Annotated in this window: 58 protein-coding genes and 1 tRNA gene (2 of these 59 cut by a window edge); 31 read left to right on the forward strand and 28 right to left on the reverse strand. The window is 65.8% G+C overall.

Annotation, left to right across the window (positions count from 1 at the left end; all coding sequences use genetic code 11):
• The 3 genes in view from fliP to fliF are tightly spaced (each overlapping or abutting the next) and all read right to left on the reverse strand, a layout consistent with a single transcriptional unit that may run on beyond the window.
• Positions 1-536, reverse strand: the 5' portion of a protein-coding gene (gene fliP, locus NOG11_RS01555) for a flagellar type III secretion system pore protein FliP (RefSeq protein WP_256617868.1). 208 nt of this gene lie to the left of the window's left edge; the window shows 536 of its 744 coding nt (coding positions 1-536); it begins with the start codon at positions 534-536; its stop codon lies beyond the left edge, outside the window.
• Positions 533-808, reverse strand: a complete 276-nt coding sequence (locus NOG11_RS01560) for a FliM/FliN family flagellar motor switch protein (RefSeq protein ID WP_256617869.1) — start codon at positions 806-808, stop codon at positions 533-535. The genes fliP and NOG11_RS01560 overlap by 4 nt, the downstream gene beginning before the upstream one ends.
• Complete coding sequence (gene fliF, locus NOG11_RS01565) at positions 805-2,328, reverse strand: flagellar basal-body MS-ring/collar protein FliF (RefSeq protein WP_256617870.1); 1,524 nt, start codon at positions 2,326-2,328, stop codon at positions 805-807. Before fliF ends, NOG11_RS01560 begins: the two co-directional genes overlap by 4 nt.
• Before the next feature lie 102 nt (positions 2,329-2,430).
• On the opposite strand from fliF, the gene NOG11_RS01570 reads away from it, so the two are divergent.
• Genes NOG11_RS01570 through NOG11_RS01580 form a run of 3 tightly spaced genes read left to right on the forward strand, consistent with a single transcriptional unit; the run spans position 2,431 to position 3,734 of the window.
• On the forward strand, positions 2,431-2,904 hold the full coding sequence (locus NOG11_RS01570) for a flagellar basal body-associated FliL family protein (RefSeq protein ID WP_256617871.1): 474 nt from the start codon (positions 2,431-2,433) through the stop codon (positions 2,902-2,904).
• A 13-nt stretch (positions 2,905-2,917) separates the two neighbouring features.
• Entirely contained in the window at positions 2,918-3,439 is a 522-nt protein-coding gene (locus NOG11_RS01575; protein ID WP_256617872.1) for a hypothetical protein, read from the forward strand.
• Complete coding sequence (locus NOG11_RS01580; RefSeq protein ID WP_256617873.1) at positions 3,432-3,734, forward strand: hypothetical protein; 303 nt, start codon at positions 3,432-3,434, stop codon at positions 3,732-3,734. Before NOG11_RS01575 ends, NOG11_RS01580 begins: the two co-directional genes overlap by 8 nt.
• 121 nt (positions 3,735-3,855) lie before the next feature.
• On the opposite strand, the gene ahpD is transcribed toward NOG11_RS01580, so the two are convergent.
• Both ahpD and NOG11_RS01590 read right to left on the reverse strand, forming a co-directional pair.
• On the reverse strand, positions 3,856-4,389 hold the full coding sequence (gene ahpD / locus NOG11_RS01585; RefSeq protein WP_256617874.1) for an alkylhydroperoxidase, AhpD family: 534 nt from the start codon (positions 4,387-4,389) through the stop codon (positions 3,856-3,858).
• Positions 4,390-4,552: 163 nt separating this feature from the next.
• A complete protein-coding gene (locus tag NOG11_RS01590) occupies positions 4,553-5,098 on the reverse strand; it encodes a peroxiredoxin (protein ID WP_305888869.1) in 546 nt (181 codons plus the stop codon).
• 131 nt (positions 5,099-5,229) lie between these two features.
• Between NOG11_RS01590 and NOG11_RS01595 the strand changes: the two genes are divergently transcribed.
• Complete coding sequence (locus tag NOG11_RS01595; RefSeq protein WP_256617876.1) at positions 5,230-6,129, forward strand: hydrogen peroxide-inducible genes activator; 900 nt, start codon at positions 5,230-5,232, stop codon at positions 6,127-6,129.
• Positions 6,126-6,875 carry a WecB/TagA/CpsF family glycosyltransferase gene (locus NOG11_RS01600; RefSeq protein ID WP_256617877.1) on the forward strand — a complete coding sequence of 250 codons (750 nt, stop codon included), beginning with the start codon at positions 6,126-6,128 and terminating at the stop codon, positions 6,873-6,875. The genes NOG11_RS01595 and NOG11_RS01600 overlap by 4 nt, the downstream gene beginning before the upstream one ends.
• A 156-nt stretch (positions 6,876-7,031) precedes the next feature.
• Here the strand turns inward: NOG11_RS01600 and NOG11_RS01605 are convergent, their stop codons facing one another.
• From NOG11_RS01605 to NOG11_RS01615, 3 genes are read right to left on the reverse strand one after another with little or no spacing between them, the layout of a single operon-like run.
• The gene (locus NOG11_RS01605; RefSeq protein WP_256617878.1) at positions 7,032-8,183 is read right to left on the reverse strand and encodes an AI-2E family transporter; all 1,152 of its coding nucleotides are present in this window, start codon (positions 8,181-8,183) and stop codon (positions 7,032-7,034) included.
• On the reverse strand, positions 8,180-9,940 hold the full coding sequence (locus NOG11_RS01610) for an AmpG family muropeptide MFS transporter (RefSeq protein WP_256617879.1): 1,761 nt from the start codon (positions 9,938-9,940) through the stop codon (positions 8,180-8,182). Before NOG11_RS01610 ends, NOG11_RS01605 begins: the two co-directional genes overlap by 4 nt.
• A 57-nt stretch (positions 9,941-9,997) precedes the next feature.
• Entirely contained in the window at positions 9,998-10,432 is a 435-nt protein-coding gene (locus tag NOG11_RS01615; RefSeq protein WP_256617880.1) for a hypothetical protein, read from the reverse strand.
• On the opposite strand from NOG11_RS01615, the gene NOG11_RS01620 reads away from it, so the two are divergent.
• Positions 10,431-11,432, forward strand: coding sequence for an adenosine kinase (locus tag NOG11_RS01620; protein ID WP_256617881.1), 1,002 nt, complete (start codon positions 10,431-10,433; stop codon positions 11,430-11,432). The genes NOG11_RS01615 and NOG11_RS01620 overlap by 2 nt on opposite strands.
• Here the strand turns inward: NOG11_RS01620 and NOG11_RS01625 are convergent.
• Positions 11,429-12,286, reverse strand: coding sequence for a helix-turn-helix domain-containing protein (locus NOG11_RS01625; protein ID WP_256617882.1), 858 nt, complete (start codon positions 12,284-12,286; stop codon positions 11,429-11,431). The genes NOG11_RS01620 and NOG11_RS01625 overlap by 4 nt on opposite strands.
• A 55-nt stretch (positions 12,287-12,341) precedes the next feature.
• Here NOG11_RS01625 and NOG11_RS01630 point away from each other — a divergent pair, with 55 nt between their 5' ends.
• Positions 12,342-13,004, forward strand: a complete 663-nt coding sequence (locus tag NOG11_RS01630) for a hypothetical protein (protein WP_256617883.1) — start codon at positions 12,342-12,344, stop codon at positions 13,002-13,004.
• 33 nt (positions 13,005-13,037) lie between these two features.
• Here the strand turns inward: NOG11_RS01630 and NOG11_RS01635 are convergent, their stop codons facing one another.
• The 9 genes from NOG11_RS01635 to NOG11_RS01675 form a co-directional block, all read right to left on the reverse strand.
• Entirely contained in the window at positions 13,038-13,355 is a 318-nt protein-coding gene (locus NOG11_RS01635; RefSeq protein ID WP_370468213.1) for a phosphoribosyl-ATP diphosphatase, read from the reverse strand.
• Between the two features lie 5 nt (positions 13,356-13,360).
• A complete protein-coding gene (gene hisF / locus NOG11_RS01640) occupies positions 13,361-14,128 on the reverse strand; it encodes an imidazole glycerol phosphate synthase subunit HisF (RefSeq protein ID WP_256617885.1) in 768 nt (255 codons plus the stop codon).
• Positions 14,125-14,853 (reverse strand): 1-(5-phosphoribosyl)-5-[(5-phosphoribosylamino)methylideneamino]imidazole-4-carboxamide isomerase, encoded by a 729-nt coding sequence (hisA, locus tag NOG11_RS01645; protein ID WP_256617886.1) that lies wholly within the window; start codon positions 14,851-14,853, stop codon positions 14,125-14,127. Before hisA ends, hisF begins: the two co-directional genes overlap by 4 nt.
• Positions 14,850-15,470, reverse strand: coding sequence for an imidazole glycerol phosphate synthase subunit HisH (gene hisH, locus NOG11_RS01650; RefSeq protein WP_256617887.1), 621 nt, complete (start codon positions 15,468-15,470; stop codon positions 14,850-14,852). The genes hisA and hisH overlap by 4 nt, the downstream gene beginning before the upstream one ends.
• 93 nt (positions 15,471-15,563) lie before the next feature.
• The gene (locus NOG11_RS01655) at positions 15,564-15,803 is read right to left on the reverse strand and encodes a hypothetical protein (protein WP_256617888.1); all 240 of its coding nucleotides are present in this window, start codon (positions 15,801-15,803) and stop codon (positions 15,564-15,566) included.
• A 96-nt stretch (positions 15,804-15,899) separates the two neighbouring features.
• The gene (gene hisB / locus NOG11_RS01660) at positions 15,900-16,499 is read right to left on the reverse strand and encodes an imidazoleglycerol-phosphate dehydratase HisB (protein ID WP_256617890.1); all 600 of its coding nucleotides are present in this window, start codon (positions 16,497-16,499) and stop codon (positions 15,900-15,902) included.
• Positions 16,500-16,584: 85 nt separating this feature from the next.
• Positions 16,585-18,684 (reverse strand): sensor histidine kinase, encoded by a 2,100-nt coding sequence (locus NOG11_RS01665; RefSeq protein ID WP_256617891.1) that lies wholly within the window; start codon positions 18,682-18,684, stop codon positions 16,585-16,587.
• Positions 18,685-18,914: 230 nt separating this feature from the next.
• A complete protein-coding gene (locus NOG11_RS01670; protein ID WP_256617892.1) occupies positions 18,915-21,254 on the reverse strand; it encodes a serine/threonine-protein kinase in 2,340 nt (779 codons plus the stop codon).
• 50 nt (positions 21,255-21,304) lie between these two features.
• Positions 21,305-22,249, reverse strand: coding sequence for an SDR family NAD(P)-dependent oxidoreductase (locus NOG11_RS01675; RefSeq protein ID WP_256617893.1), 945 nt, complete (start codon positions 22,247-22,249; stop codon positions 21,305-21,307).
• 353 nt (positions 22,250-22,602) lie between these two features.
• Between NOG11_RS01675 and NOG11_RS01680 the strand changes: the two genes are divergently transcribed.
• From NOG11_RS01680 to NOG11_RS01715, 8 genes are all read left to right on the forward strand, one after another.
• Positions 22,603-22,929, forward strand: a complete 327-nt coding sequence (locus tag NOG11_RS01680; RefSeq protein WP_256617894.1) for a hypothetical protein — start codon at positions 22,603-22,605, stop codon at positions 22,927-22,929.
• Positions 22,930-22,967: 38 nt separating this feature from the next.
• Positions 22,968-23,411, forward strand: a complete 444-nt coding sequence (locus NOG11_RS01685; RefSeq protein WP_256617895.1) for a Fur family transcriptional regulator — start codon at positions 22,968-22,970, stop codon at positions 23,409-23,411.
• A gap of 98 nt (positions 23,412-23,509) precedes the next feature.
• Positions 23,510-24,046: an ATP-dependent protease subunit HslV gene (gene hslV, locus NOG11_RS01690; RefSeq protein WP_256617896.1), complete on the forward strand. Its 537-nt coding sequence runs from the start codon at positions 23,510-23,512 to the stop codon at positions 24,044-24,046.
• Between the two features lie 159 nt (positions 24,047-24,205).
• Positions 24,206-24,568 (forward strand): ribosomal maturation YjgA family protein, encoded by a 363-nt coding sequence (locus NOG11_RS01695; RefSeq protein ID WP_256617897.1) that lies wholly within the window; start codon positions 24,206-24,208, stop codon positions 24,566-24,568.
• Complete coding sequence (gene hslU / locus NOG11_RS01700) at positions 24,565-25,872, forward strand: ATP-dependent protease ATPase subunit HslU (protein WP_256617898.1); 1,308 nt, start codon at positions 24,565-24,567, stop codon at positions 25,870-25,872. The genes NOG11_RS01695 and hslU overlap by 4 nt, the downstream gene beginning before the upstream one ends.
• Before the next feature lie 149 nt (positions 25,873-26,021).
• On the forward strand, positions 26,022-27,650 hold the full coding sequence (locus tag NOG11_RS01705; protein ID WP_256617899.1) for a flagellin N-terminal helical domain-containing protein: 1,629 nt from the start codon (positions 26,022-26,024) through the stop codon (positions 27,648-27,650).
• Positions 27,651-28,273: 623 nt separating this feature from the next.
• Entirely contained in the window at positions 28,274-29,257 is a 984-nt protein-coding gene (locus NOG11_RS01710; protein ID WP_256618235.1) for an aspartyl protease family protein, read from the forward strand.
• A gap of 28 nt (positions 29,258-29,285) precedes the next feature.
• Positions 29,286-30,800 (forward strand): hypothetical protein, encoded by a 1,515-nt coding sequence (locus NOG11_RS01715; RefSeq protein WP_256617900.1) that lies wholly within the window; start codon positions 29,286-29,288, stop codon positions 30,798-30,800.
• Position 30,801: 1 nt separating this feature from the next.
• On the opposite strand, the gene trhA is transcribed toward NOG11_RS01715, so the two are convergent.
• Both trhA and NOG11_RS01725 read right to left on the reverse strand, forming a co-directional pair.
• A complete protein-coding gene (gene trhA, locus NOG11_RS01720; protein ID WP_256617901.1) occupies positions 30,802-31,497 on the reverse strand; it encodes a PAQR family membrane homeostasis protein TrhA in 696 nt (231 codons plus the stop codon).
• 381 nt (positions 31,498-31,878) lie between these two features.
• Positions 31,879-31,955 (reverse strand) — tRNA-Met (locus NOG11_RS01725).
• 201 nt (positions 31,956-32,156) lie between these two features.
• Here NOG11_RS01725 and NOG11_RS01730 point away from each other — a divergent pair.
• From NOG11_RS01730 to NOG11_RS01765, 8 genes are all read left to right on the forward strand, one after another.
• A complete protein-coding gene (locus tag NOG11_RS01730; RefSeq protein ID WP_256617902.1) occupies positions 32,157-32,549 on the forward strand; it encodes an EF-hand domain-containing protein in 393 nt (130 codons plus the stop codon).
• Between the two features lie 8 nt (positions 32,550-32,557).
• A complete protein-coding gene (locus NOG11_RS15085) occupies positions 32,558-33,274 on the forward strand; it encodes a response regulator (RefSeq protein WP_256617903.1) in 717 nt (238 codons plus the stop codon).
• Entirely contained in the window at positions 33,271-34,554 is a 1,284-nt protein-coding gene (locus NOG11_RS01740) for a sensor histidine kinase (RefSeq protein WP_256617904.1), read from the forward strand. The genes NOG11_RS15085 and NOG11_RS01740 overlap by 4 nt, the downstream gene beginning before the upstream one ends.
• Positions 34,555-34,675: 121 nt before the next feature.
• Positions 34,676-35,437, forward strand: a complete 762-nt coding sequence (locus NOG11_RS01745; RefSeq protein WP_256617905.1) for a Crp/Fnr family transcriptional regulator — start codon at positions 34,676-34,678, stop codon at positions 35,435-35,437.
• 33 nt (positions 35,438-35,470) lie between these two features.
• Positions 35,471-35,884, forward strand: coding sequence for a hypothetical protein (locus tag NOG11_RS01750; protein WP_256617906.1), 414 nt, complete (start codon positions 35,471-35,473; stop codon positions 35,882-35,884).
• Between the two features lie 102 nt (positions 35,885-35,986).
• Positions 35,987-36,736, forward strand: coding sequence for a response regulator (locus NOG11_RS01755; RefSeq protein WP_256617907.1), 750 nt, complete (start codon positions 35,987-35,989; stop codon positions 36,734-36,736).
• Between the two features lie 82 nt (positions 36,737-36,818).
• Positions 36,819-37,004, forward strand: a complete 186-nt coding sequence (locus NOG11_RS01760) for a hypothetical protein (RefSeq protein ID WP_256617908.1) — start codon at positions 36,819-36,821, stop codon at positions 37,002-37,004.
• Positions 37,005-37,041: 37 nt separating this feature from the next.
• Complete coding sequence (locus NOG11_RS01765; RefSeq protein WP_256617909.1) at positions 37,042-37,983, forward strand: sensor histidine kinase; 942 nt, start codon at positions 37,042-37,044, stop codon at positions 37,981-37,983.
• Between the two features lie 67 nt (positions 37,984-38,050).
• Here NOG11_RS01765 and NOG11_RS01770 read toward each other — a convergent pair whose 3' ends face one another.
• On the reverse strand, positions 38,051-38,182 hold the full coding sequence (locus tag NOG11_RS01770) for an entericidin A/B family lipoprotein (RefSeq protein ID WP_256617910.1): 132 nt from the start codon (positions 38,180-38,182) through the stop codon (positions 38,051-38,053).
• Positions 38,183-38,510: 328 nt separating this feature from the next.
• Between NOG11_RS01770 and NOG11_RS01775 the strand changes: the two genes are divergently transcribed.
• The 3 genes from NOG11_RS01775 to NOG11_RS01785 all read left to right on the forward strand — a co-directional run bounded on the left by NOG11_RS01775 (position 38,511) and on the right by NOG11_RS01785 (position 41,453).
• Complete coding sequence (locus NOG11_RS01775; RefSeq protein ID WP_256617911.1) at positions 38,511-39,041, forward strand: sigma-70 family RNA polymerase sigma factor; 531 nt, start codon at positions 38,511-38,513, stop codon at positions 39,039-39,041.
• An 8-nt stretch (positions 39,042-39,049) separates the two neighbouring features.
• Positions 39,050-39,316, forward strand: coding sequence for an anti-sigma factor (locus NOG11_RS01780; RefSeq protein WP_256617912.1), 267 nt, complete (start codon positions 39,050-39,052; stop codon positions 39,314-39,316).
• A gap of 1,207 nt (positions 39,317-40,523) precedes the next feature.
• Positions 40,524-41,453 (forward strand): M23 family metallopeptidase, encoded by a 930-nt coding sequence (locus NOG11_RS01785; protein ID WP_256617913.1) that lies wholly within the window; start codon positions 40,524-40,526, stop codon positions 41,451-41,453.
• Positions 41,454-41,541: 88 nt separating this feature from the next.
• On the opposite strand, the gene NOG11_RS01790 is transcribed toward NOG11_RS01785, so the two are convergent.
• On the reverse strand, positions 41,542-42,066 hold the full coding sequence (locus NOG11_RS01790; protein ID WP_256617914.1) for a Dps family protein: 525 nt from the start codon (positions 42,064-42,066) through the stop codon (positions 41,542-41,544).
• Between the two features lie 103 nt (positions 42,067-42,169).
• Positions 42,170-42,337, reverse strand: coding sequence for a DUF1328 domain-containing protein (locus NOG11_RS01795; protein ID WP_256617915.1), 168 nt, complete (start codon positions 42,335-42,337; stop codon positions 42,170-42,172).
• Between the two features lie 136 nt (positions 42,338-42,473).
• Here NOG11_RS01795 and uvrB point away from each other — a divergent pair, with 136 nt between their 5' ends.
• A complete protein-coding gene (gene uvrB, locus NOG11_RS01800; RefSeq protein WP_256617916.1) occupies positions 42,474-44,654 on the forward strand; it encodes an excinuclease ABC subunit UvrB in 2,181 nt (726 codons plus the stop codon).
• A gap of 214 nt (positions 44,655-44,868) precedes the next feature.
• Here uvrB and NOG11_RS01805 read toward each other — a convergent pair whose 3' ends face one another.
• Complete coding sequence (locus tag NOG11_RS01805) at positions 44,869-47,544, reverse strand: M16 family metallopeptidase (RefSeq protein ID WP_370468214.1); 2,676 nt, start codon at positions 47,542-47,544, stop codon at positions 44,869-44,871.
• Positions 47,545-47,737: 193 nt separating this feature from the next.
• On the opposite strand from NOG11_RS01805, the gene NOG11_RS01810 reads away from it, so the two are divergent.
• Complete coding sequence (locus tag NOG11_RS01810; protein ID WP_256617918.1) at positions 47,738-48,406, forward strand: GOLPH3/VPS74 family protein; 669 nt, start codon at positions 47,738-47,740, stop codon at positions 48,404-48,406.
• Positions 48,407-48,420: 14 nt separating this feature from the next.
• Here the strand turns inward: NOG11_RS01810 and NOG11_RS01815 are convergent, their stop codons facing one another.
• Positions 48,421-49,176: a 7-carboxy-7-deazaguanine synthase QueE gene (locus NOG11_RS01815; protein ID WP_256617919.1), complete on the reverse strand. Its 756-nt coding sequence runs from the start codon at positions 49,174-49,176 to the stop codon at positions 48,421-48,423.
• An 86-nt stretch (positions 49,177-49,262) separates the two neighbouring features.
• Here NOG11_RS01815 and NOG11_RS01820 point away from each other — a divergent pair, with 86 nt between their 5' ends.
• On the forward strand, positions 49,263-49,598 hold the full coding sequence (locus tag NOG11_RS01820; protein ID WP_256617920.1) for a ribbon-helix-helix domain-containing protein: 336 nt from the start codon (positions 49,263-49,265) through the stop codon (positions 49,596-49,598).
• Complete coding sequence (locus NOG11_RS01825; RefSeq protein WP_256617921.1) at positions 49,591-49,776, forward strand: hypothetical protein; 186 nt, start codon at positions 49,591-49,593, stop codon at positions 49,774-49,776. The genes NOG11_RS01820 and NOG11_RS01825 overlap by 8 nt, the downstream gene beginning before the upstream one ends.
• A 3-nt stretch (positions 49,777-49,779) precedes the next feature.
• Here NOG11_RS01825 and nuoI read toward each other — a convergent pair whose 3' ends face one another.
• Positions 49,780-50,268, reverse strand: coding sequence for an NADH-quinone oxidoreductase subunit NuoI (gene nuoI, locus NOG11_RS01830; RefSeq protein WP_256617922.1), 489 nt, complete (start codon positions 50,266-50,268; stop codon positions 49,780-49,782).
• Positions 50,268-51,332, reverse strand: a complete 1,065-nt coding sequence (gene nuoH / locus NOG11_RS01835) for an NADH-quinone oxidoreductase subunit NuoH (RefSeq protein ID WP_256617923.1) — start codon at positions 51,330-51,332, stop codon at positions 50,268-50,270. The genes nuoI and nuoH overlap by 1 nt, the downstream gene beginning before the upstream one ends.
• A 303-nt stretch (positions 51,333-51,635) precedes the next feature.
• On the opposite strand from nuoH, the gene NOG11_RS01840 reads away from it, so the two are divergent.
• Positions 51,636-52,970: a M24 family metallopeptidase gene (locus tag NOG11_RS01840; protein ID WP_256617924.1), complete on the forward strand. Its 1,335-nt coding sequence runs from the start codon at positions 51,636-51,638 to the stop codon at positions 52,968-52,970.
• On the opposite strand, the gene NOG11_RS01845 is transcribed toward NOG11_RS01840, so the two are convergent.
• Positions 52,943-53,714, reverse strand: partial view of a hypothetical protein gene (locus NOG11_RS01845; RefSeq protein ID WP_256617925.1) — the 3' portion only. 575 nt of this gene lie beyond the right edge of the window; the window shows 772 of its 1,347 coding nt (coding positions 576-1,347); the start codon falls outside the window, past its right edge; the stop codon is at positions 52,943-52,945. The two genes, NOG11_RS01840 and NOG11_RS01845, sit on opposite strands and share 28 nt — an antisense overlap.

A 53,714-nucleotide genomic window follows, 5' to 3' on the forward strand; every position in this document is an offset into this window, starting at 1 on the left:
AGCATGAAGGAGGGCACGAGGAGCGACAGCTCGGCGGGCTTACCATCCGCCAGCGGACGGTCCACGGCGTCGGCCAGGCGCCTCAGCGTATCCTCCGACACGCGGGTTTCCATGAAGGCGGCGAAGGGCTTCGCAGCGGCTGCCATCGCGTCCGTCTCCACCAGCTCGCCGTCGAGGAGCGGCTTGATACCGACGCTCCACGCGTCCTGGAAAACCGGCTCCATGATGAACCAGGTGAGGAAGATGGCGAGGCTCGTCAGCATCATGGCTGGCGGCGCGGTCTGAAGCCCGAGCCCCTGACGGATGAAGGAGAAGATGATGGCGATGAAGGGGAAGCACGTCACCATCATCAGGATGCCCGGCGCGATGCTCAGTAGCGTGACGAGCAGCACGGTGGGAACGACGGCCTGGCGCAGGCCAACCGTGTCTTCGACGAAAGCGTCGATGGCCGGGGCGGCGGGTACGGCTTCCTGGGCGGAAGCTGGTGCGCTGAGAAGCGCGAGGACCATGAGGGAGAGGATAGAGAGCCTGGTCATGTGGCCTCCGCCGTGCCGCTCAGCTCGGTGATGCGCAGGAAGAGCCCCCGGTCGCCCTCCGCCTCGCCCAGCTCGCCGCGGGCGATGACGCTGCCATTAGCGCAGAGCTCGAGAGGCCGCTCGGCGGACTCGGCCAGCTCCAGCACCGAGCCTTTGGTGAGGGCGAGTAGGTCGGCCATGGTCATGCTGGCCGAGCCGAGCCTGACTGACAATTCGACAGGCATGTCGGAGAGAAGGTGTTCGAGGGGAGAGGGGGAGGTCTCGCTGGTCATGCGGCGGTTTCCTTCTGATCGAGCCAGGAGTTGAGGAGGGCGGCGGCATCTTCGGGCCGCTTCGCGCTCTGTTCACGGAGCTTGCCGACGGGGTCCTCGGCGGGGGCGGGGAGGGCCTGCGGCTCGGCTACCGGGGCGGTGAGGTCCGTGCCGGTGGCCGTGTCGGCGGGCAGCATGGACAGGTCGCCGATGATGGCCCCGTCCGCCGCCGGTTTCTTCCGCCCCAGGAGCGGTCTGAGAACGAACAGGAGAAAGAGAAGCGCAGCGACCCCTACCCCGGCTGCGGGCAGGAGGGGGAAAGGGCTCTTCTGCGCAGGCGCAGGCGGTGTGCCCGCCGCCTCCTCGGGAAGGTCGAAGGCCATGGCCTCCAGCGTCACCACATCGCCGCGCTCTGGCCTGATGCCGGCGGCGGTGGCGATCAAGGTGCGAAGACTGGCCAGCTCAGCCTCGCGCAGCTCATTCGTAGGCGCCTCGCCCAGCGCCGCCTCGTTGATCAACACCGCGACCGACAGCCGCTCGATCCCGCCGGGCAGCAGCTCGACTTTACGGTTCGTGGTGCTGACGGCGTAGGTAACGTCCTCGCGCACGCCCTCATCGGTGGTGCGCGGACCATCCTCCTCGCCGGTCTCGCCGGTGGGAAGGTCTGAGGCGATGGTCACCGCTCCGGCGCTTCCCTCCTCGGCGCGCTTGTTCTCCTCGCGAGAGCGGGAGAGGACCGCCGTCCTGTCCGGATCGACCGTGCTGCTGGCGATCTCCTCGCGCTTTCTGACGCTTTCCAGAGCCACGTTGACCCGAGCATTCCCCGCACCGAGCCTAGCCTCCAGCATGGTGAGAAGGGCGCCCTCGATCTCCTTCGCCGCGCTGCCGCCGGAGAGCCCGTTCTCGGCATCCGAGTGCAGAAGACCGCGCACCGTATCAACCACGGCGACGTTTTCAGGAAGCATACCGGGTACGGATAGCGCCATCAGATGCCTGACCGCCCGAAGCTGCTCGGCGGAGAGCATGGAGCTGGTGGTCAGGGTGACGGAGGCCGTCCGCTCTTCGCGCCTGCGGCCGAAGGGGCTGCGCTCCTCCGTACCGATATGAACCCGCGCCGCCGTGACATTGGGCATGGCGAGAAGGGTCCTCGCCAGTTCCCCCTCCTTGGCGCGCCAGTAGGTGACGTTGAACATCTCGGAGGTCGTGGAGAAGCCGTCCAGGCTATCGAGAAGCTCGTAGCCCTCACCCGCCGCACCCGGAAGGTTCTGCTGAGCGAGGCTCAGGCGCAGGCGGTCGCGCTCTTTGGCGGGCACGTAGATGCGCTCGCCCCTCACCTCATAGTCCACCCCCTCGCCGTCCAGCGCCAGGGTGATCTCACCGGCGGTCTTGCTGTCCAGCCCGGCGAAGAGAAGCGCCTCCTGCGGCTTCAGCGCCATGGGCAGCGTCAGCGCCAGCACCCCGGCCACCGCCACGGTGCTGACCGCCGCGGATATCTTGGTCTTGTTGTCGAGCCCCATGGCCCGGTCGATGACGGCTTGCATGCCCTGCCCTCCACAACCTCCGGGTTGTTATGGTGAGCACTTTCTTAACGGACGGTTTACCTCTGGTAGCAATAGTGAGGCTATACCATCTGGGAGTGTATCATGCAGCCGAAGGCCAACTCGAAACCCCTTGGAAGACGACGCCTGACCATCGGCGCCGTTCTCGCCTCCGTCAGCCTGTTGAGTATTGGGGGGGCGGCGCTTTCCGGCTTCCCCGGCATGCCCGAGGCGGCGCAGAAGGCCCATGCGGCTCCCGCCAAGAAAAAGAAGGCCAAGGGGGAGAGCGAGGTCGTGGTCTTCGAGCCCTTCGTCGTGGCCCTGCCCGGTCAGAGCACCGCGCGCAGCCTGCGTTTGCGCTTCGCCGTGGCGATCGACACCAAGGTGCCGGACGACGTCCTGGCCGAGAAGCTGCAGCTGCGCGACGAGTTCCTGGCCGTGGTCTATGAGTTGGACACGGAGAAGCTGAGGACACGCGGCGGCTTCCGCTACCTGCGGGACGAGCTGACCACCACCGCCAAGACCCGGTTCGGCGAGAAGTGCGGGGCGCTTCTCCTGACCGAGTTCATCATCCTCTAGAAGGGGCACGGACATGGATATCAGTCCCTACACAGACTGCGCAGTCCTGATGGCGGCGCTCGGCAGCGGCCTCTACTGTCTGACCTTGCGGCGGGAGATCAGGGCGTTGAGCGCCAACAAGAAGGGCCTCAAAACGTCGATCGACCAGATGACCGAGGCCACCAAATCGGCGAGGGCGGCGCTCGCGGACCTCAAGGAGCAGGTCCGCACGGAGATCGAGGAGCTGGACGGCCGCCTTCTCCAGGTCACCGAGGCACGGCACGAAGTCGAGGACATGCTCGACAGCGCCGACGGCCAGGTCGCCTACCAGACCCGAAGGATGCAGGAGGCACGGCTGGTCACCGAGCAGGCCATCGCCCCACTTCTTCAGCAGGCGGAGGAGCATGTTCAGTCGCTCTCCAGGCTGGCGAGCTCGATGGCCGAGCCTGCACCCCCGCGCGCCCCGCGCCGAACGCCCGCCCGCGCTCGTTCGCTGCACGAGGGCACGCCCGAGCGAATGGACGAGAACCCGTTCCTGAAGGCCGTCCATGGGTGAGCGCGGCGTTCTGTGGACACTGACCCTCCTGTTCCTGATCGGGGCGGCGGGGCGGTTCGAGGGTCCGGCCTCGATGCTGAAGGAGCTGAGATCGGCACCTCCGGCGGTGAGCGAGGAGGTTTCCCCTTCCCCGCGCGATGACGTGTCCGCCGAGCTGGCGGTGCTGCTCGATCGTCTGAACCCGGAGGAGGCTGCAGCCTTTCTTGCGGCGCTGCCGAAGGAGCGGGCGGAGGCTTTGCTGGCGATGCGCACAAAGAGAGGCGACGATGCTGCCGACGCCAACGCCTCTCCCTGACCGTCATCCCGGAAGACCGAAGGTCTATCCGGGACCCATGGACCGAAGCGCTCAGATGGAAGAAAGGATCGGTTCCTGGATCCCGGCTCTTCGGCCGGGATGACGAGGGCTATGGAGGCCTCTAAGACCCCAGCGCGGCCTCTGCGTCCATCGTCACGCTGGCAGCTTGAACCACGGCGGCGATGCGGACGGAGGCCTGGACCTGCTCCGAGGTCATGCCCCCCTTCCTCACCACTGCGTCGTGGGCGTCGACGCACATGAAGCAGCCATTGATCGAGCTGACGGCGAGGCACCAGAGCTCGAAATCGGCCTTGTCGACGCCGGGGTTGCCGATCACCTGCATGCGCAGTTTCGCGGGCAGGGTCTTGTAGACGTCGTTCCCCGCCTCGTGGCCGAAGCGGTAGAAGACATTGTTCATGCCCATGATGGCTGCGGCGGCCTTGGCGGCGGTGACCGCCTCGGGGGAGAGGTGGTTCTCGGCCTCCGCCGCGATGGCCTGGATCACCGCCGGGTTCCGGCCAGCCACGGCACAGGAAAGGAACGTGCCCCAGCGCTTCTGGGTGTCGAGGATCTCCTCGGAGGCGAGGTTGCCGAGGTTCAGTTTGATGTCTTTGGCGTAGGCAGGGAGCTGGCTTCGCAGCGCTTCGAGCGACATGCGGTCCTCCTTGAAAGCTATGGGAAAATGGGGGTGGCCCCGGAGGGGGGGTGGGAAGCGCCGGCTCGGACATCAGGGCAGGGGGGAAGGTATCCGAGCCGACGCTTCGTAAAACGGGTTCGCTAGGGGCAGGGCAGGTGCGAACTCGTTTTAACTTCGACTTCTAGAGCGTGTCACCGCCGAGAGGGCGGTTGCAGGGACAGAGCTCATCCGTCTGAAGTGCATCGAGAACGCGCAGAGTGTCCTGCGGGTTCCGGCCGACGCTGAGATTATTTACATAAACATGCTGAATCGTGCCGTGGGGGTCGACGACGAAGGTCGCGCGCAGGGCGACACCCTCTTCCGAGCGGATGCCGAGACCGTCGATCAGGCTGCCGGTGGTGTCGGCGAACTGCCATGCCGGGTGCTCGGCGAGGTCGGCGTGATCGCGGCGCCAGGCCAGTTTCACGAACTCATTGTCAGACGATCCGCCCAGCACCACGGCGTCACGGTCCTCGAACTCGGCGGCCAGACGGCCGAACTCGGCGATCTCGGTCGGGCACACGAAGGTGAAGTCCTTCGGGTAGAAGTAGATGACCTTCCACTTGCCCTCGAAGCTGTCCTGGGTGAGCTCCTCGAAGGCGCTCTCGCCGTTCTGCTCGTGCTGCATGAATTTCGGCTTCACGCCGGTCACTTTGAAGTCAGGGATACGGTCGCCGACACCTAGCATTGAGTTCTCCAGTAAGGTCTGTGCGTTGCGGCGGAAGAGGTCCTGTCCGCCGATGGGTGGGAGATGGACCACGCGGGCGCTGTTGGCAAATTGATATTGTAGTCTTCCGTCATCGGTTTTATCGATGAAGCATGTCGGCCCTTCCCACCCTGCGTCAGCTTCAGTTCTTCGACGCGCTCTGCCGCACCGGCTCGTTCAGCCGCGCGGCGGAGACCTGCTTCGTCAGCCAGTCCACCCTCTCCTCGGGCATCAAGGAGCTGGAGGCGATCCTGGCCGCGCCGCTGGTGGACCGAAGGGCACAGAGCTTCACCCTCACGGTCGCCGGGGAGGAGGTGCGGGGCCGCTCCGCCGAGCTTCTCGCCGATGCGCGGGACCTCGTGCGCGCCGCCTCCACCACCAAACCGCTCCTTGAGGGGGACTACCGCTTCGGGCTGATCCCCACCATCGGCCCCTTCATCCTGCCGGCCGCCATGCCGCTGGTGGGGGAGAGCTTCCCGGCGCTGAAGCTCTATCTGCGCGAGGACCTGACGGCGGGGCTTCTGGAGCTCTTGCGCGCCGACCAGCTCGACATGGCGGTGCTGGCGCTGCCTGTGGACGAGGAGCGGATGGACAGCCTGACCTTCGCCGAGGACCCCTTCCTTCTCGTCACCAGGGACGACCATCCGCTGGCCGAGAGGGAAGCGGTGAAGACCGAGGAGCTTCTGGGCCGCCAGCTCCTCCTTCTGGAGGACGGCCACTGCCTGCGCGACCACGCGCTCTCGGCATGCTCCCTGCCCAAGCGGCTGAGCAGCAGCTTCGCCGCCACCAGCCTCTTCACCCTGGTGCAGATGGTGAAGTCGGGGCTCGGCATCACGCTCCTGCCGAAGATGGCGATTGACCAGGGTCTGGCCGAGGGGCTCGCCGTGCGCCCTCTCGAGGACCCTGATGGCGGCACGCCGAAGCGCGATATCGGCCTCGCCTGGCGGGGCTCCTCCCGCCGGGCCGAAGAGGCCGAGGCCCTGGCACCTGTCTTGAAGGAGGCGCTCGCATGACAGAGCTTCCCACCCTGCCCGTGCTGGGCATACCCTTCTCCACGCTCTCGGTAAAGGAGATTTGCGCCGAGGTGCGCCGCGCCGCCGATGAGCGCTCGCCTCTTTGGATCTCCACGGCGAACCTCGACTGGGTCGCGATGAGCCGCACCGACGAGGTGTTCATGGGGCACATCCATGCCTCCGAGATCGTCACCTGCGACGGCGCCCCGGTGATGCATCTCGCCAAGATTGCGGGCAAGCCGCTGCCCCACCGGGTCACCGGGGTCGAGCTCTTCCGCAGGCTGAGGGAGGGCTGCGCCGGGACGCTGCGCGTCGGCTTTTTCGGCGGGGAGGGGACGGAGGCGGAGGACGCCTCGAAAGTCCTCAATGAGGAGACCGGCCCGCTGATCGGCGCGGGCGGCTACAACCCCGGTCACGGCTCGGTGGAGGAGCTGAGCGCGGAGGAGCACCTTACCCCGGTGCGAGCCATGGACGCGGATATTCTGGTGTTGGCCCTGGGCGCTGCCAAGGGGCAGGCGTGGATCGCGCGCAACCGGGAGAGCCTCGGCGTGCCGGTCATCAGCCATCTCGGCGCCGTGGTCCGCCATGTCGCGGGTGCCACCGTCGAGGCACCCGAGGTGCTGGCGAAGACCGGCTTCGAATGGGCCTACAGGGCGTGGAACGAGCCGGAGCTGCGCAAGCGCTACGCCGGTAACTTCGTAGCGCTCCCCGGACTGATGATGGCCGCCGCACGGGAGCGGGGGTAGCTACCGTCATCCCGGAAAGCCCCGGACTTGATCCGGGGATTATCCGGGACCCATGGTCGTAGGCATCAACTACAGGCGAACCGCTGGACATGCTTACCCAGGCAGTCCATGGATCCCGGCTCTCCGCTTCGCTGCGGCCGGGATGACGGCGGATGGTTAAGCCTTCAGCGCTTTCCCGCCGGCCTTGGTCTTCCCCGGCTCGCCGCGCTTCAGCGGCTCGACCTCGCCATTGTCCGACAGAAGCACCGCCACGGGCCGCGTCGATTCGAACTGTGCCAGGATAATCATCAGGGCCACGGTCATCGGCACGCAGAGGAAGGCGCCCGCGATCCCCCAGAGGGAGCCCCAGGCGGCGAGGCTGATGAGGATCACCAGCGGCGACAGGTTGAGCGATCGGCCCATCATGCGCGGTTCGATCAGCGTGCCAACGAGCTGCTCCGCCGCCGTCAAGAGCACGCCCGTGAGGATGAAGAGGCCGAGGCCTCCCCCCGGCTGCACCAGCGCCAGGAAGGTCGGCAGAAGGACGGCGATGATCGAGCCGATCACGGGGATGAAGTTCAGCGCGAAGATGAGAAGCGCCCAGAAGCCCGCAAAATCGATCTCCAAAAGCGCCATGATGACGAAGGAGATCGCTGCGACGGTGAGGCTGGTGAGGGTCTTCACCGATATATAGGTGCGCACCAGGACCTGGATGTCCTCGATCACCTCGGAGACCACGTGCTCGGCGCCGTGGGGGCCTGCGATCTTGACGATCTTGTTCAGCACCCGCCCCCGCTCAGCCAGGATGAAGACTGTGTAGAGAAGAACCGTGATCAGGCCGCCCACCACGCCGCGCGCGATGGTCGCGACATCGCCCGCATAGCCGCCGATCATCTCCACGAGGTTGTTCTCGAGATTGGCGAGGCCTGCCTGGATGTCCGCGCCGAAGGGCAGGCTGCCGGTGAAGCTCGTCAGCTCCCGCCATATCTCGATGAGGCGGGCGGAGTAGCTTGGGGCTGCGGCGACCACGGCCTCGATATTGTTGCGGATGATCGCGGCGAGGAGGAACATGATCAGCACGATCACGCCGAAGGAGAGGGCGAAGCTCACCGCCTCGGGCAGCCGCTTGCCCACACCCGGCGCTCGGTCGATGCCGCGCTTCACCGTGACGATCAGAAAGCTGAGAAACGCGGCGATGACGAGGGGGATCAGCACCCCCTGGCCGATCCACAGGATGAAGCCGATCAGGACGAAGATCGCCACGCCGAAGAAGAAGGATGCCAGCGACCGGCGCGGGCGGCGGGCATCGCGGGTAAGGGGGGTGGTCACGCAGGCGCTCCTTGGACGGCGGGAATGGCCTTGGGCGGGTAGCGCTTGGTGAGGAACGCGACCAGCACCACCAGCAGCGCGGCGGGGATGGCGTAGCTTGCGGTCAGCAGGAAGAAGTTCACCCACCCCAGCGTGTCCGCCATGACGCCCGAATAGGAGGCGGCGAACTTGTTGATGGTGGCGTAGATAGAGCTGAAGAGCGCGTACTGGGTCGCGGCGTTGGCCGGGTCCACGAGGCTCGACAGGTAGGCGATGAAGACCGTGGTGACGAAGCCGCCCGCCACATTGTCAGCACAGATCGCCAGCGCCAGCACCTGCGGATCGTTCCCGGTGGCAACGCTCGCGAACCAGGCATAGGCGCCATTGGTGAGAAGGGTGAGGAGCGCGCCGATCATCATGCTGCGGATCAGCCCGAAGCTATGCGCCGCGAGCCCGCCGAGGAACAGGCCTATGAAGGTGGCCAGCACGCCGGGGCCGGACTGAAGCGTGCCCACCGTGGTGCCGTCATAGCCGAGATCGGCGTAGAGCGAGGTCGCCATCACCCCCATGGTGAAGTCGGACAGCCGGTAGAGCATGACCAGGGCGAGGATGGCGAAGAGGGGCGGGCCGAAGCGGTTCAGGACCTGACGGAACGGCTCGCCGAAAAGCTCGAAGAGCCGCCCCCGCGGCTCGGCCTCGGCTTCTTGGTCGCTCAGCTTTCGGACGTTCCCCGACAGGTGAACCACCGTGATGATGAGAGGTGCCAGGACGAAGGCCAGCATCAGAAGAAGGAACAGCGGCCCGACCGCCTTGGCTGTGTCGCCGAGCACGCCGAGGATCGGCAGGACGGCGTAGACGCACCCGGCACCCACCGCGCCGATGACAAGCCGGTCGCGCAGGGCCATCTTCGTGCCCCGCAGGACCCGCTCGCCCAGAACGAGGCAGGCGAGGGCTACCAGCACCAGCGCGTGGACGATCAGTTTGGGGTCGAAACCGCCCCACCGGGTCTCGCCGCCGATGAAGCTCAGAAGCAGCGCCGCCAGGCAGAAGAGGCCGACCGCCACCGCCGAGGCCTGGGCCGGACCGGCCAGCCAGGGCTTGCGGGCGAGGCTCCGCTTCCCGCGCGGCACGTCCGGCTCCTTGACCAGGAGCACCAGCGCGCCGGTCACGGCCATGCTGGCCGCCATGAAGAGGAAGCTGACGTTCCAGTTGGCCTGGTCGCCGATGATGAGGCCGAGCCCGGAGAAGATCAGCGCACCGCGATAGCCCAGCGAGTAGGAGGCAGCCATGTTGGCCTGCTGGTCCGTCGGCGCGCTCTCGATCCGCCAGGCATCGATCGAGATGTCCAAGGTCGCGCCAGAGAATGCCAGAAGGATCGCGCCCAGGGTGATCGGCACCAGGGTCTCGGAAGGGTCGCCGGTGGCTATGACCGACAGCCCCGCCACCGTCCCGGCAATGGCCACGATCATCCAGGACCGCCGGTGGCCGAGTTTCGCGCCGAGGAGCGGCACTTTCAGCTTGTCGATGATCGGTGCCCAGAGAAACTTGAAGGAGTAGAAGAGCCCCACGAGATAGAAGAAACCGATGGTCGAGCGCTCGATGCCTTCGATGCGCAGCCAGTAGGAGGTCTTCTGATAGACGAGATAGAGCGGCAGACCCGAGGCGAAGCCGAGCAGCAGCATCGCCGCCATCGCAGGCTTGGTATAGGGCCGGACGGCTTCGATCAGCCAGCCTTGCGGGCGTTCGGCAGGGGCCTGGGCAGCTTGTGTATCGCTCATGGCCGGGACCTTGGCCCCGGCACCCTTACCAAACAACTCACCTAGGGTTAACGGGAGCTAGCGCCCGGCGGTGCAGACCCTGAAGTCGGGTGCGGCCTTGCCGGCGACGAGCGGCCCCGCGGAAACGGTCTGCACATTGCCCCCCGCCGGGGCGACCACGGCGTAGACGCGGCAGTCTTCGAGGTCGTAGCGGCGGAACTCGTTGGCGCCCTCGCGCCTTGTCAGGGCGGGCGAGCCCAGAGCCGCCTCCAGCGTACCCACCGGCGCGCCGATGAAGGTCTCGGCAGCGGGGCCGAGGGCTGCGGGGGCGGGGGCCTCTTCGTTCGTTCCCGCTTCCCGCCCGATCAGCTCGCCCAGGGGGTCCGCCCGGCCTGCGCCGGTGTCCCTGCCGCCGGTCGGCGTCGTACAGGCGGCCAGCGATGCCGCGAAGAGGATGGACAAGAACGGCAGTCCGCCTCTAACCGGGCTCTTCGTCGAGAGAGGTTTCTTCATGGCCGATATCCAGGTTGCAGCGCTAGGTAATGCGATAGTCGATGTCCTCGCCGACGTCGATGAAGCCTTTCTTGCCGACCATGCAATTCCCAAGGGCGGCATGGTGCTGATCGACACGGATAAGGCGAGGGAGATCACCTCGGCCTTCACCGATACGGTTCGCGTGGCTGGCGGCTCGGCGGCCAACACCTGCGCGTGCCTCGCCAGCCTCGGCGGCACGGCGCGGTTCGTCGGCAAGGTGGCTAAGGACGAGCTCGGCGACATCTACCGCAAGTCCCTCACCGATCTCGGCATCACCTTCACTACCCCCGCCGTCACCGATGCCCTGCCGTCCGGCCGCTGCCTGATCGCGGTGACCTCCGACGCCGAGCGCTCCATGGCGACTTATCTGGGCGCCGCCGGTGAGCTCAGCCCCGAGGACATCCAGGACGGCGACTTCGAGACCGCCCAGATCTGCTACCTCGAAGGCTATAATTTCGAGGCCCCCCATGCACGCGCAGCCTGCGTCGAGGCAGCCTCGCGCGCGAAGAAGTCGGGCCGCTTCGTTGCCATGACGCTCTCCGACGCGGGCATGGTGCAGCGCCAGCTCGAACCCCTCCGCGAGTTCCTGAAAGACACCGTGGACATGGTCTTTGCCAACCAGGACGAAGCGGCGATGCTGACCGAGCTCGACGATCCGATGGAAGCAGCGACTGCGATGCGCGGCTACGGCCTCTGGGGCGCGGTCACCATGAGCGAGAGGGGCAGCCTCGTCTTCGGTCCGCAAGGGGACATCGAGAAGGTGGACGCCATCCCGCCCAAGCAGCTCGTGGACACCACCGGCGCGGGCGATGCCTATGCGGCGGGCTGGCTCTACGGCTTCACCACCTGCAAGCCGCTCCAGGACTGCGGCAGGCTCGGCAGCCTCTGCGCCGCGGAGGTGATCTCCCATATGGGACCGCGCCCGCAAGTGAGCCTCAAGGAGCTAGCCCAGAAAAAGGGGCTGATCGACCGAGGCTAACGGGAGCGTGCGACGAAGGAGGCTAGAAGGTCGTCCTCGGCGCCGAGGAAGTCTCTAGGAGACTGCGAGAAGAAGGCGCGCATCACCCGCGTGAAGTGGGCTTGATCGGCGAAACCCATCTCCGTTGCCAGGGCCGCCAGCACGGGGGGCTCGCCGCGCTGCAGCGCCCCTGCCACGTTGGCCATCTGCACGATGCGCGCATAGGTCTTGGGCGTCAGACCCAGAAGGTCGGCGAACTGACGCTCCATGGTCCGCTGGGTGGTGCCGAGACGATCGGCGACCATGCTGACCGGTAGCCGCCCGCCCTCCTCTTCCCACAGATCGCAGGCGGAACGGAAGGGCTCGGGGGCGGGCTTCGCTTTCTCGATGAGCGCTTTCATGGCCGCCTGCAGCTTCTCCGCGGCCCGCCCCGTGCTGTCCTCGGAGGCGGCGGCGAGCACCTGTCGCCGCGCTTCCTCGGGAAGGCCCGTTGCGGCCGATCCGATGTCGAGGACCCGTCCCACGCTTCTTGCGCCGCGGTGGCCGAACAAACGGTAGGGGGCGTCGGGGTTTAGCTCGAGGAGGATGTGGCGCAGCGGCCCCTCCGTCTCCAACCTAGCCGTTTGGCGACCGATCTGCCCGGAGAAATGCGCCTCGCCGCCCGTCAGGGTCAGCTCGGCTCCCTCCCAACGCGCCGTGATGCGTCCCTCCAGGATCACGCCGATATAGAAGAAGCCGGTCGGCCAGACCTGCTGCCGGAAACCCGCTCCCGCCTGGATGTCGGCGGTCATCAGGCGCCGCGCATAGCCCGCCAGCGCCGGATCGGCGGAGGTGGCGCGGTAGGTGCTTTCAGCGCTGTTGTCGCCTTTCTTCAAGACAGCCTCCCCACAATGTCTTTGTATTGATGAAGCATTAGCAAACGGGGCGAAAATGAAACGGTTTATTGCAGGCGCTGCGGCGCTTCTCTGCGGCGCGGCCAGCGCCAACGCGGCGCAGATCATCGCCGACTTCGAGGACGGGACCACGCAAGGCTTCCTGGTGTCGAACTCCCTCGACCTGTCGAGCTTCACCGGTACGAGCTTCGTCGGCGCGGAGATCGTCAACGCGGCGGGCGGCAATCCGGGGCGCTTCCTCCTGACCAACGATCTCGCCCCGCAGCAAGGTACGATCCTGGTCAAGGCGTCCGATGCCTTCACCGGCGACCTGTCGGGAAAGGGCGCGATCGTCTGGGACGAGATCGACTTCGACGGGTTGAACCGCGTGTTCTCCCAGCGACTCTTCCTGGTCGGTCAGGACGGCACGACCTTCGTCTTTGACACCGATCTGATCCCGCTGAACGTCTGGACGGCGAGGTCGGCATCGCTGACCGACGCATCGGTGTGGACACTTCTGGACGGTAGCGGCTCGTCGAGCTTCGCCGACGTGGTGGGGGATGTGGCCGCGGTGATCTTCCGAACCGAGGTCGGCCAGAACACTAACAGGGAGAGCGGCCTGGACAATGTCGGCTTCCTGGTTTCGGAAGTTCCAGTGCCCGCCGCTGCGCTTCTCTTCCCGCTCGGCGTCGCCGGCGTGCTGCGCCGCCGGGCGAGATGAACTCCCGCAAGAGCTGGCCGCCCAGGGGCGCGGTCAGCTCTTGCGGCTCGCCTTCTCCTCGATACCGGAGACCCCGGCCCGGCGGTCGAGCTCGGCGGCGACGGCGTTGAGGCTGGTGCCGTTGGCCTCCAGAAGGACGGCGAGGTGGTAGAGGACGTCCGCGCTCTCGGCGATCAGCTCGGCGCGGTCGCCCTTGGCGCCGGCGATGGCCGCCTCGACGCCCTCCTCGCCGAGCTTCTTCGCCGCCTTCTCCCGGCCTTGGGAGAGGAGCTTGGCGGTGTAGGACGTCTCCGGATCGTCGCCCCGGCGCGCGTGGATGCGGGCGGTCAGCACGTCGAGCGCCTCGCCGATGCGGCTCACCATGTCTTCCTCACGGGGATACCCCTCTCCATCATCGCCTCCTTCGCCTCGCGCACGGAGTAGGTGCCGAAGTGGAAGATGCTGGCCGCCAGCACGGCGGATGCGCCCCCCTCGGTGACGGCGTCGCTGAGATGATCTAGCGTTCCCGCCCCGCCCGAGGCGATGACCGGGATACCAACTACGTTCGTCACTGCGCGGAGCAGCTCGTTATCATAGCCGTTCTGGACGCCGTCCTGGTCCATGGAGGTGAGGAGGATCTCCCCCGCCCCCCGCTCCTCCGCAAGCTGAGCGAACTCGACGGCGTCGATGCCGGTTGGCTTCCGCCCGCCATGGGTGAAGATCTCCCAGCGGCCCTCCGCCACCATCTTCGCGTCGATAGCGCAGACCACGCATTGCGAGCCAGCAGCGAGGGCCGCCTCGGTGAGCACTTCGGGACGCTTCACGGCGGCGGAGTTGATCGCCACCTTGTCCGCGCCCGCCCGTAAGAGCGCCAACATGTCCTCCGCCGAGCGCACGCCGCCGCCGACCGTCAGGGGACAGAGCGCCTCTTCTGCAGTGCGCGTCACGGTGTCCAAAAGCGTACCCCGGTCCTCATGGCTGGCGGTGATGTCCAGGAAGCAGATCTCGTCCGCCCCCTCGCGGGCATAGCGCGCCGCGGCCTCCACCGGGTCGCCTGCATCGCGAAGCCCGACGAAGCTCACGCCCTTGACCACACGCCCGTCCTTCACATCCAGGCAGGGGATGATCCGTGTCTTGAGGGTCACGAGCGCACCCCCGCGATGGCTTCGGCAGGGGTGAAGCGGCCCTCGTATAGCGCCTTGCCGATGATGCTGCCGCGAATGGCTTTGGTCGCAGCCAAGGCCTGAAGATCGCCTACGGAGGAGATGCCGCCGGAGGCGATCACCGGGATAGAAGTTGCCTCGGCCAAAGCTTTCGTCGCCTCGACATTCGGCCCCTGTAGCGCGCCGTCGCGCTGAATGTCCGTGTAGACGATGGCCGCCGCGCCCAGGCCTTCGAACCGGCCCGCCACCTCCGCCGCGGACAGGGTGCTGGCGTCGTCCCAGCCTTCGGTGGCGACCATGCCGTCCTTGGCGTCGATGCCGATCACGACCTGGTCCGGGAAGGCCTTGATGCAGCGCCTCGCAAAGTCGGGATCCTTGACCGCCGCCGTGCCGAGGATCACCCGCGCGACGCCGAGCTTCAGCCACTCCTCCGCTGTCTGAAGGGTGCGGATGCCGCCGCCGAGCTGCACGCGGGCATCGGTCGCGCCGAGGATACGCTTCACCGCCTCGGCATTGGCGGGCTCGCCCGCGAAGGCGCCGTCTAGGTCCACCACGTGAAGGTTCGTGAACCCCTTACCCGCGAAGCTCTTCGCCTGGGCGGAAGGATCGTCCGCATAGGTCTTGGCCGTGGCCATGTCGCCGCGCAGGAGGCGTACGGCCTTGCCGCCCTTGAGGTCGATGGCGGGCCAGAGTTCGAAGCTGGTCATGGCCGCCACCCCAGGAAGTTCGCCAGGAACGCCATGCCGTAGGGTCCGCTCTTCTCAGGGTGGAACTGGGCACCAGCCACGTTTTCTCTTTGTACGGCAGCGGCGAACTGCTCACCGTAGGCGCACGTGGCGATCACGTCGCTCTCATCCTCCGTATCGAAACAGAAGCTATGTACGAAATAGGCATCATTGTTCTTAGGCACAAGCGGAGAGGGGCGGGAGGAGGCGACGTCGTTCCAGCCCATATGGGGCAGGCGGAGGGAGCCCACTTTAAGCTCTCTCACCATGCCGGGGATAAGTCCCAATCCTTGCGTTTCCTCATGCTCCAGCCCCCGGTCCGCCAGAAGCTGCATGCCGACGCAGATGCCGAGGAAAGGCGTGCCGCGCGCCACTGCCTCACCGATGGCCTCCTTGGCGCCGGGGCGGGCACGCAGGCCCTCCATGCAGCTTCGGAAAGCGCCGACGCCGGGCAGGACGAGCCGGTCGGCTGACCGGATCGCCTCGGGCTCCGCGCTGGCGACGATCCGCAGGCCGCTCACCCCCGCCGCCCGCTCCAGGCCGCGCCGGGCTGAGTGCAAATTCCCCGCGCCGTAGTCGATCAAACACACCGTCTGCATGGCGTGAGGGAATGGCGGGAACAGAGCAGGAGGGCAACAAAAAAGGGCGCGCCGCATCCGGCACGCCCTTCTCTTGGCCGATGGCCGAAAAGCTTACGAGCAGTCCTCGACGGCTTCCTTAAAGGCGTCCGAAGCGTTGGCGAGCTCGTCCGGGCTGGTGATGCCGGCGATCTCAGCCATCAGGTCCTCGTCGGCAGCGACTTTCTCGGCCAAGCAGGCGCAGTCGGCTTCGCCGCCATACTTGGACTGGAACTGCTCACAGGCAGCCTGCAGCTCGTCGGCGGATTGAACGGTGTTGAGCGCGAGCAGCGCTGCGATGATCGATGCGAACATGAATAGCTCTTCCCTAAGATGTTTGGGCCGCTCACGGCGGCGCGACGGAACTTAACGGCCATTAACCGAGTTGCAAGCGCAACTTTATCGCATTTCTCAGGAGCCGAGCGAGCCTTTCGTCGAGGGGATGGCCCCCGCCGCCCTCGGGTCCACCGCCACCGCCATCTTCAGGGCACGGGCCAGGGCCTTGAAGCAGCTCTCGGCGATGTGGTGGTTGTTGGTGCCGTAGAGGTTCTCGACGTGAAGGCAGACCCCCGCATTGCCGGCGAAGGCGTGGAAGAACTCCTTGAAGAGCTCAGTGTCGAAATCGCCGATCTTGTCGCGGGTGAACTCGGCCTTCCAGACGAGATAGGGCCGTTTGGAGATGTCGAGGCTCGCCCGTGTCAGGGTCTCGTCCATAGGGATATAGGCGTGGCCGAAGCGGGTGATGCCCTTCATGTCGCCCAGGGCATCCGCCACGGCGAGGCCGATGACGATGCCGACGTCCTCCACCGTGTGGTGCTGGTCGATGTGAAGATCGCCCTCGGCAGACACCTCGAGGTCGATGGAGGAGTGCTTGGCGAAGCCCTCCAGCATGTGGTCGAAGAACCCGACGCCTGTGGAGATCTTCGCCTCGCCGGTGCCGTCGAGGTTCAGCCGGACGGTGATGTCCGTCTCCTTGGTCTTGCGGTGACGCTCGGCGGTGCGGGTGGTCATCTGTTCTCTTCCCGGTCTGCGACAGCCGCTCTAAGCGGGAAGCCGACAAGCGGCAACAGCGCCGCCGCGGCGAAGGATCGTCGCATCAGCTAGCGATGGAGGCGACCCGCCACGTGGTTCCGGCCTCGTTCTGGATGACGGTTGCCGTCGCCCGCAACTGGTCCGCGAGATCCTGGATCAACTGCTGTCCTTTTCCTGTTCGGCCCGTCTCCTCTTCACTGTTCGGCTCGACCGGCTTGCCGATGCCGTCGTCTCGAACCGTGAGGGCGAGCTGCGAGTTCTCCGCCGCCAAGGTGACCTTCACGGTTCCTTCGCCCTCCGGGAAGGCGTGTTTGAAGGCGTTGATGACCATCTCGCACACGAGCAGGCCGATCGGGGAAGCCAGACGGGACCGGATCGTCAGCGGCTCGCACTGGAGCTCGGTCGTCACGTTGTCCGGGGCCAGGGCGGTGGAGAGCATGGTGAGCAGCTCTTCGAGGAACGGCGCGGCTTCGAGCTCGCAGCGCTCGTTCGTCTGGTGAAGGTGATCGTAGACCAAGCCCAAAGTGGACAGGCGGTATCTCAGCCTCTTCGGTGCCTCCGCACGAACGAGGCTGGCTGCCATCTGTAGCGCGTTCTTCGTTCGGTGGTGCTCCTCTGCGATGAGGACCGCGCGGAAATTCGCGATACGGCGTGAGCTGCGCCATCCATAGGCGGCGAGTCCGGCGATGAGGAGGAGGCCCGCTCCGCCTGCCATGGCCGCCCACGTATAGACACGCTGCCGTTCGAGCTTCGCGCTGTTGAGTTCGTTCTCAGCCTTCTGCAGTGCCTGCTCGCTTCGCAGGAGGTCGATGGCCTGTTCCTGGTTCTTCATCTCGAAGAGCGTCTGGGCGTCGACGGAGACCTTGAGCTTTTCCGCGTCGAGCCAGTCCGCATGCATGTCGAGGGCGTAGCGGGCGTAACGCAGGCCCTCCTCCGACTGGCCGGTCGCCCCCAACAGATGGGCCATGCTTCGGGCGTAGGCCACGGCATAGTACCGATCCGTCCCGTCGAAGACCGAGCGAAGGTCGGTTTCGGGAGTGATCCCAGTAAGCTCCGCTGCCCGTTCGAGCGCCGCCTCGGCTCGGCCCTCATTGCCTCGTTCGACCTCCTTGGTTGCCGCCCAGACGAGAAGCTCCGCCGTTGCGAAGGGGTCGTTCTCCTCTGCGGTGAGTTGTCCGGCCTCGAAAGCCAAATCGAGCGCGGTCTCCTCCTTTCCGGTGGCAAAAAGGGACCTCGAATAGTCTTTGTACATCACCGGCACCACCTGCTTCGCACCAGCCTGGTCGAGGACCTTGGTAGCCGTATCGAACTCGACCAATGCTTCTTGGTGACGCTCGAGCTTGGTAAGAACGCCGCCGATCGCTATACGGACGATCCCGTAGTTGACGGACTTGGACCGTTCTGCATCCTCCAGCGCCTGCCGAACCGTGAGCATCCTCTGAAGGCCCGCCTCGTAGTCGCCGAGATCCAGAAGGACGTTGGCGATGTCGTAGTTAACCAGGCTCGCGAGCAAGGGCTCGCCGTTCTCCAAATAGAGCTCACGCAGCTCCTCGGCGGCGCCGATCGAGGCGACCGTATTGCCCCTCGCCCGCTCGACGAAGCGCGTGCGCGCGATGATGACCTGACGCACATGCGGCCGATCGCTGATCGGGAGCTCGCTGAGCTTGGCGATGATGGCATCCACCTCGTCCACCCGCCCCAGTCGCGACAACATCTCGGAATAGATTCGGAGGGCGTAGGCCTCGCTGATCGCATCTTCTGCGAGGGCCGCTCGCCGCAGGAGATCTTCGGCTCTTCGAAGGTTGTCCTCGTTGGGGGCGACACTGTGCTCGCCCAACCGGATGACCTCTCCCTTCAGGACCGCGGCACCCGTCAGCTTCGACAGGTCGAGGTCTTGGAAACCGTTGCTGGCGATGACCTTCAGCCCGCTCATCGCTGCATCCAGCAACAGCGGCTGGTCTTCGGGCCTCGCTGTCTCCAAGGCTTCGAGGCAGGCTTGTTTCGGCGTTTTGATCAGGTTGCCCTCGGCATCACGAAGGGCTTCGCCGGGATAGCATGGCAGCTCCCTCAGCACGGCAAGCTCGGTCGCTGCAGCATATGCAGAGTAGGGGAGAAGAAGCACGCCAGTGCCGATGATCAGTCCCAAGGCTCGCCAAAGGAACATCCACGCAGAACCCCTTCTCAGGTGTTTCGCGATCGAGCGCTGCTGGTAAGCCATATGGCGTCTGTTCTCCCAAGCGAAGGTAGACCGTTCGCGCCGCTAGCGGATGGCACAGCATCGGTGAGGCTTTAGCCTTCGTACCGCAAACGGGGGACAAATAAACCCGATGCCCGCGCGGATCGGCAAAGCGCTGTCGGAAGACGATCGCGGTTACTGCTATGCCTGACAGGCGTTCAAGAGCAACCGGCGGCGGCGTCCTCCATCGCCTCCTTCGCCGCCATGTCCGAAGGTTGGATGGCGTCCGCCTCTTCGAGCCTCGCTACCCAAGCCAAGGCGTCCTCGGCCCGCTCGCAGCGCTCTTCGTCCCGGCCCCATGCCTTGAAGACCTCGACCTCCTCGGTCCGCTGCACGAGCATGGCGCGGTAGAGCCTTGGGTCGTCCGGCCGCTCTTCGAGCTGGGCGAGGAAGTAGGCCGCGCCCTCGGCCTGGGCGGCGGCGGCCTCCTCGAACCGTCCGAGGGCGGCCAGGGGCAGGGCCGTCTCGCGCATGGCCAGGAAGTCCTGATAGGCCGCGTCCTGGCTGTCCGGGTCGATGGCCAGCCTGTGCCCCGAGTACCGACGTGACGCCGCGTAGTCCTCCAGCGCCTCCCCATGGCGGCCGTCCTTGTAGCGGACATAGGCCCGCTGCCAGTGGGCCAGGGAGCGCGAGCGAAGGTTGAAGCCGGAAAGGGGCGCCTCGACATCGTCCGCCCTGTCGAGGTCGTCGAGGCTGCGGGTCAGGACCTCGTCCGCCTCGCCCCACCTAGCCTCGTTGGCGAGGGCCCTGGCGATGCGGCGCCGGAAGTTCGCCGCGGTGGTGTAGGCCCGCCCGCGCGTGGCAGCGTCGCCGAGCTCCTCGGCCTCCTCGATACCCTGCTTCATCAGCTCGATGGCGTCGTCGTTCTTCCCGCCCATGGAGAGGGCTGTGGCAAGATCGCTCATCAGCGACAGGCGCTGGGGATGGACGTAGTGCTCCTCGGGGAAGTAAGCCGCGGCGGTCTCCATGAGGCCGATAGCCAGGCGGGCGGTCTCGGCGGCGGTCTCGGGGTCCTGGTTGTCGAGCAGCTCCTCGTAGATCTTCGGGCGGAGGAGCCAGGCCCTCGTGGCGGCCACCGCTGGGTCGTCCGGATAGGCGAGGGCGAGGCGTTCCAGACGCTCTCCTGCCGCCCGCCGCAGGGGGAGGCCTGCCTCGGCGGTGGCGTCAGGGAAGACGTTGGTGTCCGACACCATCTGAGCAAGCTTCACCTGCCCCCGAGCGACATCCAAGCTGAGCATGTCGTCCGCGCGGGGATCGGCTTCTAGCTGCTCGAGATACTCCTGCCCGATGCCTGCGGTCAGGCGCCTCGCCTCGTCGGTTCCCTCGATGCCGTAGATCGCCTCGTCGAGATCGAACAGGACCCTGGCGGCCAGCCCCCGCAGGGCGTCGAACCTCGCCACCGCCTCCGTTTCGGCCTCCTGGGCGCGGACGGCGAGGATGCTGGCCGTGAGCGTCCCTCCGACCAGGGCGACCACCGCCAGAAGGCTCGCCGCCGTGCCGAAGGGGTGACGCCCGCCAAAGCGCGCCGCCGCCGTGAGAAACCCGCTGCGCGTGCTGACAGGGAAGCCCTGCCGGTAGCGGCGCAGATCCTCGGCCATGGCTTCGACGCTCTGATAGCGCGCGGCCGGGTCAGGCGCGGAAGCCTTAGCGGCCACCGCGTCGAGATCCCCCCGGCGAGGGACGTCGATGTCCGCGGCGAGGTAGGAGAGAAGGCGCCCCAGGCTGTAGATATCCGCCGCCGTCCCGCCGGGCTCTCCCTCCATCCGCTCAGGGGCCGTGAACCCCTCGGTGCGCGCCCGGCTGAGACGCGCATCATCGGTGCCCAAAGACTGGGAGATGCCGAAGTCGATCAGCTTGACCACCCCGTCGGGCCTGAAAAGCACGTTGCCAGGGCTGATGTCGCGGTGCGCCACCCCCAGGCTGTGCGCGTAGGCCACGGCCCGCAGAATGTCCGTGAAGGCATCAAGGCGCGCCTCGGTATTCATCTTCGACCGTGCCTCGTGTAGGGGGCTGCCCTCCACGAGTTCCATGACGATGTAGGGGCGGCCGTCCTCCGTCTCGCCGCCGTCGAAGACCTGGGCAATGTGGGGGTGGTTCAACCCGGCCAGGGTTCTGAGCTCGTCCTTCAGCCGCGCCGACAGGCGGCCGCCTGTATCGCGGCGGCGGGCGAGCTTGATCGCCACCGTCTGCTCGAAGGCGCCGTCGTCGCGCTCGGCGCGGTAGACCGCGCCCATCCCCCCGCGGCCGACGACCTCGCCCAAGACCCAGGGGCCGATCCTGGGAGGCGGGGGCGCCTCCTGGCTCTCGGCGAAACGGTCGAGCGCCCCGCCGGTGGCGAGATCCGCACTCTCGACCGACAGGAGGTGAAGCGCCCTCTTGCGAAGGGCGGGGTCGTCCTCTGTCCGGCTCCTAACGAACGCAGCGCGTTCCTCGGACGGCACGGCGTAGGCCTCGTCCAGCAGCGCCAGGAGGCGCTGCTCTTCTTCCTTGCTGGTCATGTGTTTCGTCCCCCTGTCTGATGAAAACGCCCTAGGCCGATCCGCCCTGGCTAGAGCGCGTTCGGAAAGATCGGGCTCGGCCCCCCGAGCGGCGCCTGCGGCTCCTCGTCGGGCTCCTCCGTCACGAAGCCCTTCTCGCGAAGGAGGCGCTTGCTCTCCTCCCAGAGGTCCCTCGCCATCTTCTCGTGGCCCTCGGGCAGGGTGGGCGTGGCGGGGCTCTCCTTGTCCCAGTAGAGACCGTTGTTCCAGGCGCCGTCGTCGGAGAGGGCGGCCGCGAGCGTTGTCTTCGCGCCCTTCTCGGCGCTGATCTGCATGGGTTTGGTCAGCAGGAACGCCGCCTGCCAGAGGCCGGGGAAGTGGTCGGACCGGCCGAAGTCGGAGTTGACGAATCCGGGGTGCACCGCGTGCGCCCTGACGCCCATCCGCCCGTAGCGCCTGGCCATCTCGCGGGCGTGGAGGAGGTTCATCAGCTTGCTCTCGGCATAGGCGTTGCGGGCGCGGCTTCTCTTCTCGGGGAAGAGGTTCTGGGGGTCGAGCTGGCGGGCGAACTGGTGCGCGGTGGAGGAGAGGTTGACCACCCGCGCCTCGCCCCTCGCGCGGGCGGTCTCGAGGATCTTCGGCATCAGCGCTTCGGTGAGGGCGAAGGTGCCTAGATGGTTGGTGCCGACGACCAGCTCGAAGCCGTCCTTGGTCTGCCCCTTGGCGGTCGAGGCGAGCCCGGCATTGTTGACCAGCACGTCGATGCGCTCGGCCTTGGAGAGCTGATCCGCCGCCGCCCTTACCGAGCCGAGGTCGGCGAGGTCGAGGGGCTGCACGGCGAGCCGTTCGCTGCCGGTGGCCTCCTTGATCCTGGCCGCCGCCGCCTCGCCCTTGGCGACATCGCGCACGGCCAGCACCACCCGCCCGCCCGTCTCGGCGAGCGCCTTGGCCGTCTCGAAGCCGATCCCGGTGTTCGAACCGGTCACGACATAGGTCTTCGCTTTGTGCTCCTGCATGGGGGAAGAGTAGTCGGCTTCGCCGCCGGGGCCAAACGGCAGAAACAGGCGCGGAGGATCACGGGTAGTGGGTCGGTTTGAACATCTCGGTAGAGAACTGGCGACACCCCTACCTCTCCCTCTGGGAGAGGTCGAAGGCTGCGTGAGCAGGCTTCGGGTGAGGCCGTTCTTGAGGTCAAGCTCGGTCTACCACTCGCCCTCACTCGACATCGAAGATGTCGATCTCTCCCGGAGGGAGAGATGAGCAAGTGCGCACCCTAACCAAGAAGACTGCCGCTTTCGTTTCGAACTGACCCGCTGCCGCATCACGGAAGCGCTAGGAACTGGCCGCGCTTTGCGTTACTCTTTGCAACATGGCGACGAGGTGGACACACGCATGGGCTGCAGAAGGGGCGCTGGCATCGCTGCGCTTCGTCTTCGCCCTGTGGCTCCTCGCCTTCTCGATCGGCGCCGGCTCCCATGAGCACGAGACCGGCGAGCATGGCGGCCATGCCAGCGTCTGCGTCCTCTGCAGCATTGCCGGCAGTGATGACGGCGACGATCTCCATCCTGCTGGCCCAGGGCTTCGCCTCGCCGCTCCTTCGGCGGAGGTCGCGCCCCTCGTCGCTCCAATCGCGGCGGTGGTGCAGGGCCAAAGCCGGGCGCGCCATCCTGTCAGAGGGCCGCCGCTTCTTTCCTGAACCCTCTCCCTTTTCGGCCAGACATCAGGAAACCCATCATGAGCCATACCGCTGCGGTCGCCCAAGACCGCCCCGTCTCCATGCGCCCGCGCATGACCCGCAACGACCGCGCCGTCCTCGGCTGCCTCGAAGACCTCGCCAGGCCCATGAAGGCCTATGAGCTGCTCGAGTGCCTGCGCGAGCACGGCATCAACGCGCCGATGACCGTCTACCGGGCGCTGGCGCGCCTCACCGACCGGGGTCTCGTGCGCAAGATCGAGTCGCTCAACGCCTACTACGCCCTGCCCGGAGAGGCCCGCGGGGAGTGCGCGGCGTTTCTCATCTGCCGCCACTGCGAGGCGCTGAGCTTCCGCAAGGTGGACGCGGCGGCGGTCTCGGGCCTGGTCGGCGATCTCGACATCAGCGACGCCTATATCGAGCTGACGACGGACTGCCTGTCCGAGGAGAGTGTGCTGCTGTCGGGGGGCTGCCGGAAGCAGTAGCGCCGCTCGCGCTGCATCTGGACCCGGCGGGGCCAAACCCGCTAGCGCTTCCGCTTTCCGCCCCTAAGTGAGGGGCGGGCCAAGCGGAGGCATAGTCCATGACCACGATCATCAGCGTGAGGCGCGGCGGCGAGGTGGCCGTGGGCGGGGACGGGCAGGTCTCCATGGACAAGACCATCTCCAAGGGTGATGCGCGCAAGGTGAGAAGGGCTGCGAACGGCAAGGTGATCACGGGCTTCGCCGGCGGCACGGCGGACGCCTTCGCGCTGCTCGAACGGCTGGAGACCCGCCTCGAGCAGTACCCCTCCCAGCTCACCCGCGCCTGCGTGGAGCTGGCCAAGGACTGGCGCACCGACCGGGCCATGCGCCGCCTCGAAGCGCTGCTGATCGTCGCCAATGAGGAGACCACGCTGATGCTCTCCGGCCTCGGCGATGTCATTGAGCCCGAGCGCGAGGAGGGCGGCAGCGTCATCGCCATCGGCTCCGGCGGCACCTACGCCCAGGCGGCGGGGCTCGCGCTCCTTCGCAACACGGACCTCTCGGCGGAAGAGATCGTGCGCGAGAGCCTCTCCATCGCCGCCCGCATCGACGTCTACACCAACGAGACCGTCACCGTGGAGACGATGAAGCGATGACACCCATCAACACCGTCATTCCGGAAAGCTGCAAGCTTATCCGGGACCCATGGACCGGGCGTTGGAACCGATCCGTCAGTAGCCATCGTAGCTCTATCCGGGCCATGGGTCCCGGATATGGGCTCCGCCCATTCCGGGATGACGAGGGGAGAAGATAAAATGAAACGCGCCTTCTACCTTCTCACCGCCGCCCTCCTGGCCGTGGTCCTCGCAGGCATCGCCGTCTTCGGTGAGGGGATCGTCCGTACCCATGGCGGCGATGTCCTGGTCGTCGTTTGGATGTACCTGGTGCTGCGGGCCCTCTTCCTCCTGCCCAAGAGCACAACCGCGCTGATGGCCCTCGTCATCGCCTTCGCGGTCGAGGTCGGTCAGCTCTTCGACCTTGCAGGCCTCCTGGGCCTTGCCGAGACGAGGGGAGGGCGCCTGGCGCTCGGCAGCACCTTCGACATCCTCGATCTTCTGGCCTACTCCGTAGGCGCCCTTCTCGCCGTCCTCCTCGACCGCACGAAAGACCAAGCATGACCGACCTCACCCCCCGCGAGATCGTCTCCGAGCTCGACCGCTTCATCATCGGCCAGAAGGATGCCAAGCGCGCCGTTGCCGTGGCGCTCAGGAACCGCTGGCGCCGCCGCCAGCTCGACAGTCAGCTTGCGGACGAGGTGATGCCCAAGAACATCCTGATGATCGGCCCCACCGGCGTCGGCAAGACCGAGATCAGCCGCCGCCTGGCCAAGCTCGTCGGCGCGCCCTTCGTCAAGGTCGAGGCGACCAAGTTCACGGAAGTCGGCTATGTGGGCCGGGACGTGGACAGCATCGTCCGGGATCTCGTCGAGGTCGCCCTGCAGCTCGTCCGTGAGCGTCGCCGCGAAGAGGTCCGCGCCCGCGCGCAGGACGCTGCCGAGGAGCGGGTCATCGCGGCCCTCGTGGGCGATACGGCGTCTGAGGCCACCCGCGAGAGCTTCCGCCGTAAGCTGAGAGACAACCTCCTCGACGACACTGAGATCGAGCTGGAGATGACCGATCAGGGGCGGGGCATGTCGAGCTTCGACATCCCCGGTATGCCCGGATCGTCCGTGGGCATGATCAACCTCTCGGACATGATGAAGGGCGCGTTTGGCGGCCAGACGAAGAAGCGCAAGATCCTGGTCAAGGACGCCTACAAACCCCTCATCGACGAGGAGAGCGACAAGCTCCTGGACGACGAGAAGATCACCTCCGAGGCCCTGCACGCGGTGGAGAATGACGGCATCGTCTTCCTCGACGAGATCGACAAGGTGGCCAAATCATCCGAGCGCGGATCGGGCGATGTCAGCCGCGAGGGGGTGCAGCGCGACCTCCTGCCGCTCATCGAGGGCTCGGTGGTCGCCACCAAGCACGGCTCGGTCAAGACCGACCATATCCTCTTCATCGCGTCCGGCGCCTTCCACATCGCCAAGCCCTCGGACCTTCTGCCCGAGCTTCAGGGCAGGCTGCCCATCCGGGTGGAGCTCAGATCCCTGACGAGAGACGATTTCCGCGCCATCCTGACCGACACCGAGGCGAGCCTCCTTCGTCAGTACGAGGCGCTGATCGGCGCGGAAGGGGTAACGCTGACGTTCACGGAGGACGGCATCGACGCCCTCGCCGATATGGCCGCCCGCGTCAACGAGAGCGTCGAGAACATCGGCGCCCGCCGCCTCTCCACCATCCTGGAGCGCGTCCTCGAAGAGATCAGCTTCACCGCCGCCGACAAATCAGGCGAGGCGGTCACCGTGGACAGGGCCTATGTGGAGAGCGCCCTGGAGGGCCTGGTGGGGCAGCAGGATCTTTCGAAGTTTATTCTCTGAACCTCTTCCAAAAGCAGCCCATCGCTGACCGGGCTTCAAACGCCGTTTACCTACATAGAGCTCCGCTGACAGAAATCCTTTAACCCTCAATAGGTAAGGCTCTCCACTTGCGTGGCGGAAAGGGCAGGGCGAGCTATGGGGCTTCTACGATGACGTTGCTGACGGACCGTTCCGCCATGACCGCTTTGCGCACCCTCAAAGCCGTGGAACGCAGTGCTGATCAGACGCGTGCGCGCATCTCTACCGGCCTCAAGGTGGCGGAGGCCAAAGACAACGCCGCGTTCTTCCTGGTGGCCAGCAAGACGCGCTCCGACGTGGTCATGCATGACGGCATTGCCGACAACCTGACACTTGCCAGGGGGGCGATCCAGGCCGGCACGACCGGTATTCGCAGCCTTCACGGTGTCCTCGACGACCTAACCTCCCTCGCAGTGGCCTCTGAGCAGGGCATCGCCATCGGCGAGCTGCAAGCGACCTTCGAGGGGCTCCTCGACCAAGCGCGCGAAGTGGTGGCGGCGAGCAGCTTCAACGGCACCAATCTTCTCGAGACCGGCTCTTCTCGGGATATCACCATCGGCTACGACAACAGCGCGGGCAGCTTTCACTTCGATATGCTCGAACTTCGTTCCCAGGGGCTCGACCGGCGCGGCACCGACGTGACCGGTATGACGCCCGGCGGCACGGGGGGAACCGGCGGGACAGGAGGCACCGGGGGGACGGGCGGCACAGGCGGCACGGGCGGCACAGGCGGCAGCAGCTCGACCCTTGGATCGGGCACCTATGTCTTTGACAGCTCCGCCCCCACCGCTACGGCATCAGGCTCCGACGGGGGCACCACCCTTAATTGGACCGCTTCGACGAGCTTTCCCGGCATGACGGCGATTCCGGAGAGCGGCGGCAATATCCGCTGGACCAATGCGGCGGACATCTACGCCAATGCGCCCCGGATGGACTTTACCATCAACACGGCCGGGGTCACGCCAGGCACCACCTACTATATCTGGATTGAGGCGGCGGCCAATAATGGCCAGGACAACTCTGTCAATGTCGGCATCGACGGCACGTTGATCACCACCAACAAGGGCGTCTCCTATCCTAGCGGCGTCGGCCCTACCTGGAGCGGCCTCGACGCAGGCTCCGGGACCAGACTGTCCTTCACTGTCACCTCGCCGGGGACTCAAACCATCAATATCTGGGGCCGCGAAGCGGAGACCGCCGTCGGCAACGTGGTCATCAGCGACGACCCAGCCTTCGTCCCCAGCGGCAGCGGGCCAGCGGTGACGGGCTCGGACGGCGACGGCGCGACCACAGCCACCACCGGCGGGACGGGCGGAACAGGGGGTACCGGCGGGACCGGGGGCACGGGAGGCACCACAGGCACGCCCTACATCCCTCCGACCCTGGCCCAGCTCGCCAGCCCCATTACCGGCGAGGACGCCCGCAACGCGGCCAGCTTCCTCGAGCTGATCGCCGTCCTCGACCCCGCCATCACCCAGTACGACATCGGCGGCGCCATCGCCGTGATCAACGCCGCCCGCCACAAGCTCGTCACCGCCGAGAGCACCCTCGGCGCGTGGGACGGCATCATCGAGCGGCGCCAGAGCTACCTGACCGACGTCTCCGGCTATCTAGAGACCGGCATTGCCGCCCTGGTCGAGGCGGACCTCGCCGAGGAGTCCTCCCGCCTCCAGGCCGTCCAGGTGCAGGAAGACCTCGCAAGGCAGAGCCTCAGCCTCATCAACGGCCGCAAGGGCTCGCTTCTGTCCCTCTTCCGTTAAGCCCCTAGTCGCACATTCGAGACAACGAAGCTTGCTAGTTGTAGGCAGGCCGTACGGGTCTGGCCGATAGGACTTATCCCCCTCCGCCCCCACCCCCCTATAACCTCCCCCAGCTTCTCCCCGCGTTCAGGGACGGTCCGGACGTTGACAGATTGGCGGGGAGGCGGCGTGCGTAAGGGAGGGGCTGGGTCACGTCCGGTCTCGGGTTCTGGGGCGGCAAGGTGCCCCGCCCGTTCGCTCTCCCGCGCCGAGGGCTTGAAGCGCTGACCGCTTTGCGGCGGACCTCCGGTGCGTCCGGCGTCATGGGGACATCCCGTGGCCGGGAGGACGCTTAGGCCGGGTCACCCCGCCCCGCGGCCGGCCCCTCGTATAGAGCGCTGGCAGCGGCGGGGTGCGGCGGCACCTCACAACACCAGTCATAGGCCTCCGCGGCTCGCCGCTGCAGCTTCCCTGACCACCTCTCTCATCCCCCGCGGACCTCCGCTCGGCGGGGCGAGGGTGCTTTGTCCTGCCCATCCCGGTTGTCATCGCGGGGGCGCTGGCTCCTCGCTCACTTCCGCGTTACATCTCGGGCCAAACGATGATCGCCGCGGCCATGCGGCGGCGGGGAGGGGTTCGGCTTGGTGCGCGGGCTGGTCTTGTTGGCGGTGCTCTGGCTCGGCCTTGCGGGCTGCGCCAGCACCTATGAGCGCGTGCCTCCCTCCTCTCTGGCCGTGACCCTGCCGGACCTCGGCGGCGAAGGGATCACCGTGCCGGTCAGCATCAACGGGGAGGGGCCGTACCCCTTTCTCGTCGACACCGGCGCCAGCAAGAGCGCGCTCTACCCGCGGGGCGTGGCGGCGGCGAAGCAGGAGTGGGTGACCCGCGACGCGGTGCTGGTTTCGATCGGCAGCCGGGCGGTGGTGGATGCGGCGGAGGTGGGCAGCCTGTCGCTGGGCCGCTTCTCCCATGAGAGCTGGGAGGTGGTGCACCTGCCCCCGTCGAGCAGCCGCCGGGAGCTCTTCGGCATCATCGGCAACGACATCCTGGCCGAGTACTTCGTCGTCTGGCGGGCGGACCGGCGGGAGCTGAGCCTCTGGCCCAAGAACAAGGTGAGGCGGGTGGACCCCGAGGGCTGGCGCAGCCTGCGGCTGGTTTCCAAGGAGACCGAAGTGCCGGTCCCCGACCTTCTCTACTCGCGGGCGAGGCTCAACTTCAAACTGATCTACGTCATGGTGGACACCGGCGCGGACCGGACCTTCCTCAACTGGGAGGCGGTGCAGCAGAACCCCGTCCTGCGAGCGATCAGGGCACGCCAGCGCCGCCAGTGGGTGGTGGAGGGAGCGGTCGGCAGCTTCGAGCCCACGGCGCTCGTCAACTTTCGCGGGCTGAGGGTGGGGGAGACGGAGATGTGCTTCACCGAGACCCTGGTCAGCGATCTGGACCCCATCGACCTGATCGGCGAGCGGAAGGTGGGGCTGATGATCCTCGGTGCGGACCAGCTCAAGCGACGCAGCTTCGCCCTGGACGTGGACAGGCGGGCCATGTGGCTCTCGCCGGAGGGGGCGCCGAGGGGCTGCGGGGGAGGGCGTCAATCGCCACTGGCGCAAACCTTACTCACGCGTTAATCTACCCGTTCAGGATGGAGGCGGGGCCATGACGAGCCAGTTCGTTGCCTATATGGATGAGCGTCACGGGCTGGGCGCCTGGGTCGCCGAGCAGATCGCGGCGGATGTGTTCCGCAACCCGGCCCAGCGCAGCGCTTCTGGCGCCAGTGCGGCGAACGGGGCGGGCGGGGCGAGCCAGGATCTCGCCGCGAGCCGCATCTCGGCCGGCGATCTCGGCATGAGCCTCTTCGCCAGCGGCGCCAGGCGCTCCTTCGGCAATGAGGGTGCGGCGGCCGCGAGCGACCCGAGGCCCAGCCGCGCCTCCTACCAGACGTGGACCAGCCCGCGCGCCTCGGCTTCGGAGACGGCGGCGGCGGTGATCTCCGGCGATGCGGAAGTGGGGGTCATGCCCCTCTTCGACGACCATGGCGGCTTCAACACCGACACGCTGGCCGCGCTGATGGACTTTCCCCAGCGTGTGCTGCGCGAGTATGTGGCCGAGAGTAACTACGTCCTCGCCGTCCCCTCGGCGCTGGTTCACGAGGTGGATCAGGCAGGCTTCACCGACAGCTTCGATGCATCCGGCACCAAGGCCTTCCAGTGGAACGCGGACAAGCAGCGCAAGTATCGCGGCCGGGTGGGCACGGTCTACGCCTCGAAGGACGCGCTGCAGCACTGCCGCGCCGCGATCCAGGGGCTTCAGGCGAGGGGCATCGAGGTCGAGGTGCTGCCCGACCGCGCCGATACCTACCGCGAGGGCCTGCGCCTCGCCAACGCGCTGCTCGACCCCGAGCGGCAGATCGAGACGAGCTACGGCCCGAACGGCCAGCAGCGGGTCTCCCGCAGCCGCGGGTCCAACCATACCAAGCCGCTGATCGGCGTGCTTCTCTCCCACGACAAGGCGGTGAGCAGCCAGTACAGCTTCGACAGCGACTACCTGATCCTCGAGGCCGAGATGGCCGGGGCGGACCGGATCAAGACCTCCTTCATCGCCACTGCCGCCGCGCCGCAGAACCTCGCCGCCGGCATGTCCACAGGGGTCAGCGACCGCGAGGCGGTGAGGGTGTTCTTCCAGCCCACCAAACGGACAAAGACCGAGCCGACGAGCCGCGCCCTGGCCGGGGCGCCGGGGCTCGCCTCCGCCGCTTCGGGAACGCCCGGCGATGCCGGACCCTATCCTTACGCGCGGGTGCTCTATGCGCTGCCGACGGTGGGCAAGGGTGTCCGGGATCACTCGCCGGTGCTGAGCAAGCTGGCTGAGTCCGGTCTTAGCTACCGTACCGCGACGCTGGACGGACGCGAAGGCGTGCCCGCCGTGATCGCTGTGGACGTGCCCCAGGGCATGGAGCGGCGGCTGGACCCCGTCTCGAAGGCCGTCCGGCGTATGCCGGGTGCGAGGCGCCTCGCCGCTTTCCCCTCGGTGGAGGCGATGGTGGCGAAAGAGGTGAGGCCTCAGCCGACCACCAACCCCAGACTGCGCGCCATTGCGCAGGGCGCAGCTGTGATCCTGGGGGCGGTGGGTCTCTTCGTGGCGCTGTCCCTGACCGGCGTGATCGGCGGGTAAGCTAGGCCGTGGCCATCCGGTCGCCGAGGACGAAGGCGTAGATGGCGACGAAGTGGCAGATGCTGCCCGCCAGGACGAAGACGTGGAAGATGGCGTGGGTGTATTTGCGCGACTTCCAGGCGAAGAAGCCGGCGCCCACGGTGAAGCAGATGCCGCCCGCCACGAGCCAGGCGAAGCCGCCCGCTGAGAGGTTCTTGAACAGAGGGTAGGCGACGAGGATGGCGATCCAACCCATGCCGACATAGCCGGCGAGGCTCAGCCAGTCATATTTGCGGATACTGCCCTCGGCGAAGTGCAGCACGAACTTCAGGATGATGCCGACCACGGCCAGGGTCCAGACGGTGATGAGGATCGTCAGCCCCGTTCCCGTCGGCAGGGTGATCAGCGCGAAGGGCGTGTAGGAGCCCGCGATCTTCAGATAGATGGCCGCGTGGTCCACCACTTCGAGGAAGGGCTGAAAGACCGACTTGAAGGCGGCGTGGTAGACGGTGGAGGCAAGATAGAGAAGAACCGCCGAGCCGCCATAGATGGAGACGGCGGTCACTTCCAAAGCGCCCCCTGTATTGGTGGCCTTGAGGACAAGGAAGACCAAGGCGACGACGGCGAGGATGATCCCCAGACCGTGGGTGATCACATGCCAGACTTCTTCGGCGGCGGTGTGGGCTCTCTCTGCGGCGTTGGCGAAACTCGTAACCATTCACTAACCCTAGCAAGTTCCCGGCCAAGCGGGGATTAAACCTGTCGTGAGGAGAAACACGCTGGGTTTCAGAACGTGCGGGAGCAGCGGTTTCACGGATCGTTGTTTGTTTTCAGACGCTTTTACGCAGTGGAGGCGAAGCGCAGACCGTGAGATTCTCTCCTGAAGCCTGTCAAATGTCCGCCGGTGGGAGATGTGTCCCACGGTCGGGGCCGTGGGAAGCGTTAGAAGGAGGGCGGAGCGCTGCCACTACAGACCCTTCGAAGCGCGACGGTGGAACGGGAAGGCACCTAAGCAGGTGCCCGGACCTTATGGTCCGCGCCATCGCAGCGCCCTTGGCGCATGAGATCGAGGATCTACCATTCCGGCCTCCGGCCGGAATGGTAGCGGAGGAGGGACTTGAACCCCCGACACGCGGATTATGATTCCGCTGCTCTAACCAACTGAGCTACTCCGCCAGAGCTGCCGCATATGGCGGGGCGGCGCTGGGCAGTCAATATGTTTGAGACGCGCGCGGCTGCCCTGCGGGATGGCGGTTTGCTACATTTTGCGACAAAGCCGCGCTCGTTTTGGGATCGGGCTGCGACAGGGGCGGGCGAGTGTGTGGTCATGGCGGACGGCAGAGCCTTTCGCCCCAACAGAAGAGAAAGGACCAACCCATGACCAAACTCGCGATGATCCTCGGCACTGCTGCGGCCGCCAGCCTGTTCTTCGCTGCCGACGCCTCAGCCCAGAAGGAGCGCCCCGAAGGCCCGATCGCCAAGGAGGACATGCTGGAGAAGGTGCGCGAGCGCTTCGAAGGCATGGATGCGAACGCCGACGGCTTTATCGGCTCCGATGAGGTCGGCGAGGGCCGCCGCGCGCGCTTCGCCCAGCGCATGATTGAGGCCCAGGACAAGAACGAGGACGGCTTCGTCAGCCTTGAGGAGATGCTGGCTGCGGCGGAGGCCCGCTTCGACCGGGCGGATGCCGATGGCGACGGCATCCTGACCGAAGAAGAGCGCGAGGCGATGCGCGGCGACAAGCCTCGCCGCCGCGGGCGCCGCGGCTAAAACGACCTGTGACGGGCTCGCCTCGCATCCTCCTCGTCGATGACGAGCCCTCGATCAGGGAGCCTCTGGCTGCGTTCTTGAAGGTGGAGGGGTTCGTCCCTACCCCTGCGCCGGACGCAGCCGAGGCTCGCCGTCTTCTCACCGGTGAGCGCTTCGACCTCGCCCTGGTCGACGTGATGATGCCGGGGGAGGACGGGCTCAGCCTCGCCAAGCATCTGGTGGCCGAGCACGACCTTCCGGTGATCCTTCTGACTGCCAAGACCGACGATATCGACCGCATTGTCGGCCTCGAGCTCGGCGCGGACGACTATGTCGGCAAGCCCTTCAATCCCCGTGAGCTGACCGCCAGGATCAAGGCGGTGCTGCGCCGGGCGGGGCGGGCGAGCGGCGCCGAGGAGGAAGCTGGTGCCGAGCTGCGCTTCGACGACCTGGTCCTCAGCCCCGAAGAGATGACCCTCACCGGGCGCGGGGGCAAGGCGATCGAGCTGACCGGCGGCGAGTTCAGGCTGCTTCTGGTGCTGGCCGAGCGGGCGGGCCGGGTGGTCAGCCGCGACGACCTCCTGGAGCTGACCCAGAACCGCACCGCGCAGATCTTCGACCGCTCCGTCGACAACCAGATCAGCCGCCTCCGCCGCAAGGTGGAGCGCGACCCTGGCAAACCGAGCCTCATCAAGACCGTCCGCGGCGGCGGCTACAGCATGGCCGCGAAGGTGGAGCGCCGGTGAGCCTGCCGCGTCTCGGTCTCGGCGGAAGGCTGGTGCTGATCCTCGCGGCGGTGGTGATCGCAGGGCAGCTCGTCAACGGCTTCCTTCTGGTCCGCGCCGAGCAGCGCGACGTGATCCGGCGCGCCGAAGCGGTGCTGGCCGACCGCCTGGTCCAGGCGGCGCTGGTCCACGAGGAGGACCGTCCTGGCGCGCGGCGCTTTCTCGGACGAAGAGGCGCGCGGATCAGGCAAGGCCCCCCTGAGATCGGCGAGCCGAACCCTTCCGCGACCGAGCAGCTCCGCGCGGCGCTGACCGAAGCGGGGGTTGCGGCGTCGAACAGCACGGTCAGAACGGTCGAGCGGGAGCGGGGCTTCGCCCTGATCGGTGCGGTCGAGCTCGGCGAGGGGCGGTGGCTGACGACGCTCACCCCCATGCCGAGGCCCAGGAAGCTGCCCTGGCGGTTGATCGCCCTTCAGGCGGGGGTGCTGACCCTCGTTCTTCTGATACCGGCGGTCTGGCTCGCGCGCAGCGTGACGGCGCCGATGCGGACCCTGACGGCGGTGGCGGACGGGTTCCTCAGCGGCCGTCCGAGCCCGCCCCTGCCCACCCGCGGCCCCCCCGATGTGAGGGCGCTTGCGTCGGCGCTCGACACGCTGGAGAGCCGCGTGCTGGGTGCCTTAGAGCGGCAGTCGGTCATGCTGGGGGCGGTGGGCCATGACCTCCGCACCCCGCTCGCCTCCTTGCGTATCCTGGTGGAGAGCGTCTCGGATGAAGCGCTCCGCCGCGAGCTGATCGGGGGCGTCGAGCGCATCGACCGCACCCTTGCCGACATCCTCACCTTCGCCTCGTCAGGAGCGAGGCCGGATCTGGAGGAGATCCGCTGCGAGGCGCTGATGCGCCGGGCGGCGGAGGCCTATGCTGCGCAAGACGTGGTGGTGGAGAAGTGCCCCGGCGCGATCCTCGGTGCACCGGACGCGCTGCTCCGCGCGCTGCGCAACCTGATCGACAACGCCCTTCGCCACGGCGGCGGCAAGGCGCGGCTGAGCACCGAGGCCGGAGGCGACGAGATCCTTCTGATCGTGGAGGACCGGGGCCGCGGCCTTCCCGAGACGGAAGCGGCGAGGCTTCTCAGGCCCTTCGAGCGCGGTGACCGCTCGCGGTCCTCCGCAACCCCTGGGAGTGGGCTTGGTTTGAGCATCGCCGCCGCCATCGCAGAGGCCCACGGGGGCTGCCTGGAGCTGAAGCCGGCCGCGGGGGGCGGGACAAGGGCGTTGATTAGGTTGAAGAAACCTCAGATGTGACGCCGAAGGACCTTGCCACGGCTTCGGGAAGCCCTCCAAGAAGGCGCTGCACATCCTTTGAGAGCATTATCGTGCCGCCGTGTTGGAATGAACCGAGTAGTCGCAGGGGTTAACCATCCGCATGAGCCTGAAGTCCGAGCCGCTGTTCCGCCGCCTGTCCCACTATAGCAGCCTCGATGCCGAGCTGAACCAGCACCTGGAAGGTGTCTTCACCAGTCCCAGGCGGTTCGAGCCGGGCGAGACCGTGGTCGAGCGCGGCGACGAGGCCGCGGAGGCCTTCGTCGTGACGGAAGGCTGGGCATCGCGGTCCATCGACCTGCATGACGGGCGCAAGCAGGTGGTGAACTTCATGCTGCCCGGCGACATGTTCGACCTCCAGGTCTTCGTCGGCCAGAAGGCTGACCACACCGTCACCGCCCTTACCGAGCTGGAGGTGGCGGCGATCTCGCCGCAGCAGTTCATGGGTCTTTTTCGGGCCGACAACGCGCTCGGCTCCTCGATCTGGTGGTCGACGGTGCAGGAGGAGTCGATCCTGCGCGAGCAGATCGTCCGCAACGGGCGCCGCAGCGCCCGCGAGCGGGTGGCGCATCTGCTCCTGGAGCTCCATGCGAGGCTCGCCATTATCGGCGACGCCGAGCCCGACAGCTTTCAGATGCCGATCGGGCAGATGCATGTCGCCGACGCGCTGGGGCTCTCCTACGTTCATGTCAGCCGTGTGTTCAGCTTCCTCGAGAAGTCCAACCTCATCTCCCGCGCGCGCTCCGAAGTGGTGTTCCGCAACCGCGAGGCGCTGGAGGAACTAGCTGATTTCAGTACCCTCTATCTTCACCTCGATGCCGAAAACGTGCGCTTGCCGAGCTTCGCCAACGGCGTCTCCGCCTAGCCAACGGGGGCGGTAACAGGCTAGAGAAGTTCCATGCTGTCGTATCCGGACCCATCCAGCGGACAATTGCAGGCGAGGCTGAGCCGCTTCGCCCTGTGTATCGCTTCGTCCACCGCCGACGCCTACTCCGCCGTGGAGGAGGTCGGGCCGAAGAGCGATCTTGGTAACGCCCTGCTGGTCAAGGACGCGTTCCGAAGGGTGGTGTCCAGGCTCGACGGCGAGGACAACGTCCAGACGACAGGCGCGCCGCCTCACTCCCTCGTCGCGCGGTACTCGTGCCTTCCCTACCACCAGCGCGTGGCCTTCGCCCTCGTGGTGATCGAGGAGTTCTCCTTAGAGGAGGCCGCCATGATCATGGGGCTGGGCGAGGAAGATATTCGTCAGTTGTTGCTGGCCGTCCGGGATTTTCTTTTTACATCCCACTGGTCGACGAAATGTGACGCGTGAGGGTTTGTTCGCGGTGATGGTGTGTCAGGCGTTGGAACTTCTTGTCGCAGGGGCCGTTGGTGGCGGTAGGCTAATGAGGCGAAACCGCGCGTGCTGAACATCATGACCAGACCGCCCCTAGGCGTCGTTCGGCAGTTTTCGCGCGCCGTCTTCGCCGACCGCCTCATCGGTGACGAGCTGATGCGCATGACCATGGCGCGCGTCTCGATCGACCCGGCCAGCTCTTCCTCTTCCGTTGTCGACGTGATGTCGGCCTTCCTCCATTCCTGGCGGATGGCATTGAAGGAACGGCCTGCCCGCCCCGTGTTGTTCTCGGATGCGGCCCTGATCGACGCGCTGCCCGAGCCTCCCGATGATGGCCGCCTGCTTCTTCTCATGTGCGACGTGATGGGGCTGATGCCGCACCAGGCCGCTCAGGTGATCGGTATTGAAGAGGACCCCCGAGCCGTTCTGCGCAGGGCGCGCCACGATCTTCGGATCGAAAAGCGCGCCAGGGCGGTGGTGGTCGAGGACGAGCCCCTCATCGCTGCCGACATCCGCGGTATTCTCGAACGACTGGGCGTCGAAGTGGCCGGTGAGGCCTCCTCCGCGGCTGAGGCCGTGCGCGTTGCCACCGACAGCCGACCCGACATCATCCTCGCCGACTACAATCTCGATGGGCGGGATACGGGCATCGACGCGGTCCTTGAGATCAATGAGACCCATGACTGCCCCGTGGTCTTCATCACCGGTTTTCCCGACCGAGTGCTGCAGGGCGACGAGATCGAGCCTGATTTTGTCATCTCGAAACCCTATACGCCGGATAACGTGAGGGCTGCAGTGGTACACTGCCTTGACGCTCGCAGGGCCTAGTTCCACAACCATTCCACTGGAATCAACGCAGTAGATATCCTTCCGGAGGGCGCCCGGCCGAATGGCTTCGAACGAGAAACGTTTGTCCAAGCTCCAGATCCTCGTGACGGATTCGGAGCTTCAGAACATCGATGACTGGCGCTTCGACAACCGTGCGGAGAACCGGTCCTCGGCTGTTCGCGAGCTGATTGCGCTCGGGCTGACGCTTTCGCAAGAAGAGCCTGAAGAGGCCGAGAAGCGCTTGAAGGACCTGCGCAGCGGTTCTTAAACGTCAAGCCTGCGCGGCGGCTGCCTAGAGAGCGAGCATGGACGAGTTCGGTATCGTCAGTTTCAGTGTTCCCTTGCGGTGGAGCGCCGAGATCAAAGAGCCGAAATTTCTGCAGCTGCTTCATCGCCAGGCCCCCACCACGTTGAGGGCGGTCTGGTCCGCAATACCGAAGACCGATCGGGAGCACCTCTCCAAGCTGCTGCGCCGCGTCTTCACCGGAGCCACGGTGGTCAACGCACTCGTTCCCATACGCGGTTCGAACGGAACGACGGACCTCCTCGTCAGGGGCCGGGTCAGCGGGGAGGGGCAGCACCGTCTGATCGAGGGGGTTCTGGCCGACATCTCCAGCGAGACGTCCTCCATGCGCTCGCATGAGGTGGCATCAAGGGACCGCGCGACCCTCGCCGTGCAGGAGCTCAACCACCGGGTCCGCAACATCATGTCGGTGGTGACCGCGCTGATCACGCTCTCGGGCCGCTATGCCGAGGACGTCGAGGACTTCTCCAGGGCTACCCTTGGCCGGATCCAGGCGCTGAACGTCGCCTACTCGAACACCGGCATCGACCCTATCAACCCGCACCTTCTTCGCCAGACCGTGGATCTGCGGACCCTGGCCGAGGGGGTGCTGGCGCCCTTCGCCTACTCTAGGGCTTCGTTGTCTCTCTCCTCCGCGCCCCTCTACCTGTCGCCCGGCCAGGCCTCGGCCGTGGGGCTGATCCTCTACGAGCTCGGCAGCAACGCCGCGGAGCACGGCGCGCTTCGCAGCCAAGGGGGTAGGGTCTGTGTCGACTGGCAGAACCAAGGCCCGCGCTTTGAGATCACCTGGCGCGAGCGGGGCGGGCCGCAGGAAGAAGCGTTCGTCGACGGCTTCGGCATCTCGATCATCAAGCTCTTCTGCCGCAACTACCTCAACGGCGAGGCCACCTGGGACCACAAGGACGGCGCCCTGACCGTAAGCCTGCGGGGCTTCGAGAACTAGGGCCGAGCATACCTCACAAAAAAGGGCGGCCGGAGCCGCCCTTTTTTCGTTTCAGTAGAAGTTCGGCTCAGTTGCCGACTTCCTCGTCGATCTCTTCGCCGACGCTCTCGATGTCCCGGCCCGCGCCCTGGATCGTCTCGCAGGCACAGAGGCCGGCGGAGAAGAGGAGCAGGGCGAACAGGCTGGCCAGTTTCTTCATAGGATCGTTCCCTTGTTTGAACCTGTGACCAACCCGCTCAACCCTGCGCCCGTTCCGCAGCGCCGAGCCGCATGGTGACGAAAGCCCTTTCCATCTGCCGATCTTAGTATGAGTGACATGAGTGGGTCATCCCTGTCACTCCGATCGGTGCGATGTGGTATAGTACTGAGAAGGTGTTCATAAGTGATGTCACCCATCATTATCAGGAAGATGAAGTGGAACGCTATCGGTTGGTAATAGTTCTAGCGTCGGTTCACCACGCGATACTCTTTGACGAAAAAACCTGGTTCGATTAATTCTTTCTTCAGACCAAAGGTCGGAGCAGAGAATGACAAACCAAGCCAACACCATTTCCACCGAAGACCTCAACGCCTGCCTACCGGCGCTGTACCGTTTCGCTTACACGCTGACGCGGAACGACGATCGGGCTTCGGACCTGGTGCAAGACTGCGTCGAGCGTTGCCTCCGCAAGCAGCACCTCTTCGATGGCCAGAACCTGCGCTCGTGGATGTTCACCGTCTGCCGCCGCGTGTTCCTGAACCAGATCCGCCGGGACAAAGTCCGCGGCGTCGCCGTGGACATGGAGGATGCCCCCCAGTCCAAACTCTCGATCAGTGCCTTTCAGGAGGAGAAAATGCACTACCAGGACGTCGTCGAAAGCTTCCGCGAGCTGCCCCATAACGACAAGGTGGTGCTCTCTCTCGTCGCCATCGAGGGCCTCAAATACGAAGAGGCCGCCGAGCTTCTCGAGGTTCCGGTCGGCACGGTGCGCTCGCGCCTCAGCCGCGCCCGCTCGCGCCTCCGTGATCTTCTGGAAAACTCGGGCGAGGAGGGAACCGTTGTTGCAGCCTCCGTGTAAATGGAGGTATGGACAATAAAGTTCACCTGATTACCGAGCAGGACATCCACGCCTATATCGACGGCGAGCTTTCCGGAGAACGGAAGGCCGCCGTCGAAGTGTTTCTGGCGGAACGTGACCTCCCGCTCGAGAGGGCAGCCCGCTACCTGCGCAACAATTTCGACCTCAAGGCCGTGCGCGACGAGGTCTACAGGGACGAGAAGCTGAAGTCGGAGATCGACCGGCTTCTGGCACGGCGCAAACCGAGGCGGCACCTGATCGGGGCGAGCGCGTAGCCGACCGGGTTCGGTTTGCGGTAGGAATCGATTGGTTTGCAAGACTTTCCGTCTGCGGTTTCGTTGCGTGAGTGGCCTGCGGTTGGTCATGGGTGATCGCTCAGCAGGCACGGCTTCCTTCTTTCGTCATTCCGGGACAGACGAAGCCTGAGCCTGGAACTCAGACTCGCTCCGGGTTGCCTTGCTGAGCGGCGCGCTTTTTTTCTACGGCTTCGATTCTGGATTCCGGGCTACGCTACGCGTCCCCGGAATGACGGCCCGTAGGGTGGACGCCGGCAGGCGGCCATCTTTGCTGGGCGGTACGGCTCCTTCCGCCGTCATCCCGGACAGCGAAGCTGATCCGGGACCCATGGCCTACGGGTAGTCTTCTGAGCGGCACGTTGAGTTCTTGAGAGCTGACCGGTCCATGGGTCCCGGATAGCCTTCGGCTTCCGGGATGACGTCAGAAGGCACGCAACACAACCATCCGCTTAGCGCGGACAGTTCATCGGAACGGGGGCCCGGCGCGCGGCGCTGCCGCAGCTTGGGTGTGAAACAAAGAAGGTGCTGCTGCATGAGGGAGGCCCATCTCCCTACGCCGCGCGCCAGCTTGGCGGGGCTCTGAACAGGGGCCAATCCTTAGCTCGCCCTGCTCGGGTCCAGTTACGGGTAGACGGTAAGCGGACGAGCATCTGCTGCGCCGCCCCCAGAACCACCCGCCCCGAAGCCTCACCAAGGCAGCAGACCGAAGTGGATGGCGCCCCCCGCCCCGAACGCCTGCTGCGATGGGGGGAACATAGGGGATGAGGAGAGGGCGGGGAGCGCTAGGGTGCAGCGAACAGTAGGGCGGCTTGCGAAGCGTGCCGCCTGCGACCGCAGTTCCTACGAACGGCGGCACGCTTCGCGAGCCGCCCTACGGGCATCCGCCTCTCCATCCGCTTTCCCACGGCGTAGCGAAGCGGAAGACCGAGGGACCCATCTCCTGCCCGCGGCGCCTATCCTGCTGTTCGGAGATGGGTCCCGTGGATCGCTGCGCGACCATGGGAAGGCGTGGAGGGGAGATGTGGGCTTTGGAGGAGAGGTGGGGCCGTAGGGTAGACCACCTTATCGGACTGACTAGGCAACGAATCGGCGAACCGCCCGAATGCCGCGATGAAAGGATGTTGCGGCGCGGGTACCAAGACTGGGAGCCTGCCTGGCGAAAGCTGAGCAGAACAGGGGGCGAGGCATGCTGACATGGGCATCCATCATTCAGATCGTTGTAGTCGCTTTGATCCTGGGCGGGCTCTTTCTGCTGCGATCCCGTTCGAGGGGGGAGGCCTGGATCAGGGTTGCGGCGGGTTGGACGGTTGTCCTCGGCCTCTTCGTGGCGGGGGTCTGGTACTATCCGCCGGGCTTTGCGCGCTGGGGGATTGCCGTTGCGATGGTTTTCGTCAGCATAGTGCACCTGAGAAAGCGAAGATCCGCAACCTCATCGGCCCGAGCCGTCTCGTTCGCCGTCCCCACCCTCTGCTCCTTTGCAGTGGGATCCGTGCTCCTCTGGCAGGGCGTGCGCGGGCACAGCCAGCCGGGTGGGCCGGTGATCGACCTGGCTTCCCCCATGGCGTTGTCCTCCAATATCTGCGTGCTGTCGGGCGGATCGTCCTTTGCGCTGAACCAGCACTTTCTCACCTCGGCCGTGCCGGGCGGAGCGTTCGAGAAGCACTCGGTCGATCTCGTCAAACACGACCGGTTCGGCAACCGTACGAGGGCCTTCAGCCCCGTTCCGCAACCTGAGAATGTGAAGACGTATCTGGCCTATGGCGAGCCTGTCACCGCGCCTTGCAATGGCTATGTGACCGCGATGGCGAACGACCGGCCGGACCACCCCGCCGGTGCGCGCTTTCGGGACCGATCGGGCAGCAACTACGTCATGTTGAGGTGCGAGGGGGCGGATGTCGTCCTTGCCCATCTGGCCCAGGGCTCGGTGAGCGTTCGGAAGGGAGAGGAGATTGCCGCCGGTGCCCCGATCGGCCGCATAGGCCACTCGGGCAACACCGAAGAGCCGCATCTGCACATCAATGCTCAAACCATCGTGCCGGAAGGTGAAGAGGCCGATCCGGAGCCCGTCATCATGACCTTCCAGGGGCGCTACCTGGCCAGGGGCGACTGCCTGTAGGTCGGCGCCGAACGCGAATCCGCCGCTAAACGAAAGGAAGGCACCCGTTCGGATGCCTTCCTTCTTCGTTCTCGGTCGTAAGCCCAGCTTACGGGGTGGGGGTGCGCTCGTCGCCCATGGCCAGGGCGGAGAGCATCCATGAGAACTCCTCATGGGTGCCGATGCGATCTGTGACGAAGTCGGCGGTGAAGCTGTCGCCGATCTCCTCGGCCTTCTCCACGATCTTGCGCATGGAACCGGCGAGGTGCTGGTTGTCGAGGGCCAGCTCGCGGACCATCGTGCCGGCATCGGGGATGCCGGTGACGTCCTTGATGGTGCTGGTCTCGTAGTAGCTCTTCAGACCGATCGGGGCGGGGAAGCCGAGAGCGCGGATACGCTCGGCGATCTCGTCGATGGCCGCGGCGAGGTTCTGGTACTGCTCGTCGGTCATGTTGTGGACCGAGTAGAACAGCGGACCGGTGACGTTCCAGTGATAGGCGTGGGTCTTGTGGTAGAGCACATAGGTGCTGGCCAGCGCCTCGCCGAGCATGGAGCAGAGCTCCTTTCGGCCGTCGCGGTCGAGACCGCTCTCGACGACGTGCTCCGGCTGGTCGATATGGTGGGCTTCGGTCATGGTGTTCTCCTGTTTCATCCGTGTGAGTCACAGGTAGCGCCCGCACCGGGGGTCGTCAGTGCGGTGGAACCTCCGCTCAAGCGTTCCTGAAGGCTGTAACGGCCTATTTGGCTCGGCTCACCAGACGCATGACTAAGGAGACGGCGAAGAGCGCCAGGAAAACCCAGAACAGTACCACCGCGATGGAGGAGGCGGCTCCCGCCACCCCGCCAAAACCGAGGGCAGCAGCGATCAGTGCGATCAGTAGAAATGTCAGCGCCCATCCAAGCATGGCGATCTCCTTCGAATTGCAGGGAAAACGCTCCCCGTTCATGGTCAAGGGAACACGGGGGGCAGGCTTTGCGTTGCCGCTACAACAGTTGGAAAGGCTACTGTCGCGAAGCCGTGATCGTAACTAGATAGGCACCATGTCCGAAGAGCTCATCCCTGACGGAACCGGTTTCTCCGAAGCCATCGCCACCTATCACGGGCGGCTGCAGCCCTTGGAGTGGACGCCGCACCGCCCCCAGCGGCCGTCCAAGTCCGAGGGCGGCAAGCGCTTCCAGGTGGTCTCCGACTACGAGCCCGCCGGCGACCAGCCCGCCGCCATCGAGGAGCTGGTGGACGGCATCAAGGTGCATGAGCGCGACCAAGTGCTTTTGGGCGTGACGGGCTCGGGCAAGACCTTCACCATGGCCAAGATCATCGAGGCGACCCAGCGGCCCGCTCTGATCCTGGCGCACAACAAGACACTGGCGGCCCAGCTCTACGGCGAGTTCAAGGCGTTCTTCCCGAACAACTCGGTGGAGTACTTCGTCAGCTACTACGACTACTACCAGCCCGAAGCCTATGTGCCCCGGACCGATACCTATATCGAGAAGGAAAGCACCATCAACGAGCAGATCGACCGTATGCGGCACTCCGCGACGAGGGCGCTCTTGGAGCGGGACGATGTCATCATCGTGGCCTCGGTGTCGTGTCTCTACGGTATCGGCTCGGTCGAGACCTATACGGCGATGGTGTTCGATTTGAACGTAGGCGAACAGATCGAGCGCAAGCAGCTTCTGGCCGACCTCGTGGCGCTTCAGTATAAGAGGAACGATGCGGCCTTCACCCGCGGCACCTTCCGTGCGCGGGGGGACACGATCGAGATCTTCCCGGCGCACTACGAGGATGTGGCCTGGCGGGTGACCCTGTTCGGCGATGAGATCGAGGAGATCACCGAGTTCGACCCGCTGACGGGGAAGAAGACGCAGACCCTGCCCAAGGTTCGTCTCTACGCGAACAGCCACTATGTGACGCCGCGGCCGACGCTTTCCCGCGCCATGAAATCGATCAAGGCGGAGCTGGAGCGTACGCTGCCGGTGCTGACGGCGGAGGGTAAGCTGATCGAGGCGCAGCGGCTGGAGCAGCGGGTGCAGTTCGACCTGGAGATGATGCAGGCCACGGGGTCATGCCAGGGGATCGAGAACTATTCGCGGTACCTGACGGGCCGCAAACCCGGCGAGCCGCCGCCCACTCTGTTCGAGTACCTGCCGGAGAACGCCATTCTGTTCGCGGATGAAAGCCATGTGACGATCCCGCAGATCGGGGCCATGTTCAAGGGCGACTATGCGCGCAAGCGGACCCTGGCGGAGTATGGCTTCCGCCTGCCGAGCTGCATGGACAACCGGCCCCTGAAGTTCGAGGAGTGGGACGCGATGCGTCCGCAGACGGTGCATGTCTCGGCGACGCCGGGCTCCTGGGAGCTCGACCGGACCGATGGTGTGTTCACGGAGCAGGTGATCCGCCCGACGGGGCTCGTCGATCCGCCGGTGGAGATCAGACCGGTGGCGAAGGACAATTTCAGTCAGGTGGATGACGTCATCGACGAGGTGAAGAAGGTGGCGTCCGAGGGCGGGCGCTCCCTCGTTACTACACTGACGAAGAAGATGGCCGAGGACCTCACCGAGTACATGCACGAGCAGGGCGTGAAGGTCCGCTACATGCACTCCGATGTGGACACGGTGGAGCGGATCGAGATCATCCGTGATTTGCGTCTCGGCGTCTTCGATGTGCTGATCGGCATCAACCTCCTGCGCGAGGGGCTCGATATCCCCGAATGTAAGTTCGTGGCGATCCTCGATGCGGACAAGGAGGGTTTCCTCCGCTCCGAGACCTCCCTGGTGCAGACCATCGGCCGGGCGGCGCGGAACGTCGAGGGGCGGGTCATCCTCTACGCCGACAAGCGGACGGGCTCGATGGAGCGGGCGCTCGCCGAGACCGAGCGGCGGCGGACCAAGCAGCTAGCCCACAACGAAGAGCACGGCATCACGCCGAAGACCGTCTCGGCACGGATCGCCGAGATCGTAGATAGTGACGACGAGGCGGTGAAGGCTGCGGCGGGCACGACCTTCAGCTCGCAGAAGCTCACCGGCGGCGCGAAGTCCGGCATGGGCGGCATGGCCGAGGAGCGTGCAGCCTATGCTCCGGGTGCGAACATGCAGGCCCATATCAAGGGCCTCGAGAAGCAGATGCGCGAGGCGGCGGCGGACCTCGATTTTGAGAAAGCGGCGGAGCTACGGGATGAGATCAAGAAGCTGCAGGAGCTGGATCTGGCGACGGCTTGAAGGTCCAGATCATCATCATCGAGACGGTTCCCCACGGCTTGTCCGTGGGGTCCATCTTCTGGGGTTTGTCTTTTTCGCAGCGTGAGGAGTTGGGTCCCACGGATCGCTACGCGACCATGGGAAGGCGTTTAGCTTAGACGAGATGGACACAGAACTCCTGACCACTCCCCCTCACCCCCGGCCCCTCTCCCCGGCGGGGAGAGGGGAGAAGTGTCTACAGATCGCTTGCGTCGATCACCTCGACATCGCCGATGCCTGCGGCTTCGACTTCGTCCCTGATCTTCTCGGCATCGCCGACGATGAGCCAGATGAGCTGTTCGGGCTTCAGCACCTCCTTGGCTGCCGCGGTGATGTCGGCGGTGGAGAGGTTGCGGTAGCTCGCCGGCAGGGTCTCGGGGTAGTTGTACTCCCGCCCGTAGCGGCCCGACGACAGCAGGCTGCCGAGCACCGAACCGGAGGTCTCGTACTGTCCGGGTAGGGAGCGGACATTGTCGAGCACCACCCGCTCGAGCTCCTCACGGGTGGCGGGTGTCTCACCGAGGAAGGCGGACAGCTCCCTCTGGATCTCCGCGATCGACGCGCCGGTCTGGTCGGTCTGCACCGGGGCGATAATGATGAAGGGCCGCTGACCTTCCGCACCCACCAGGGTGGAGAAGCTGCCGTAAGACCAGCCCTTGTCCTCGCGCAGGTTCGAGTTGATGCGGCTGTTGAAACCGCCGCCGATGATCTCGTTCATGGCCGAGATCTCGATATTGTTGTCGGCGCCTGTCGGCGGGGCGATGTGACCCGCGAGGATCGCCGATTGCGGCGAGCCCGGACGGTTGACGATAACGACTTTCGGTTCGGCATAGCCGACCTCGGCCACGTTCTTGGTCGGCTTCTCGCCGGAGGCCCGCCACTTGCCGAAGGTCCGCTCCAGAACGGGCTGGATCTCCTCCATGGTGGTGTCGCCGACCACATAGAGCGTGCCGTTGTCGGGGCGCATCCAGGTGGAGCGGAAGTTCTCGAGGTCCGCCTTGGTGATGGAGGAGACGGCCTCCTCCGTACCCGAACCGGTGAGCGGTACGCCGTAGGCGTGGTCCTCGCCATACATCATCTGCGGCAGCATGCGGATGGCGATGGCGGTGGGGTTCACCTTCTCCTGGCTGATGCCGGTGAGGATCTGCGTGCGCTGGCGCTCAATCTCCTCCTCGGGGAAGGTGGGGCGCTGGACCACATCGGCAAGAAGGTCGAGGGAGGGGCGGAGGTTCTCCTTCAGCGCCGACATCTGCACCGTGGTGGTGTCGAGGCTGGAGCCTGCGCTGAGGGTGGTGCCCAGGCGCTCAAGCTCCGCCGCGAGCTCCAGCGCGTCGTACTTGCCCGCGCCCTCGTCCAGCATGGAGGTGGTGAAGTTGGCCAAACCCAGCTTGCCGCCAGCATCCGCCGCATACCCCGCATCGAACTGCAGGGCGATGTTCACTACGGGGATGGTCGAGCGCTCGGCCAGGACCACCTGCATGTCGTTCGACAGCTCCGCCGTCTGAACGTCGGGGAAATCGAGCTCGGTCTCGCCGGACACGGGCGGAAGGCCGCTGCTGCGGTCGACTCCCCGGCTCGAGGCGGCGTACTCCTCGTTCGGCAGCACGGTAAGCTGGTAGTAGTTGTCGCCGAGCCACTCTTGCGCGGCTGCCTGGACGGCTTTCGGCGTAGCCTCGTCAAGCTCCTCAAGCTCGCGCTGGAAGAAGCCGGGGTCGCCGGCGACGAGCTCGCCCTGGGCCAGGGTCACGGCCTTGCCGCCGAAGCCGCCGACCTCTTCGAGGCCGCGGATGATGCCCGCGCGGGTCTTGGTGGCGACCAGCTCGACTTCGTCGCGGCGGGGCGCTTTGGAGAGGAAGCTCGCGATCTGACGGTCGAGGGCTTGTTCTACCTCCTCGACGCTCTCGCCATCCTTGACCGAGGCCGTGATGCCGAAGATGGACGCCATCTGAAGCTCGAGGTTGAAGACGCCGACATCGGTCGCGATCTGCTTGTCATAGACAAGATCCTTGTAAAGACGGCTGTTCTTGCCGTCGCCTAGGATTGAGGCGGCGATGGCGAGGTCCGTGGACTGCGGATCCGCGTCGCCCGGCGCTACCCAGACGCGGTAGATGCGTGCCTGGGGCACGTTGTCCACCATGGTCTCGCGGCTGATCGCCTCGCGCTTCGGCACCCAGCTCTCCCATTTGGAGAGCGGCGGGCCTGCCTCGATATCGCCGAAATACTTGTCGACCAGGGGTCTGGCTTCTTCAGTATTGATATCGCCTGCAAGCACCAGAACGGCGTTGTTCGGGCCGTAATACTCCTCGAACCAGGCCTTCACGTCCTCGAGGGAGGCGGCGTTGAGGTCCTCCATCGAGCCGATGACCGTGTGGCCGTAGGGGTGCTCGTCCGGGAACAGACCTTCGATGATGTTGTTGAAGACCCGTCCGTAGGGAGCGTTCTCGCCCTGGCGCTTCTCGTTCTGGACGACGCCTCTCTGCTCGTCGAGTTTCTCCTGGGTGACCGCGCCGAGGAAGTGGCCCATGCGGTCCGATTCCATCCACAAGATGCGGTCGAGCGCCGGTGTGGGCACGGTCTGGAAGTAGTTGGTGCGGTCGAAATTCGTCGTGCCGTTGAGGCCCGTTGCGCCGATCTCCTGCAGCGGCAGGAACCACTCGCCGTCATAGTTCTCCGAGCCGTTGAACATCAGGTGCTCGAAGAGGTGGGCGAAGCCGGACTTGCCCTCGGGCTCGTCCTTGGAGCCGACCTTGTACCAGACGCTGACCGCCACCACGGGGGCCTTGCGGTCCTCATGGACGATGACGGTGAGGCCGTTATCGGTCTCGAACTTCTCGAAGGGGATGGCGATGTCCTGGGCGAGGGCCGAGGCCATCAGGGCGACGCCGCTGGAGGCGAGGGATAGTAGGCGTTTCAAGAGCTTCTCCTAGGCCGCCTTGTTGCGGCTTTTCGAAAAACGATAAGGGCTCTTAGGGTAAAGACGACCGGGAAACAACGCGGTGCGGTGTCCTCCGCTGCTCTTTCGGCAGGCCCCCAGCGTTCCTATCTCTATGGTAAGGAGAGGTTCGATGCGTGATCTCAGCTTGAGTGAGGAACTGTTGGTTCTGCTGACCGGAGAGAACGGGCGGTCTCTTTCATCCTCGGTCGATCTGGCGCTGGCTGGCTGTGTGCTGGCAGAGCTGCTGCTGGACGGTCACCTCCGGGTAGAGGGGGAGGGGCGCCGCTCGCGGGTCCACGAGGTGAAGCCGCTGGTCACGGATCATCCGTTCTACGTTTCGGCATGGGCGGCCATGGCCAAGAAGGGTTTCGGCAAGAAGCCCTCGACGCTCGTCACGGCGGTAGGAAGCGGCAAGCGGACGAAGCTGCTGCGTGAAGCACTGGCTTCGGAAGGCATGCTTCAGCGAGAGGCTAGGCGGTTTCTCTTCTTCCGCTGGAACCACTATACGCTGAACGATGCGGCGGTGCGCACGGGGATCATAGACGAGCTGAAGAACGCGCTGTCCTCGGACGGACCTGTCGACGACGGAGCGGCCGTGCTGATCGCGCTTCTTTCGGTGACGGGCACCGCGAAGAGGGTACTAGGCAGGGAGTTTGCCAGGGAACACCGTGCCAGGATCAAGGACATGGCCGACGAGGCCGGTCACGCCGCCGAGGCTGTGAAGCAGGCCATTGCCGCGGTGCAGGCCAGCGCTGCGGTCATCGCCAGCACCGCCGCAGTGGGGGCTGCTTCGGGTTGATCTCGCAAGACGGCCTACGTGCTGCGCGTGTCGCCGAAGAGGCGGATATGCTGGCGGTCGGTGAGGTTGAAGCCTGCGTCGAGGACCGCCGGGGTGATGGTCGTGAGATGACGGTCGAGTTCGGCGGGAGAGCGTCCCTCCGGCATGATCCAGATGCGGTTGGTCTCGATCCCACCGGTAAGCCTACGGACTGTCTCGACATCACCGGGGGTCTTCGCGACGAACTTGAACACGGCGCGCGGGTTGCCTCGGTGGTTGGCCAGGGCGGGGGCGGCGACGTCCTCCTCGTGACCTGCATGGGGCAGCTTGGGTGAGACGACGAAGAGGTCGACGAGTTGCTCCAAGGTCTGGGACGGTTTGAGCGTGCCGTTGGTTTCGACCTCCAGGCGGTAGTCCGGCTGGCCGCTCTTTGTCTGTTGGCAGAACGCCTCCAGCGCCTTAGGCTGCATCAGCGGCTCGCCGCCGGTGATGACTACCCCCGGCGCGGCAAGGGCGAGGACGCTGGCCGCTGCCTCTTCGACCGGTAGCCGTAGCATCTCCTGCGCCGGGGCAAACTTCTCTCCGTCCACATGCTCGTAGTCGGTGCCCTGCCAGTTCCAGGTATAGGGCGTGTCGCACCAGCGGCAGTGGAGGTTGCAGCCCGACAGGCGGATGAAAGCCCGGACCTGCCCCGCCACCGGCCCTTCGCCCTGGAAGGAGCGGAAGATCTCAGGCCCGCCGTCCTTGCCGACGGCGAGGCGGAGCTGGTGGGAGGGCGGGGCGGTGGGCATGCTGAGTCCTATCGTAGCTACGGTGGGGAAGGGCAAGCACCGGCCCTGATTTGCCAAGCTGTGCGCAAACACATATATGTATGTGTATGAGTATAACCGCGACCCGCCCCAAACGCATCAACCTCCTCGTCAGCGAGGAAGAGAAGCAGGCCATCGACGCCAAGGCCAAGGCGGCTGGAATATCTTCTAGTGAGCTGATCCGCCGCGCGGTGGAGTTTTACGAGCCGGATGTCGATTGGGAAGAGCTGTCCTATCTCGCTGACGAGCTCGGAAACATGGCCGACCGCATGGAAGCGAAGTTGGATGCGCTCGCCGAACGAACAAAGGCGAGGAGGGCTGAGCTGGAAGAGCTGCGGAAAGCCGCTCCTACGCTCACCGCAACCTCTTGGCCGTTCCCGCTACCGGAAAAAGCCGATGTTTGAGAGCCTCATGAGCAATCTGAGGCGTGTTCTGCTTCTGCAGGACAAGCTCGACGGTATCTCCAAAGATATCAACGAGATCCAAGGCGATCTGAAAGATCACGAAAAGCGGCTGATGCGCATCGAACTGCTGATCGAGATGGGGTTCAAAGCGCAATCCCGAGGGCTGCCCCCAGAATAACCCTTACCGGTAGGGCGCATCCAGCTCGATGTTGCGCGCGATCTCGCGCTCCCAGCGGTCGCCGTTGGCGAGCAGCTTCTCCTTGTTGTAGAAGAGCTCCTCACGGGTCTCGGTGGCGAACTCCAGGTTCGGGCCTTCGACGATGGCGTCCACCGGGCAGCTTTCCTGGCAGTAGCCGCAATAGATGCACTTGGTCATATCGATGTCGTAGCGCGTGGTGCGGCGGGAGCCGTCGCCTCGGGGTTCGGCCTCGATGGTGATCGCCTGGGCCGGGCAGACCGCCTCGCAGAGCTTGCAGGCGATGCAGCGCTCTTCCCCGTTGGGGTAGCGGCGGAGGGCGTGCTCACCGCGGAAGCGGGGCGAGATGGCGCCGCGCTCATAGGGGTAGTTCACGGTGAATTTCGGCCGGAAATAATATTTCAGGCCGAGCCAGAAGGCGGAGGCGAAGTCGGTGAGGAGGGCGCCTTTGAGGGCCTGGGCGATGCGGGCCATTAGGTTCTCCAGGAGTGGAAGAGGTTGTCGAGGCCGGGCACGAAGAGCAGCGCCCCGGCCACCAGCACGAGATAGGCGATGGAGGTCGGCAGGAACAGCTTCCAGCCGATGCGCATGAGCTGGTCGTAGCGGTAGCGCGGCACGATGGCCTTCACCATCGCGAACATGAAGAAGACGAAGACCACCTTGATCGCGAACCAGAAGGGGCCGAGCCATGCGGCGTTGAGGCCGAGGAGGTCGCCGAAGGGGCTGAGCCAGCCGCCCATGAACAGGATCACCGTCATCGAGCACATGAGGACGATATTCATGTACTCGCCGATCATGAAGAGGAGGTACGGCGTCGAGCTGTACTCCACCTGGTAGCCGGCGACGAGCTCGGATTCGGCCTCCGGCAAGTCGAAGGGCGGGCGGTTGGTCTCGGCCAGGGCCGAGATGAAGAACATCACGAAAAGCGGGAAGAGTGGGATGAAGTGCCAGTTGAGGATCCCAAGCCCGCGGTCCTGGCTGAGGACGATGTGGCTGAGGTTCATCGAGCCGACGAGGAGCAGCACCGAGATGATGATGAACCCAAGGCTGACCTCGTAGCTCACCATCTGCGCGGCGGACCGCAGCGCGCCGAGGAAGGGGTATTTCGAGTTCGACGCCCAGCCCCCCATGATGATGCCGTAAACGCCCAAGGAGCTCACCGCGAAGAGGTAGAGGATGCCGACATTGATGTCGGACACGACCAGCCCCGCGCCCACCGGGATCACCGCCCAAGAGATCACCGCCAGAACGAAGCTGATCATCGGCGCGATCAGGAAGACGGTCTTGTCCGCACCATCGGGAATCACCGCCTCCTTGAAGGCGAACTTGAAGAAGTCGGCGAAGGACTGAAACAGGCCGAACGCGCCCACCACATTGGGGCCTTTCCTCATCTGCACCGCCGCCCAGACCTTGCGGTCGAAGAGCAGCAGGAAGGCGAGGCTGACGAGGATCGCCAGGAGCAGGATAAGGGCCTGAACGAAGGTGGTCGCGGTCCCGAGGAAGGGGTTCGTCCAGTCGCGGGTCGTGAAGAAATCCATGGCGCGGCGGATAGCCTAGGGCTCGCCGGGAGGAAAGGGGTTTCGGCGCGGCTCTTTATCTTGGCGCTACCGGCCCGCTACCCGCGGGCCTACTTGAGCGCTGGTTCGACTTCGCTGCGCTACGCTCGCGTTCTTGGCGGGTGAGGTTTGTACCTTGTAGGGTGGACGGCGGCAGTCGGCCACCTTTCGTGTTGACCTGCGCTGGCCAGGTGGCCGCTGCTCGCGTCCACCCTACGGGGGTGATCGTCTAGAGGGCTGCGCTGGTGAGTTCCGCCCCGCCTTCAACCCGGCTACCACCCATCCATGCTCACTCTCCTCTCCGCTCTGCTCCTCACCCTTCTCCAGCCCGCCACCACGGGGGAGCGTGCCGAGGTTATGCCGGTCCTCCCCGAGCGCGAGCGAGCGGCGCTGCGCAATGCGCTTCTGGAGGACCGGCTGGAGAACCTGCTGCCGGGTCTGATGGAGGCGCGCGGCATCGACCTCTGGGTGCTGGTGGCGCGGGAGTACAATGAGGACCCGGTGGTCGAGACCATGCTGCCCGCCACCTGGCTCTCGGCGCGGCGGCGGACCATCCTGGTCTTCGCCCGTGAGGGGGACGAGGTGCGACGCTACGCCGTGGCGCGCTACCCGGTGGGGACGATGTTCCCCTCCGCCTGGAACCCCGAGGAGGAGCCCGACCAGTGGGCCGCCCTCGCCGCGCTGATCGAGGGGCACGACCCGCAAGCGATCGGCATCAACGTCTCCGAGAAGCATGGCCTCGCCGACGGCCTCAGCCACCAGCAGCACCAGGAGCTGATGGCTGCCCTGCCGAAGAAGCTGCGCGGGCGGGTCAGGAGCGCCGATCAGCTCGCCCTCGACTGGCTGGAGACGAGGACGCAGCGGGAGATGGAGGTCTACCCCCGCATCGTCCGCATCGCCCACGACATCATCGACGAGGCGTTCTCGGAAGCCGTCATCACCCCCGGCGAGACCACCACGGATGATGTACGCTGGTGGATGCGGGACAAGGTGACGGAGCTCGGCATGGAGGTCTGGTTCCATCCCTCGGTCACCATTCAGCGGGCGGAGCGCGAGGCGGTGCAGGACGCGGCCAAGCTGAAGCCCGACGAGGTGATCCGCCCCGGCGACCTCCTATGGGTGGATTTTGGCATCACCTATCTGGGGCTCAACACGGATACCCAGCAGCACACCTATGTCCTGCGGCCCGGCGAGACCGAGGCGCCGGAAGGGCTGCGCGAGGGGCTGGCTGCGCTGAACCGGACCACGGATCATCTGACCGAGGCGTTCGAGGTGGGACGCAAGAGCAACGACATTCTGAAGGCGGCCCGGCGTGCCGCCACGGGGGAGGGCCTGCGCCCCAGCTACTACAGCCACGGCATAGGCTATCACGGGCACGGCGGGGGCAGCCCCATCGGCTGGTGGGACGATCAGGGCACCGACCACCCCATGGGCTACCGGCCTCTGCGGCCCATGACCGCGTGGTCGATCGAGCTGAACAACGCCTTCGCCGTCGCCGAATGGGGCGGGCAGGACGTCAGCTTTCGTGCGGAGGAAGAGGCGTTCTTCGATGGCGAAACGGTCCGGTTCATGGACGGTCGCCAGACCCGGTTTCACCTGATCCCTTCGGCCACGGAGTAGAGGTCGGCGATGGCGTCCGCCGCGTCCGGCTGAGGCTGGGTGATGAAGCCGCGCAGGGCTGCGATGCCTTCCTCCCGCGCGCCTGCTGTTTCGAGAGCACCGAAGAAGGCTTCGGTGGTGAAGGGCTTCGTGCGGCCGTACGCCTCCCCCGCTTCCGTCCAGAAGGCTTCGAGGCGCATGGGGGTGAGGAGGTCGGTGATCTCGGCGATCACCGCGCCGCAATCATAGGCGATCTGGTAGGTCCCGCCGCCGCCGTCGATGGTGACGCCATCGCTTTCCGAAAGGGTCTCCGCGCAGTTCGCCGCCGACTTGTCCTGGGACTGACGAAAACCGCCATGGCCTGGAGACAGCTCTTCGGTGATGCGGTTGGCGAGGTAGCTGGCAGCGCCCTCATGCATCCAAGCCTCGGGCGCGTTGCTGACAGGCGTGCCCGCATCGTTCTGGTAGAGGTGTGCCGCTTCATGGGCGTAGAACCAGGTGAGGTAGTCGCGGATGGCCGGGTTCGGCCTCAAAAGAGACCTGCCGCTGAGGGACGCGCCGAGCACCCGTCCGGCGACGGAGCCCTGGCTCGAAAAGCCGTCCTTCTCGGCGCCCCTGAAGGCGAGGAAGAGAAGGGCGCCATCGGCAAGCCTCCGCCCCCACCCCTCAGTATGCGCATCGAACACCTTCGCCAGCGCCGTATCTAGATCGTCCGTCAGCCAAGGCGGCAGACCCGGATCGGTGACCAGGGTCAGGTTGCCGCTC

Source organism: Parvularcula maris (assembly GCF_024505085.1).
Taxonomy (GTDB): domain Bacteria; phylum Pseudomonadota; class Alphaproteobacteria; order Caulobacterales; family Parvularculaceae; genus Parvularcula; species Parvularcula maris.

Excerpts from the sequence above, each read along its gene's own strand:
- NOG11_RS01560 (WP_256617869.1), bottom strand. The coding sequence starts at position 808 with ATGACCAGCGAGACCTCCCCCTCTCCCCTCGAACACCTTCTCTCCGAC.
- fliF (WP_256617870.1), bottom strand. The coding sequence starts at position 2,328 with ATGCAAGCCGTCATCGACCGGGCCATGGGGCTCGACAACAAGACCAAG.
- NOG11_RS01570 (WP_256617871.1), top strand. The coding sequence starts at position 2,431 with ATGCAGCCGAAGGCCAACTCGAAACCCCTTGGAAGACGACGCCTGACC.
- NOG11_RS01575 (WP_256617872.1), top strand. The coding sequence starts at position 2,918 with ATGGATATCAGTCCCTACACAGACTGCGCAGTCCTGATGGCGGCGCTC.
- NOG11_RS01580 (WP_256617873.1), top strand. The coding sequence starts at position 3,432 with ATGGGTGAGCGCGGCGTTCTGTGGACACTGACCCTCCTGTTCCTGATC.
- ahpD (WP_256617874.1), bottom strand. The coding sequence starts at position 4,389 with ATGTCGCTCGAAGCGCTGCGAAGCCAGCTCCCTGCCTACGCCAAAGAC.
- NOG11_RS01590 (WP_305888869.1), bottom strand. The coding sequence starts at position 5,098 with ATGCTAGGTGTCGGCGACCGTATCCCTGACTTCAAAGTGACCGGCGTG.
- NOG11_RS01595 (WP_256617876.1), top strand. The coding sequence starts at position 5,230 with ATGTCGGCCCTTCCCACCCTGCGTCAGCTTCAGTTCTTCGACGCGCTC.
- NOG11_RS01600 (WP_256617877.1), top strand. The coding sequence starts at position 6,126 with ATGACAGAGCTTCCCACCCTGCCCGTGCTGGGCATACCCTTCTCCACG.
- NOG11_RS01610 (WP_256617879.1), bottom strand. The coding sequence starts at position 9,940 with ATGAGCGATACACAAGCTGCCCAGGCCCCTGCCGAACGCCCGCAAGGC.
- NOG11_RS01620 (WP_256617881.1), top strand. The coding sequence starts at position 10,431 with ATGGCCGATATCCAGGTTGCAGCGCTAGGTAATGCGATAGTCGATGTC.
- NOG11_RS01615 (WP_256617880.1), bottom strand. The coding sequence starts at position 10,432 with ATGAAGAAACCTCTCTCGACGAAGAGCCCGGTTAGAGGCGGACTGCCG.
- NOG11_RS01630 (WP_256617883.1), top strand. The coding sequence starts at position 12,342 with ATGAAACGGTTTATTGCAGGCGCTGCGGCGCTTCTCTGCGGCGCGGCC.
- hisA (WP_256617886.1), bottom strand. The coding sequence starts at position 14,853 with ATGACCAGCTTCGAACTCTGGCCCGCCATCGACCTCAAGGGCGGCAAG.
- hisH (WP_256617887.1), bottom strand. The coding sequence starts at position 15,470 with ATGCAGACGGTGTGTTTGATCGACTACGGCGCGGGGAATTTGCACTCA.
- NOG11_RS01655 (WP_256617888.1), bottom strand. The coding sequence starts at position 15,803 with ATGTTCGCATCGATCATCGCAGCGCTGCTCGCGCTCAACACCGTTCAA.
- hisB (WP_256617890.1), bottom strand. The coding sequence starts at position 16,499 with ATGACCACCCGCACCGCCGAGCGTCACCGCAAGACCAAGGAGACGGAC.
- NOG11_RS01665 (WP_256617891.1), bottom strand. The coding sequence starts at position 18,684 with ATGTTCCTTTGGCGAGCCTTGGGACTGATCATCGGCACTGGCGTGCTT.
- NOG11_RS01670 (WP_256617892.1), bottom strand. The coding sequence starts at position 21,254 with ATGACCAGCAAGGAAGAAGAGCAGCGCCTCCTGGCGCTGCTGGACGAG.
- NOG11_RS01675 (WP_256617893.1), bottom strand. The coding sequence starts at position 22,249 with ATGCAGGAGCACAAAGCGAAGACCTATGTCGTGACCGGTTCGAACACC.
- NOG11_RS01680 (WP_256617894.1), top strand. The coding sequence starts at position 22,603 with ATGGCGACGAGGTGGACACACGCATGGGCTGCAGAAGGGGCGCTGGCA.
- NOG11_RS01685 (WP_256617895.1), top strand. The coding sequence starts at position 22,968 with ATGAGCCATACCGCTGCGGTCGCCCAAGACCGCCCCGTCTCCATGCGC.
- hslV (WP_256617896.1), top strand. The coding sequence starts at position 23,510 with ATGACCACGATCATCAGCGTGAGGCGCGGCGGCGAGGTGGCCGTGGGC.
- NOG11_RS01695 (WP_256617897.1), top strand. The coding sequence starts at position 24,206 with ATGAAACGCGCCTTCTACCTTCTCACCGCCGCCCTCCTGGCCGTGGTC.
- hslU (WP_256617898.1), top strand. The coding sequence starts at position 24,565 with ATGACCGACCTCACCCCCCGCGAGATCGTCTCCGAGCTCGACCGCTTC.
- NOG11_RS01705 (WP_256617899.1), top strand. The coding sequence starts at position 26,022 with ATGACGTTGCTGACGGACCGTTCCGCCATGACCGCTTTGCGCACCCTC.
- NOG11_RS01715 (WP_256617900.1), top strand. The coding sequence starts at position 29,286 with ATGACGAGCCAGTTCGTTGCCTATATGGATGAGCGTCACGGGCTGGGC.
- trhA (WP_256617901.1), bottom strand. The coding sequence starts at position 31,497 with ATGGTTACGAGTTTCGCCAACGCCGCAGAGAGAGCCCACACCGCCGCC.
- NOG11_RS01730 (WP_256617902.1), top strand. The coding sequence starts at position 32,157 with ATGACCAAACTCGCGATGATCCTCGGCACTGCTGCGGCCGCCAGCCTG.
- NOG11_RS01745 (WP_256617905.1), top strand. The coding sequence starts at position 34,676 with ATGAGCCTGAAGTCCGAGCCGCTGTTCCGCCGCCTGTCCCACTATAGC.
- NOG11_RS01750 (WP_256617906.1), top strand. The coding sequence starts at position 35,471 with ATGCTGTCGTATCCGGACCCATCCAGCGGACAATTGCAGGCGAGGCTG.
- NOG11_RS01755 (WP_256617907.1), top strand. The coding sequence starts at position 35,987 with ATGACCAGACCGCCCCTAGGCGTCGTTCGGCAGTTTTCGCGCGCCGTC.
- NOG11_RS01765 (WP_256617909.1), top strand. The coding sequence starts at position 37,042 with ATGGACGAGTTCGGTATCGTCAGTTTCAGTGTTCCCTTGCGGTGGAGC.
- NOG11_RS01770 (WP_256617910.1), bottom strand. The coding sequence starts at position 38,182 with ATGAAGAAACTGGCCAGCCTGTTCGCCCTGCTCCTCTTCTCCGCCGGC.
- NOG11_RS01775 (WP_256617911.1), top strand. The coding sequence starts at position 38,511 with ATGACAAACCAAGCCAACACCATTTCCACCGAAGACCTCAACGCCTGC.
- NOG11_RS01780 (WP_256617912.1), top strand. The coding sequence starts at position 39,050 with ATGGACAATAAAGTTCACCTGATTACCGAGCAGGACATCCACGCCTAT.
- NOG11_RS01785 (WP_256617913.1), top strand. The coding sequence starts at position 40,524 with ATGCTGACATGGGCATCCATCATTCAGATCGTTGTAGTCGCTTTGATC.
- NOG11_RS01790 (WP_256617914.1), bottom strand. The coding sequence starts at position 42,066 with ATGACCGAAGCCCACCATATCGACCAGCCGGAGCACGTCGTCGAGAGC.
- NOG11_RS01795 (WP_256617915.1), bottom strand. The coding sequence starts at position 42,337 with ATGCTTGGATGGGCGCTGACATTTCTACTGATCGCACTGATCGCTGCT.
- uvrB (WP_256617916.1), top strand. The coding sequence starts at position 42,474 with ATGTCCGAAGAGCTCATCCCTGACGGAACCGGTTTCTCCGAAGCCATC.
- NOG11_RS01805 (WP_370468214.1), bottom strand. The coding sequence starts at position 47,544 with ATGGCCTCGGCCCTCGCCCAGGACATCGCCATCCCCTTCGAGAAGTTC.
- NOG11_RS01810 (WP_256617918.1), top strand. The coding sequence starts at position 47,738 with ATGCGTGATCTCAGCTTGAGTGAGGAACTGTTGGTTCTGCTGACCGGA.
- NOG11_RS01815 (WP_256617919.1), bottom strand. The coding sequence starts at position 49,176 with ATGCCCACCGCCCCGCCCTCCCACCAGCTCCGCCTCGCCGTCGGCAAG.
- NOG11_RS01820 (WP_256617920.1), top strand. The coding sequence starts at position 49,263 with ATGAGTATAACCGCGACCCGCCCCAAACGCATCAACCTCCTCGTCAGC.
- NOG11_RS01825 (WP_256617921.1), top strand. The coding sequence starts at position 49,591 with ATGTTTGAGAGCCTCATGAGCAATCTGAGGCGTGTTCTGCTTCTGCAG.
- nuoI (WP_256617922.1), bottom strand. The coding sequence starts at position 50,268 with ATGGCCCGCATCGCCCAGGCCCTCAAAGGCGCCCTCCTCACCGACTTC.
- nuoH (WP_256617923.1), bottom strand. The coding sequence starts at position 51,332 with ATGGATTTCTTCACGACCCGCGACTGGACGAACCCCTTCCTCGGGACC.
- NOG11_RS01840 (WP_256617924.1), top strand. The coding sequence starts at position 51,636 with ATGCTCACTCTCCTCTCCGCTCTGCTCCTCACCCTTCTCCAGCCCGCC.